Source organism: Winogradskyella ursingii (genome assembly GCF_013403975.1).
Classification (GTDB): domain Bacteria; phylum Bacteroidota; class Bacteroidia; order Flavobacteriales; family Flavobacteriaceae; genus Winogradskyella; species Winogradskyella ursingii.
The window spans coordinates 403,701-461,371 of record NZ_JABFDH010000003.1; the positions used below are offsets into that span (position 1 = coordinate 403,701).

General features: G+C 35.0%; 49 protein-coding genes and 3 tRNA genes (2 of these 52 cut by a window edge). 18 read left to right on the top strand and 34 right to left on the bottom strand.

Going from position 1 to position 57,671, the window contains the following annotated elements:
- From HM983_RS09185 to HM983_RS09215, 7 genes are all read right to left on the bottom strand, one after another.
- On the bottom strand, positions 1–1,246 hold the 5' portion of the coding sequence (locus tag HM983_RS09185; RefSeq protein WP_179345121.1) for a hypothetical protein. Its footprint begins 458 nt before the window's first position; the window shows 1,246 of its 1,704 coding nt (coding positions 1–1,246); it begins with the start codon at positions 1,244–1,246; the stop codon falls past the left edge of the window.
- 91 nt (positions 1,247–1,337) lie between these two features.
- Positions 1,338–1,880 (bottom strand): hypothetical protein, encoded by a 543-nt coding sequence (locus tag HM983_RS09190; protein ID WP_179345122.1) that lies wholly within the window; start codon positions 1,878–1,880, stop codon positions 1,338–1,340.
- A gap of 93 nt (positions 1,881–1,973) precedes the next feature.
- Positions 1,974–3,272 (bottom strand): DUF6638 family protein, encoded by a 1,299-nt coding sequence (locus tag HM983_RS09195; protein WP_246277492.1) that lies wholly within the window; start codon positions 3,270–3,272, stop codon positions 1,974–1,976.
- Between the two features lie 39 nt (positions 3,273–3,311).
- Positions 3,312–3,935, bottom strand: a complete 624-nt coding sequence (locus HM983_RS09200) for an NUDIX domain-containing protein (RefSeq protein ID WP_246277493.1) — start codon at positions 3,933–3,935, stop codon at positions 3,312–3,314.
- Positions 3,904–5,862 carry an AAA family ATPase gene (locus HM983_RS09205; protein WP_179345123.1) on the bottom strand — a complete coding sequence of 653 codons (1,959 nt, stop codon included), beginning with the start codon at positions 5,860–5,862 and terminating at the stop codon, positions 3,904–3,906. Before HM983_RS09205 ends, HM983_RS09200 begins: the two co-directional genes overlap by 32 nt.
- Positions 5,863–5,936: 74 nt before the next feature.
- On the bottom strand, positions 5,937–6,977 hold the full coding sequence (locus HM983_RS09210) for a hypothetical protein (RefSeq protein ID WP_179345124.1): 1,041 nt from the start codon (positions 6,975–6,977) through the stop codon (positions 5,937–5,939).
- A gap of 52 nt (positions 6,978–7,029) precedes the next feature.
- On the bottom strand, positions 7,030–8,379 hold the full coding sequence (locus HM983_RS09215; protein ID WP_179345351.1) for a coiled-coil domain-containing protein: 1,350 nt from the start codon (positions 8,377–8,379) through the stop codon (positions 7,030–7,032).
- A gap of 183 nt (positions 8,380–8,562) precedes the next feature.
- Here HM983_RS09215 and HM983_RS09220 point away from each other — a divergent pair, with 183 nt between their 5' ends.
- Positions 8,563–9,354: an MBL fold metallo-hydrolase gene (locus tag HM983_RS09220; RefSeq protein ID WP_179345125.1), complete on the top strand. Its 792-nt coding sequence runs from the start codon at positions 8,563–8,565 to the stop codon at positions 9,352–9,354.
- 252 nt (positions 9,355–9,606) lie between these two features.
- Positions 9,607–9,831, top strand: a complete 225-nt coding sequence (locus HM983_RS09225; protein WP_179345126.1) for a hypothetical protein — start codon at positions 9,607–9,609, stop codon at positions 9,829–9,831.
- Positions 9,832–9,900: 69 nt separating this feature from the next.
- On the opposite strand, the gene ettA is transcribed toward HM983_RS09225, so the two are convergent.
- The 7 genes from ettA to HM983_RS09260 form a co-directional block, all read right to left on the bottom strand.
- Positions 9,901–11,592, bottom strand: a complete 1,692-nt coding sequence (gene ettA, locus HM983_RS09230; RefSeq protein ID WP_179345127.1) for an energy-dependent translational throttle protein EttA — start codon at positions 11,590–11,592, stop codon at positions 9,901–9,903.
- A gap of 111 nt (positions 11,593–11,703) precedes the next feature.
- Positions 11,704–11,886 (bottom strand): CAL67264 family membrane protein, encoded by a 183-nt coding sequence (locus tag HM983_RS09235; RefSeq protein ID WP_179345128.1) that lies wholly within the window; start codon positions 11,884–11,886, stop codon positions 11,704–11,706.
- A 109-nt stretch (positions 11,887–11,995) separates the two neighbouring features.
- Positions 11,996–12,712 (bottom strand): pirin family protein, encoded by a 717-nt coding sequence (locus HM983_RS09240; protein ID WP_179345129.1) that lies wholly within the window; start codon positions 12,710–12,712, stop codon positions 11,996–11,998.
- Positions 12,713–12,811: 99 nt separating this feature from the next.
- Positions 12,812–13,681 (bottom strand): pirin family protein, encoded by an 870-nt coding sequence (locus tag HM983_RS09245; RefSeq protein WP_179345130.1) that lies wholly within the window; start codon positions 13,679–13,681, stop codon positions 12,812–12,814.
- Between the two features lie 50 nt (positions 13,682–13,731).
- Positions 13,732–14,169: a MarR family winged helix-turn-helix transcriptional regulator gene (locus tag HM983_RS09250; protein WP_179345131.1), complete on the bottom strand. Its 438-nt coding sequence runs from the start codon at positions 14,167–14,169 to the stop codon at positions 13,732–13,734.
- Between the two features lie 23 nt (positions 14,170–14,192).
- Positions 14,193–14,474, bottom strand: coding sequence for a GNAT family N-acetyltransferase (locus HM983_RS09255; RefSeq protein WP_179345132.1), 282 nt, complete (start codon positions 14,472–14,474; stop codon positions 14,193–14,195).
- 2 nt (positions 14,475–14,476) lie between these two features.
- On the bottom strand, positions 14,477–15,007 hold the full coding sequence (locus tag HM983_RS09260) for an NADPH-dependent FMN reductase (RefSeq protein ID WP_179345133.1): 531 nt from the start codon (positions 15,005–15,007) through the stop codon (positions 14,477–14,479).
- A gap of 145 nt (positions 15,008–15,152) precedes the next feature.
- On the opposite strand from HM983_RS09260, the gene HM983_RS09265 reads away from it, so the two are divergent.
- From HM983_RS09265 to HM983_RS09280, 4 genes are read left to right on the top strand one after another with little or no spacing between them, the layout of a single operon-like run.
- Positions 15,153–16,781, top strand: coding sequence for an acyl-CoA carboxylase subunit beta (locus HM983_RS09265; protein ID WP_179345134.1), 1,629 nt, complete (start codon positions 15,153–15,155; stop codon positions 16,779–16,781).
- On the top strand, positions 16,778–17,602 hold the full coding sequence (locus tag HM983_RS09270) for a hypothetical protein (protein WP_179345135.1): 825 nt from the start codon (positions 16,778–16,780) through the stop codon (positions 17,600–17,602). The genes HM983_RS09265 and HM983_RS09270 overlap by 4 nt, the downstream gene beginning before the upstream one ends.
- On the top strand, positions 17,599–18,480 hold the full coding sequence (locus tag HM983_RS09275; RefSeq protein ID WP_179345136.1) for a hypothetical protein: 882 nt from the start codon (positions 17,599–17,601) through the stop codon (positions 18,478–18,480). Before HM983_RS09270 ends, HM983_RS09275 begins: the two co-directional genes overlap by 4 nt.
- Before the next feature lie 5 nt (positions 18,481–18,485).
- On the top strand, positions 18,486–19,748 hold the full coding sequence (locus HM983_RS09280; RefSeq protein ID WP_179345137.1) for an MFS transporter: 1,263 nt from the start codon (positions 18,486–18,488) through the stop codon (positions 19,746–19,748).
- Positions 19,749–19,753: 5 nt separating this feature from the next.
- Here the strand turns inward: HM983_RS09280 and HM983_RS09285 are convergent, their stop codons facing one another.
- From HM983_RS09285 to HM983_RS09310, 6 genes are all read right to left on the bottom strand, one after another.
- Positions 19,754–21,097 (bottom strand): M24 family metallopeptidase, encoded by a 1,344-nt coding sequence (locus tag HM983_RS09285; RefSeq protein ID WP_179345138.1) that lies wholly within the window; start codon positions 21,095–21,097, stop codon positions 19,754–19,756.
- 83 nt (positions 21,098–21,180) lie between these two features.
- Complete coding sequence (locus tag HM983_RS09290) at positions 21,181–21,363, bottom strand: hypothetical protein (protein WP_179345139.1); 183 nt, start codon at positions 21,361–21,363, stop codon at positions 21,181–21,183.
- Between the two features lie 121 nt (positions 21,364–21,484).
- A complete protein-coding gene (locus tag HM983_RS09295) occupies positions 21,485–22,348 on the bottom strand; it encodes an N-acetylglucosamine kinase (protein ID WP_179345140.1) in 864 nt (287 codons plus the stop codon).
- An 82-nt stretch (positions 22,349–22,430) separates the two neighbouring features.
- Complete coding sequence (gene gap, locus HM983_RS09300) at positions 22,431–23,432, bottom strand: type I glyceraldehyde-3-phosphate dehydrogenase (protein ID WP_179345141.1); 1,002 nt, start codon at positions 23,430–23,432, stop codon at positions 22,431–22,433.
- A gap of 26 nt (positions 23,433–23,458) precedes the next feature.
- Positions 23,459–24,445: a 6-phosphofructokinase gene (pfkA, locus tag HM983_RS09305; protein ID WP_179345142.1), complete on the bottom strand. Its 987-nt coding sequence runs from the start codon at positions 24,443–24,445 to the stop codon at positions 23,459–23,461.
- A gap of 142 nt (positions 24,446–24,587) precedes the next feature.
- Positions 24,588–28,967, bottom strand: coding sequence for a translocation/assembly module TamB domain-containing protein (locus HM983_RS09310; protein WP_246277494.1), 4,380 nt, complete (start codon positions 28,965–28,967; stop codon positions 24,588–24,590).
- A 186-nt stretch (positions 28,968–29,153) separates the two neighbouring features.
- Between HM983_RS09310 and tsaD the strand changes: the two genes are divergently transcribed.
- The gene (gene tsaD, locus HM983_RS09315) at positions 29,154–30,176 is read left to right on the top strand and encodes a tRNA (adenosine(37)-N6)-threonylcarbamoyltransferase complex transferase subunit TsaD (protein WP_179345143.1); all 1,023 of its coding nucleotides are present in this window, start codon (positions 29,154–29,156) and stop codon (positions 30,174–30,176) included.
- A gap of 463 nt (positions 30,177–30,639) precedes the next feature.
- On the top strand, positions 30,640–31,344 hold the full coding sequence (locus HM983_RS09320) for a 16S rRNA (uracil(1498)-N(3))-methyltransferase (protein ID WP_179345144.1): 705 nt from the start codon (positions 30,640–30,642) through the stop codon (positions 31,342–31,344).
- Here HM983_RS09320 and HM983_RS09325 read toward each other — a convergent pair whose 3' ends face one another.
- The gene (locus tag HM983_RS09325) at positions 31,345–32,079 is read right to left on the bottom strand and encodes a DUF1223 domain-containing protein (RefSeq protein WP_179345145.1); all 735 of its coding nucleotides are present in this window, start codon (positions 32,077–32,079) and stop codon (positions 31,345–31,347) included. It abuts the gene before it with no gap.
- 25 nt (positions 32,080–32,104) lie between these two features.
- Between HM983_RS09325 and HM983_RS09330 the strand changes: the two genes are divergently transcribed.
- From HM983_RS09330 to HM983_RS09350, 5 genes are all read left to right on the top strand, one after another.
- A complete protein-coding gene (locus HM983_RS09330; protein ID WP_179345146.1) occupies positions 32,105–32,767 on the top strand; it encodes a DUF4159 domain-containing protein in 663 nt (220 codons plus the stop codon).
- An 86-nt stretch (positions 32,768–32,853) separates the two neighbouring features.
- On the top strand, positions 32,854–33,363 hold the full coding sequence (locus HM983_RS09335) for a TrmH family RNA methyltransferase (RefSeq protein WP_179345147.1): 510 nt from the start codon (positions 32,854–32,856) through the stop codon (positions 33,361–33,363).
- A 71-nt stretch (positions 33,364–33,434) separates the two neighbouring features.
- On the top strand, positions 33,435–34,526 hold the full coding sequence (locus HM983_RS09340; RefSeq protein WP_218841846.1) for an AI-2E family transporter: 1,092 nt from the start codon (positions 33,435–33,437) through the stop codon (positions 34,524–34,526).
- Between the two features lie 56 nt (positions 34,527–34,582).
- Complete coding sequence (locus HM983_RS09345; protein ID WP_179345148.1) at positions 34,583–35,671, top strand: AI-2E family transporter; 1,089 nt, start codon at positions 34,583–34,585, stop codon at positions 35,669–35,671.
- A 7-nt stretch (positions 35,672–35,678) separates the two neighbouring features.
- A complete protein-coding gene (locus HM983_RS09350; protein ID WP_179345149.1) occupies positions 35,679–36,857 on the top strand; it encodes a THUMP-like domain-containing protein in 1,179 nt (392 codons plus the stop codon).
- On the opposite strand, the gene pdeM is transcribed toward HM983_RS09350, so the two are convergent.
- Positions 36,847–37,500 (bottom strand): ligase-associated DNA damage response endonuclease PdeM, encoded by a 654-nt coding sequence (gene pdeM / locus HM983_RS09355; RefSeq protein WP_317166959.1) that lies wholly within the window; start codon positions 37,498–37,500, stop codon positions 36,847–36,849. The two genes, HM983_RS09350 and pdeM, sit on opposite strands and share 11 nt — an antisense overlap.
- Positions 37,501–37,636: 136 nt before the next feature.
- On the opposite strand from pdeM, the gene HM983_RS09360 reads away from it, so the two are divergent.
- Positions 37,637–37,918, top strand: coding sequence for a GIY-YIG nuclease family protein (locus HM983_RS09360; protein WP_317166960.1), 282 nt, complete (start codon positions 37,637–37,639; stop codon positions 37,916–37,918).
- Positions 37,919–38,001: 83 nt separating this feature from the next.
- Here HM983_RS09360 and HM983_RS09365 read toward each other — a convergent pair whose 3' ends face one another.
- The 8 genes from HM983_RS09365 to HM983_RS09400 form a co-directional block, all read right to left on the bottom strand.
- On the bottom strand, positions 38,002–40,455 hold the full coding sequence (locus HM983_RS09365) for a ligase-associated DNA damage response DEXH box helicase (RefSeq protein ID WP_246277495.1): 2,454 nt from the start codon (positions 40,453–40,455) through the stop codon (positions 38,002–38,004).
- The gene (locus tag HM983_RS09370; RefSeq protein ID WP_179345150.1) at positions 40,452–42,041 is read right to left on the bottom strand and encodes an ATP-dependent DNA ligase; all 1,590 of its coding nucleotides are present in this window, start codon (positions 42,039–42,041) and stop codon (positions 40,452–40,454) included. Before HM983_RS09370 ends, HM983_RS09365 begins: the two co-directional genes overlap by 4 nt.
- On the bottom strand, positions 42,038–43,075 hold the full coding sequence (locus tag HM983_RS09375) for a ligase-associated DNA damage response exonuclease (protein ID WP_179345151.1): 1,038 nt from the start codon (positions 43,073–43,075) through the stop codon (positions 42,038–42,040). Before HM983_RS09375 ends, HM983_RS09370 begins: the two co-directional genes overlap by 4 nt.
- 63 nt (positions 43,076–43,138) lie before the next feature.
- A complete protein-coding gene (locus HM983_RS09380; RefSeq protein WP_179345152.1) occupies positions 43,139–43,732 on the bottom strand; it encodes a hypothetical protein in 594 nt (197 codons plus the stop codon).
- Positions 43,733–43,805: 73 nt separating this feature from the next.
- A tRNA-Arg gene (locus HM983_RS09385) sits at positions 43,806–43,879 on the bottom strand.
- A 26-nt stretch (positions 43,880–43,905) separates the two neighbouring features.
- Positions 43,906–43,980, bottom strand: a tRNA-Pro gene (locus HM983_RS09390).
- 18 nt (positions 43,981–43,998) lie between these two features.
- Positions 43,999–44,082 (bottom strand) — tRNA-Ser (locus HM983_RS09395).
- 125 nt (positions 44,083–44,207) lie between these two features.
- A complete protein-coding gene (locus HM983_RS09400; protein ID WP_179345153.1) occupies positions 44,208–46,259 on the bottom strand; it encodes an HD family phosphohydrolase in 2,052 nt (683 codons plus the stop codon).
- Between the two features lie 114 nt (positions 46,260–46,373).
- Here HM983_RS09400 and HM983_RS09405 point away from each other — a divergent pair, with 114 nt between their 5' ends.
- Both HM983_RS09405 and HM983_RS09410 read left to right on the top strand, forming a co-directional pair.
- Positions 46,374–47,552 (top strand): acetyl-CoA C-acyltransferase, encoded by a 1,179-nt coding sequence (locus HM983_RS09405; RefSeq protein WP_179345154.1) that lies wholly within the window; start codon positions 46,374–46,376, stop codon positions 47,550–47,552.
- Between the two features lie 9 nt (positions 47,553–47,561).
- Complete coding sequence (locus tag HM983_RS09410) at positions 47,562–48,311, top strand: C40 family peptidase (protein ID WP_179345155.1); 750 nt, start codon at positions 47,562–47,564, stop codon at positions 48,309–48,311.
- A 50-nt stretch (positions 48,312–48,361) separates the two neighbouring features.
- Here the strand turns inward: HM983_RS09410 and HM983_RS09415 are convergent, their stop codons facing one another.
- Positions 48,362–49,651 carry a tetratricopeptide repeat protein gene (locus tag HM983_RS09415; RefSeq protein WP_179345156.1) on the bottom strand — a complete coding sequence of 430 codons (1,290 nt, stop codon included), beginning with the start codon at positions 49,649–49,651 and terminating at the stop codon, positions 48,362–48,364.
- A gap of 27 nt (positions 49,652–49,678) precedes the next feature.
- Entirely contained in the window at positions 49,679–52,216 is a 2,538-nt protein-coding gene (gyrA, locus tag HM983_RS09420; RefSeq protein WP_179345157.1) for a DNA gyrase subunit A, read from the bottom strand.
- A gap of 263 nt (positions 52,217–52,479) precedes the next feature.
- Here gyrA and HM983_RS09425 point away from each other — a divergent pair, with 263 nt between their 5' ends.
- Together HM983_RS09425 and HM983_RS09430 are read left to right on the top strand one after the other, a co-directional pair.
- Entirely contained in the window at positions 52,480–55,035 is a 2,556-nt protein-coding gene (locus HM983_RS09425) for an ATP-dependent Clp protease ATP-binding subunit (protein WP_179345158.1), read from the top strand.
- Positions 55,036–55,118: 83 nt separating this feature from the next.
- Positions 55,119–55,496: a hypothetical protein gene (locus HM983_RS09430; protein WP_179345159.1), complete on the top strand. Its 378-nt coding sequence runs from the start codon at positions 55,119–55,121 to the stop codon at positions 55,494–55,496.
- A 3-nt stretch (positions 55,497–55,499) separates the two neighbouring features.
- Here the strand turns inward: HM983_RS09430 and hutH are convergent, their stop codons facing one another.
- Entirely contained in the window at positions 55,500–57,035 is a 1,536-nt protein-coding gene (gene hutH, locus HM983_RS09435) for a histidine ammonia-lyase (protein WP_179345160.1), read from the bottom strand.
- Positions 57,036–57,157: 122 nt separating this feature from the next.
- Positions 57,158–57,671 carry the final stretch of an NAD(P)H-hydrate dehydratase gene (locus tag HM983_RS09440; protein WP_179345161.1) on the bottom strand. It continues 1,064 nt past the right edge of the window, so only the last 514 of its 1,578 coding nucleotides appear in the window; its start codon lies beyond the right edge, outside the window; its stop codon occupies positions 57,158–57,160.

The following is a 57,671-nucleotide window of genomic DNA, read 5'->3' on the forward strand; positions in this document are numbered from 1 at the left end:
CAGAAACACCGGCAAAACCTTCTTTTTTGGTAGCATGGTCGTAATAAAACATCTTATCTGTACCATCAGCTGGAATAAAAACACTGTAACTTAAACTGGTACGTTGGTCTCCAACAGGTTCTAAACCAAACCAATGGTAGAGTCCGCTATATGCATCAGAATTGCTTCCCGCGAAATCAAAGTCGGTAACATATGGTTGCTGATTTTGGTCTTTTGGCATCACTGGAATTTTTACTGCTGTTTCCATATTCCATGGTAGTGGGTCACTAAACCCTCCTAGGAATTTTAAAGATTCCGCTTGAAGTTGAGATACTTCTTCCGCCAATGTGTTCTGTTTGTTTAAAAATGAATAGTCTTTAATCTCATCTGGACTTACAAATGTGCCTTTACCGATGGTAATGCGCTCCAAATAGTCATTAATATCGTGCTCGCCATTCTCAATTATCATCACACCTCCAAAAGAAGGATAAGGGAAAAAGAAACCTTTCCACTTTATTAAACTAACCACTTGTACCCAATCGTCTGAGTCGTTCTTCATATAAAACGTATCGCTCGGCTCATAATTAAAAAGCATCCAAGGATTAAAACGTTGTACTACAGCATTATATGTATTTCTACTAAACTTTAACGATTCACCTATAGAAAACGTTACAGGGACTCGATTCTCATTGGAAAATCTCGGAAATGGAGACGTACTGCTAACCGAGAAAACTTCCTCAGTATTATCACTAATACGTTGCATAATATACTTTTCGCTTGGTTGAATTGCCATAGTCCACTTGTTCTCTGTTCCAATCCTAACTAAATGTGGCAACGAAACGTCTTTGGTTTCTCCTACACTTTCATTTGCCATGGAAAACACGTTTCTTAATGGTTGAATCCGCTCGTTTTGGGTTAAAGGCAGCTCGTTTATTTCTACTTTATTGAGATTGTTGAATACATTATAGGTTTTCATATAATCGTACAAACCTTGATTCCAGCCAAAAAAATACAATACGCCAAAAAACACGATTAATAGTCCAAGAATTCCAAGCCGCGTTCCTGTATTTGCACTCTTTCTGAATTTTCTTAAACCCAAAATCAGAATTAATAGACTGATCAAAATGATGAAAATGTATTTTCTGAAAAATAATAATACAGGCTGGTAATCATCCCTGAAAAAGAACAATAGAATGAGTGCTAATAAGGCTACGAAAATTGTGAGTCGTTTTTGTTTTGCTCCTTTGTTCCAGTAGTTTTTTATCATAATTCTTTTTTATTCCTACGAAGGCAGGAATCTATTTTTAGTTCTCTTAATTTTATGAGATCCTGAAACAAATTCAGGATGACACTTGGTGCTACATCAACCCTTTATCCTTCAATCGTTCACGAGCACTTTTCTCGTTCACTTTCTTTTTAGGCTCGGTTTTTATTTCATCTTTTGAAACTTCAACTGCTTTATTATCTTTATTTTTTATATCCTCTAAAAATTCCTTTCCTTTTTCTACAACATCATCAAACTTGTCTTCTAAAGATTCGCTTTGTGTTTCAATCACTTCCGAAGACGAAATGAAGAAATGTGCTACATAAGTTCCCAAAAGCGTTCCAGCTGCAAAAGACGCAAATGCCGAAATCCCATTATAACTACCAAATACTGAAATGGGCGTTAAAAATTCAACAATCAAAGCTGCAATCAAAACAATAGTCACTACAAATAACAGTCTTGGGATAAAAGCCTGCCTGTAAACAAACCCTTTTGGATTGTTTGGACTCATTTGAAGTTCTTTGCTATTTACGATTTTGTTTAGCATTCGGTATGCACCATTACCGTTGGATTCTCTCCAATAAAGGAATATTCCGAATAAAATTGCTGCTATGAAAATTACTAATTCTAATCCCATATTATTTTATTTAGTTTTTATTGTGGATTCTGCATCGAGTGCAGAATGACAAACGCTATTGAAAGCTTCTGTTATAAAATTAGTCTAAAAATCCTAAATATTGTTACGAATTCGCTCAATTACCCAATCCTTAAAACTATCGTCCCAAGTATCATAACTCTTGTAAAACTGCTCCTTATCATACCAATATAGAAATAATACATCCTTTGGTGAAATGTTGATTAATAGCTTATGGATTAAATCCCGATGCTCGGCAGACAACGACGAATGTGGTTGGTGCAAAGCAAAATATAATGATTGATCCACAAGGTCTTCTAACTTATAGGCGTTGCTGCGTTCTAATTTTTCTAGATACAATTCAATGCTCATTACTTTCTTGCGAGATTCGATGTCAATTTTATTCAAATAGCTCTTAAAAAGTGATTTACTGTTCAATATTTCTTTTATTGGATGCTGTGCATCTGTAATGCATTGTGCCAATTCATACATTTTAATACGTTCGTAATTCGGGGTCTTTACAATAGATTCCAAATCACATTCGATAATGATATGGTCTTTCAATTTGTCCATTAATTCGGGTTGCGAAATATGATAAATCAACACATCATGAACCGTATCTTTTATGGCTTCCTTGTATGCTTTTTCATCTTCAAAAATCACAATAGGTTTAATAAAATCGCGCAATACATACACACCTCCAAAAGCTCGTGTAAAAAATGAATTTGTAGTAAATTGAAGTGGATGCAAACTTAAATCGCGATGACGTAAATCGCCATAGGTTTTAGCGGATTCTAAAATCTGTTGCTGAATGGTTTCGTCAATAAAATTATTTCCAATTTTGAATTTTTCAACGAGTCTGAATTGCTCTTTTTGAATTTCAGTTAAATTATCAATTAATCTAAACGTAATGCTGACTTCGTCATATTTTAAAATATCCAGCGGCTCATAAAACACATCAATATCTTGGTCAAAATCGATACAAATAGCTGAATCTCGAGTAATATCGTTTATTTTTTGTCCATGTGTTCTAAACACGTGCTGCATCATTTCCCTGTCGAACGAATGGAATGGCAAATACACAGGCTTTCCCTTTTGTAATGGCGAAATAATTATACCATGAGGATTAGCATCTCCATGATTAAGGTATTGAATATCCTTCTTTTCTTCGGCAATTTCTGGGCTCCAACCTACTCCGTCTATTGAAAATGATTTGAGTTTTGTTTCAGTAAAACCTAATGTTTTTAAGCATTTGTTATAACGCTCAACTAATTTTCCGCTTACGGGAATGAGTTCACTTCTGTATAGATTTGCTTGTTTTAGTTTTTGCATCTTGTTGCCGCGAAAGCGGTAATCTTTCTGTAATTCCTGCGAAGGCAGGAATCTAATTTTCATCAATATTTTTATGGATTCCTGCTTTCGCAGGAATGACAATCAGTTTAATAATTTATTTATCTGCGCATATTGTAAAAGCATTATGGTCTTAGCATCAACAATATCACCATTGTTTATCATATCAATTGCCTTCTGAAAAGGTATTTCTATAATTTCAATGTCCTCATTTTCATTATCAAGTCCGCCACCATTTTCAACTTTCATAGTGCTATCATATTTACCGACAAAGCAGGAAAATCGTTCCGTGCTACCACCTGGTGTAGCAAAAGCGTCATATACTTTTTTCAACTCTGGTACATCATAACCTGTTTCTTCCAGAATTTCACGCCTCATGGCTCTTTCGGCTGAATCATCATCGCTTTCCAACATTCCTGCCGGAATTTCCAATAAAAAACCACTTTCACTTCCGTTCATATATGCAGGTAATCTAAACTGTTTTACTAAAATTACCGTTTGTTTTTCTGAATTGTAAAGTAATGCTGCAGCTGCGTTGCCGCGTTCCAAAACTTCCCAAGTATTATCAACCCATTTACCATTTTCTAACTGATAGTCGAATTTCACTTCAGAAAGTGTAAAATACTTATCAGACAGAATTTTACGATTAATATTTTTAATACGCTCGCTCATTTTATTATCTCTTCCCAAATTGTTCTCTCGCTTCATTCTCAATATTCAGCTGATTGATTCTGGCATCCACTTTACGTTTAAAGTCAGTATCTGCAATAGTTGCCACATTATCCAGGTAGCGAATCACTTCCTGTCTTCTTATGTCTGAGAAATTCAAACCTTTCATATTAGATTTCATCAATTCCTGAAGCATATTGAATTTGGTTTCGTAATCCTTTTTGAAATATTTTTCAGGATTCTCGAACCACTCTTTTTCCAAGTCAAAATCCGTTAAGCGCAATGATATGGCTGATTGGATATTCCGCACGTCTCGAGATGAGAAAAACGGAAATATCTTCTGGATCTCTTTATATAAAGCGGCATAAAACATATGGTCATCCGATTCGTGAAGCTTTTCAACTTTACTGAATGTTTCGTGGACACGTTCTTCCGAAGGTTTTTCAACCAAGTTCAGAATATCTCCCATACTTTTAGCCAACCCTTGGTCGTCTAAATACTTATAATTTTCTGGGTCATCCATATTAACAAAGCTTGGCATCGTATCCTGTAACTTTCGCCACCAAATGTAATCTTGGTCCAAGAAATCGTTCTCAGTCCGTGCACCATCAATTTTGAACCTGCCTTGCACACGAGAAATCACAGCCTTATCCAACATTTCTGGAAGGTTAGTAAACAATCCTATGGAACTATTGCCATAGTTAACGGCATATGCACCCTCAGTATATCTTAAAAACACACCGATAACTTCCTTTACACCTGCTGAAACACCTTGTGCTGTACGTTCCTGTAAATTGTTTTCGGCATCGTCAATTGGTGCAAAAATCAATTTTGAAGGGTCTTGCAACGGTTTCATCCATTCCACCATTTTTTCGGCAGAACCTCCTTGAAATGTACTAATCAATGTATCTGGCATTGGATGAAATAAAAATGGAATATTCAAATTATCCGAATGCTCTTTAAGCCGCGTGGCAATGGCTGCAATGAGCATACTTTTCCCGGTTCCTGGAATTCCGTAGCCCATAAATACTGGCATAAAACCTCCTAATTCCTGAAATGGATTCTTTTTGGCTTCGAAATCATAACTCAACAAGCGTTCTGTTAATCGTCTTGCAAAGTGTTTTGCATCGCGGTTTCCAACGATTTGTTCGAATTGGATTTTATTGAATTCTACACTTTTTGCAGTGCCTTGAAATACATTTTCCCAACCTGAAACTGAAAAGTCAGAGTTTTCGAGTTTGTAAGTTCTATCGGTAATGGTTTCAGTATATTCTAACGTGCTTTTTCTGAGTTGGATTTCTGCAATCAACGCTTCAAAATAAACGACTGTAAAGTCGATAACATCTTTATCGGATTTGATAATTTCAGGATGCCCTAAATACTTGTCAAAATAAAACAATTGACAGGAAATTCCTTTTAAAGGCGTCATAAAAGACACTTCCGGAATGCCCGCAAACTTTTGCTTCATTACGGATAAATCGTCTGAAGCGTGTGGTTTTAAATCGTGTAAAATTTTATATGCTGTCGCATAAAGCATAAATGCTGTAGCTGTGTGCATTTTGCTTTCATACTCACGCTTTCCCGACGCATCCAATGCCGATTTGTTTTCGGTTAAACTCGATAAACCTGAAGCTTTGTAATAGCTATCCTTAATCCAAATACCAAGTGTAATTCCCTCCTGAACTGCATATAACGTTTGATTTAGATGAATTGGAATAGCAACAGACTCTGGCAACAAACGTTTTTTTAGTGCTAAAATCGTTTTTGAAACCGAGGTTACATTGACGTTGCTACCGTTATTGGCTCGAGATAAATACAGTAAAATAGATTCGTCTTTCCCATCGTTATCACGGTTTTTAGCACGCTGACTTTGCTCCCATTGAATGGATTTTAAATACGACGTCGCTTCATCACGAAGCATATCGAGTTCGTTTTGTTTTATTGGGAAAGTTGAATTGTGTTCCATTATTTAGTCTTCAGTCTTCAGTCTTCAGTATGCAGTTCGCAGTACTGAAGACTGCGACTGCGACTGAAAACTCTTTATTTTATTTTTAAATCAGAAATTTCAATTGGCGGCTTGTCCAACTTATTCATAATTTCTGGTGTTTTGTTATATAGCAATTGTATAATTCTATGTGGTGCAAATACATATTTTCTGCGGAAAATAGGATTCCACTTTTGAAACGTTTGCTTGCTGAAAAAACTGCCTTCTTTGAATTCACTTTTTGAATTGACTTCATCGATTTTGAAGGAAATGGCAAAGGATTCCAGCGGAATTGTTTTTTTTGAAATTCCGTCTAAAATGGCGTGCGTCACTTTGTTTTCATCTTTGGCAAAAACGTTGTGTATTGGACCTAAATCAACACGTTTTATAAGTTTAGGAAATAAATCTGGCAAACGTTTATCGATGGCGTAAGCCATGGTATCTAAATTCATTTCACGATCGGCAACTGTTTTTAAAACGTAATAAATATCTTCTCTGTCTTTTTGCGGATTACCATCGTAATTAAAATACATGTAGCAAACGAATGGTCTGTTGTGAGATACCTCATAAAAACTCCAGCTTATTAAATACTCAGCAGGTGATCCTTCTGGTGCTTTAAGAATTTTACCTTGAACAAACCGATTGAAAATATATTCCTTCTTAGCCGATGAATAATAGACAATTGATGCCGCTTGAAAGAGTTTTCGTTTTGAAATCGGTTCTTTCTTTCTCATCAATGTATCAAGAAATTCTTCCTTTAGCGTTTCAATATCAGTCAGCTTTCCGAGATATTCCTCTCGTAATCCTAAATCATTGAATAAATATCGAAACTCTAAATAATTAGGAAATCCAGAATCGGTTAAATCGACCTTCATGTTTTCCTCGTCGTCATACATGTACTTAACTCGCATGGCTTCGATGGAATACAATAGCAAATCGCAATACTGCTTAAATAACCGAATTTCTTGATCATTTATAATTTTATGATGTTGAACCGTGACGATAAGCTCCTTGAGCGTAAAGTCTATCATTTTATGATAAAACACATACTGCTCTTTGGAATCTAAAACGGCAGAATCAAGCGGAGTAACAATCATATAGTTTTATAATCTGCAGTTTTTGTTCTATAGATAATTGATTAAATTAATTTTATGATAATAAATCATCTTCGTCAGACTTTGGTTGTGGCTCACCAGCTGGTTTACCTGCATCATCACCTCCAGAAGGTGCACTAGCATCAGCATTATAATAATCTTCAAAGATCTCTTTCATGTCAATACCGTAACGGTCTGCAAAGTTCTTTTGGATGTCCACATCCTTTGCCCTGATTTCTTGTAAAGCCTCAGCATAACTGCTGTAAACACCTTGCATTACTTTTTCGTGAACTGGAATATTATCCATCATTTCCTGACGTGCTTTAGCACTAGCCGTATGCATTGCTGCTAGAGTTTCACCAATATGTTCATCGGTTTTAACACCTAAATGCTCTAAAATAGCTGCGAATTCTTGGTCAGTTCTCGCCTTTAATGCTACAACATATCCGTCATAATATTTTAATCTTTCGTCTGTATCTGATTTCAATTTTGCACGATGTGTTTGCAAGTTGCTACGTAAAGACGTTAATACTTTAATAGTTAGATTATGCTTATGTACAAAACTATCTTTTGAAGCTGCCAAAGTGGTGTAAGCGTTTTTAAGCCCTTCCAATTCTTCAACTTTTTGCTCTAACTGTGTTACCTTCTCTAAAGCTTCGGAATACTCGGCAGATTGTTTATCGGCAACTTCTTCTAAACCTTGACGAGCTTGTTTAAGCAAAGCATACTGCTCTTCCAATTTATCTTCAACTTCCTTTTTCTTTTGAAGTGCTTTAGTGTGATTATTGCTGGCTTCAACAATTGCTGTTTTCAAACTTTCTTCAACTTCTTTGATTTCGAGCTCCCTGTCTTTTAATCGCTTGATTGCAGCTTGACTTTTAAAAGAAAGTTCATTCAACAATGTTTGTACATCTGCATTTTCAATACGTTGCTGAAACATTGCTTTCGCCTTATTATCAGATGCATCACGCTCTTTTTGGGCATTTTGAAGTTCTTCCTCAGCTTCACGGATTTTACTTTTACGTCCCCAAAGATTGTTCCACCACGTATCTGGTTTTGCTTTGGCGTCTTCCAATTCAACTTTAGCGCGTTCTAATCGCTTAATGGCGTCGTCAATGACTTTTTGCTCAGCTGCGTTAAGTGCAGAAAACCCCTCGAACATAATACCAACTTCATCTTGATAATCCGTTAAGTCCTTGATGGCATCCAATAATGTGGAACGGTCTTTTTCAGCCATATCCACTACGTTATCTAAAGTAGCATTTAATATTTTCTGACGACTTTCAGGATCATCCTCTTGAGCCAATTTGGACTTCATTTGGTCAATGGCTTTTCCCCAATTAACATCTACTTTTTCAGTTTTTTCGTTGGAATTGGTTTCTAATAAATCAAAATCATCAGACATATTATTTGGTGGTATTAAATTGAACAATTAATGGATAAGCAATTTCGGTAATTTTATAAGAGGAAAAAAATTTTACCCTCTAAAATATATGTAGTAAATGTTATCAAAATGTTACAGACTTATCTATATAGCTTATTGTTTTATATCTTTATATCGTACAATTAAACCAACAAACCAATACACATGAAATACTTAAAAATAATTTTAGTCCCACTCACAGTAATTCTATTTTTTAGCTGTAAAAACGAGAAGAGTGACGTCAAAACCGAAGAAAGCGAAAATGTCACAATGAATGATTCTCAAACTATAGATAACGAACAGAGTCTAAAAATCACACCAATTAAGCACGCTACCATGATTTTAGAAAGCAACGGTGAGGTTATATTTATTGATCCAACTGGAGGTGCAGAGGCTTTTAAAGGTAAAGATCAACCAAATTTAGTACTTATCACAGATATTCATGGGGATCATTTAAATCTAGAAACATTAGAGGCCTTAAACTTAAAGAATTCAACAATTATCGCACCGAAAGCCGTTATTGAAAAATTACCAAAAAATCTTGGAAAAACAATTGTAACACTAAACAATGGTGATACTTATGATTTTAAAACTATAAATATTGAAGCTATACCAATGTATAATTTGAGAAAAGAAGATATGGATAAACATCCAAAGGGGAGAGGAAATGGCTATGTGCTTACAATAGATGACGAAAGGATCTACATATCTGGTGACACTGAGGATATTCCGGAAATGAGAAGTCTAGAAAATATAGATAAAGCTTTTGTGTGTATGAATTTACCTTATACTATGCCTGTTGAAAATGCTGCAGATGCTGTCTTGGAATTTAAACCAAATACGGTATATCCCTATCATTACAGAGGAGCTGACGGATTTAGTGATGTCGATAAATTTAAAAGTTTGGTAAATCAAGGTGACGATTCTATAAATGTAGAACTTCTAGAATGGTATTAATTCTGAGAATCCATAATTAAATGACTAAAAGAGACTGAAAAAGTTAAATTTTCAGTCTCTTTTAATTTAAGTTATTAACATATAAAATCTTACGTAAAGCTCAAATACACTGCGTTTTGTCGGATTATTAACACGGTTAATCGGTGTTTTATTTAGTTAAAATTGGTAAAATATTTAATATTAAGTGTTTAACATTAATTTTTTATATATATTTGTCTTGCATAGATATCCCCAAGTCTAAACATAATAATTATGTATAATCTACTCTACACAAAACTATTAATGGTAACTGTAACACAGTTGACCATGATTTTAATCACTGTCGCTTCTATATTTTTAGTGTTTATTCTCATTGCGATTATAAAGATGTACAAACTTAAGTCTGAGAATAAAAAACTTATGGAAACCAACGCTTTTGAGGATGTAGATGAAACTTATAAAGACTTTACAAGTGGACACCTTTACGGTGATAATTAATTCGCAAAAAAAATTAATCAAAAAAGCCAGCTATTAAGCTGGCTTTTTTATTTTTTGTTGTTAGTGTTATTATCTCACTAATTTTTTATACTTAATTCGTTTAGGCATCAAATCTCCACCTAAGCGCTTTTTCTTATTTTCTTCATAATCAGAAAAACTTCCTTCAAAGAAATACACTTGAGAATTTCCCTCAAAAGCTAAGATGTGTGTACAAATACGATCTAAGAACCATCGATCATGACTAATCACTACAGCACAACCTGCGAAGTTTTCCAAACCTTCCTCTAGTGCTCTTAATGTGTTCACGTCTAGGTCGTTGGTTGGCTCATCTAATAGTAATACGTTGCCTTCTTCTTTTAACGTCATGGCCAAATGCAAACGGTTACGTTCACCTCCAGAAAGCAATTTTACTTTTTTATTTTGTTCGCTTCCAGAAAAATTAAATCTACTTAAATAAGCTCTGGAATTAACTTGTCGACCTCCCATCATAATCAACTCTTGCTCATCACTGAAGTTTTGCCAAATTGATTTATCAGGATCAATATTAGAATGTTTTTGATCCACATAAGCGATTTGAGCAGTCTCACCGACTTTAAATTCTCCTTTATCAGGATTTTCCTCTCCCATTATCATCCTAAAAATGGTAGTTTTACCAGCACCGTTGGGTCCAATGACACCAACAATACCTGCTTGTGGCAAGTTAAAATTTAAATCCTCATACAATAATTTATCCCCATAGGCTTTACTTACACCTATCGCTTCAATCACATTAGTTCCGAGACGTGGGCCGTTTGGAATGTAAATTTCCAATTTTTCGTCAAGTTGCTTTTGATCTTGACTCATTAATTTATCGTAATTTTTTAAACGTGCCTTTTGCTTAGTTTGGCGACCTTTGGCACCTTGTCTTACCCACTCTAACTCACGCTCTAATGTTTTTTGTCGTTTAGAAGCTGTCTTGCTCTCCTGAGCCATACGCTTCGATTTCTGATCTAACCAAGATGAGTAGTTTCCTTTCCACGGAATCCCCTCTCCTCTATCTAGCTCTAAAATCCAACCCGCTACATTATCCAAGAAGTATCTATCGTGCGTCACCGCAATTACAGTCCCTTTGTATTGCGCTAAATGATGCTCAAGCCAATGTACAGATTCAGCGTCTAAATGGTTGGTAGGCTCATCCAAAAGCAATACATCAGGTTCTTGGAGCAATAAACGGCAAAGGGCTACACGACGTCTTTCTCCACCCGAAAGCACACCTATTTTTTTATCACCTTCAGGCGTTCTAAGCGCGTCCATAGCGATTTCCAATTTGGTATCCAACTCCCATGCATTGGATGCATCTATTTGATCCTGAAGCTCTGCTTGTCGATTCATTAGCTTTTCCATTTTATCAGGATTGCTATAAACTTCTTCCAAACCAAACTGATCATTTATATTGTTATATTCATCAAGTATAGCCACGGTTTCTGCAGCACCCTCACGCACCACTTCCATAACGGTTTTTTCATCATCCAATTGGGGCTCTTGCTCTAAATAGCCAACGGTGTAGCCTGGCTGAAAAACTACATCGCCTTGATAATTTTTATCTACTCCTGCAATAATCTTTAGCAAAGTAGATTTACCTGAACCGTTTAGACCAAGTATCCCGATTTTTGCTCCGTAGAAGAAGCTCAAATATATATTCTTTAAGACTGGTGTATTTGCTCCCTGAAAAGTCTTGGTAAGACCGGACATGGCAAAAATTACTTTTTTATCATCACTCATTTTGAGTTAAATTTTTTGAGGTTACATTTTATTTACAAGCTTCTCAGTTAGGTTCTTGATTAGATTAATTGGACAATACTCACAAATTGTATTTAATACAATTAATATCTCTTATACCCTTCCTTTTAATGCATTGAATACCCAAGCATTTGCTAAGAAACCAATTCCGACAGAGGCAAAACCCCATCCAGCGGATTCGTGATATCTAAATGCTCCCAAAGCAATTAGGGCTAGTCCAACAACAATCATAATCCATGTGGCCCATGCTAACACTGTATTTTTATTCATTGCCATATTTATCTCTATTTTATTTTTTGATAGTTAGTCGAAATACAAATATCGTTATTTTAACCAAAAAAGCATCCCGATTTGGGATGCATTTATCATCGATATATTTCAAAATTTATTGCATTGGCACTTCAACAATTACTAATTCAGAATTTTCAATTGCTTTTATAGTGACCTTATCCGTATTGTATATTCCAATTGCATCTCTTTTAGTCAATTGATTTTCTGTAATTTCTACTGAGCCATTTAGCACGAAAACGTATAATCCGTTGTTTTCAGATTTTAATTTTAAACTTATCGTTTTTTCTGAATCTAGATTTGAACGATAGATATAAGCATGCTGACTGATCGGCAAGGCGTCACCTTCAATATTATCTTTTGGTGCTACAATAGTTTGAAGATTATTCAGCCTCTCTTTTTTAGCAAATTTTCGTTGTTCGTAATTGGGTGTTACATTCAATTCTTGAGGTAAGATCCATAATTGCAAAAAATTAACCTCTTGTGATTTGCTATCATTAAATTCTGAATGTGTTAAACCTGTGCCGGCACTCATAACCTGAACTTCATCTACCTCTATGGCACGTTTATTTCCCATATTATCCTTATGCGATAATGCCCCTCTTAACGGTATAGAAATGATTTCCATATTTTGATGAGGATGCGTTCCAAATCCCATTTTTGGCTGAACAACGTCATCGTTTAATACGCGTAACATACCAAAATTCATACGTTCTGGGTTTTGGTAACTCGCAAAACTGAATGAATGATGCGACTTTAACCAGCCGTGATCGGCATAACCTCTTGTATTTGCTTTGTGGATAATTGTTTTCATATTATTATTTTTGATACGACTTACATTAATTGAAATTATGAGATAATATTTCTATTTAAGTTTTTGGCACCCAAAATGACCTTGACTGATCATTGAGGTTTAAGGAACTAAAAAACCCATTTTGCCCATTTGGTAATCTCTCATAGCTTCCATAATTTCTGTTTGGGTATTCATTACGTATGGTCCGTAAGTAGCTACTTTTTCGTTTAGTGGTTCACCAGAAAGGAATAACAATAAACTATTTGATGCCGCTTTAATTGAAAAACCTTCTCCATCTTGGTTAAATTGAATCAACTGATTTTCATTGAATTCTAGTGTTTCAGATTCATTAATAATTACTTTTCCCTTCAAAAGGTAAAGCATACATTGATGGCTTTTGTCGAATGAAATAAACTGATAACCATCCTCTTCAGCATAAATCATAAAAGCATTTACAGCAGTTTGGGTTTTAATTCTACCATAAGTTTCTTCAAGTTCGCCAGCGATAATTTGAGTTGTTATTTTTTTATCTTCAGATATCACTTTTCTAAAATCTTTAGCTTTTTCATGCTGGTAATTGGCAGGAATCATTTTCTTTTCTGCAGGTAAATTAAGCCATAATTGAATCCCTTCAATTACACCTCCTTTATTCACGAATTCGGCTGTTGGTTTTTCAGCATGAATGATACCTCTTCCAGCTGTAGTCCATTGCACATCTCCAGCTTTAACTATACTTTCGTTACCGAGCGAATCTCTGTGTAATTGTTCACCTTGGACAAGAAAAGTAATAGGCTCAAAACCTCTATGTGGATGAGGCCCCAAATCGAATGGATTGTTATCCGCTGATATTTCATAAGGCCCATAGTGGTGCAATAGTATAAACGGATCAATATTATCGATTCGTTTTGTTGGTAATGGCTGACGCAGCCTTATTGGTCCCATATTAACGAATTCGCTACGCCCTATATGTTTAATTGTATTTGTTTTCATTTAAGCAGTTATTATAATATCCTTAAAAGAATATTTGCATTGCTGTTTTTCTATCTCATTTTATCAAGCAAATCACTTAATTGTTCTGCCTCTTCCTCACTTAGATTTTTGAGTAAATCTTTATTAAGGTTATTAGGTATAGATGCCAATAATCTTTTACCTGCATCTGTAATCACAATTTTCACCACGCGTCTATCATCCTCTGATGGAAGCCGCTCAATATAATTTTTTGAGCAAAGTTTATCCATCAGTCTCGTCGCATTGGGAGAGCGCTCTAACATTCTATCTTTAATAGTCTGCACTTTTAGAGGTTGATCTGCACCACGTAAAATCCTTAAAATATTGTATTGCTGTGGAGAAATGCCAAAATCCTTAAAAAATTCATTTTGGTAACTAGTAATCCAATTTGCTGTATACAAAATATTGAGCAATGCTTTTATACGATTGTTGTCAAATTTTGAATTAATATCCTTTGTTAGATCTCCCATTGGTAATTATTTGTATTGTAGAATTATAATCTAACATCTGAGTATTTAGGATGTTCATCAAAAACCTTTTTTACATACGGACAACTTGGTATTGCCTTAATATCATTCTTTCTCATAAACGCTACTGCAGCGTCAACCAATTTATGTCCATAATCCTTTCCTCTGTAATCTTCATCAATAAAAGTGTGATTGATATCCATAATGTTATCTCTCCTAAATTCGTAGGTCATTTCACCTATTTCTTTTTTGTCTTCAATCAAGACAAAGCGATTCTTCAATTTTAATTTTTCGTGTTTAACTTCCATAGTTACAGGCTGTTTTTAAATTGTTTAACTTCTTCTAAAAGTTCCTTATTTAAGTCATCGTTAGTAATTTTCCCTTCCGAGAAGTTCTCATCGAAAGAAGGAAATGAAAATTTACCGACTATATTGGCATCGTGTCGCGGAAAACGGTCAGCGGCCATTTGCAATACCGATTTCCCACCTCTAGCACCAGGCGATGCTGCCATTAGTAGCATGGGTTTTCCAAGCCAATTTTTCTGCTCTTCTCTGGACAACCAATCGAACAAATTTTTAAATACAGCAGAATAAGCGCCATTGTTCTCTGCCAAAGAAAGTACAATCCCATCTCCTTTTTTTAATATATCTAAAAACTTAATGGCATTTTTTGGAATGCCCTCTTTAGCTTCTAGGTCCTTACTGTAGATTGGTAAATCGAAATTATTAAGATCCAAAACTTCAACTTTAACATCAGATACCAAAGATGCTGCATAAGTTGCCAATTGCTTATTAATTGAGTCTGAGCTGTTGCTCCCTGCGAAGGCTATAATATGTTTCATTTAGTTTTCAATTTTTTAGTTAATCAAAAATAGTGAAAATGAATTTATTTTCCAAGGAATATATTTCCATGTTTTTTATTTTAACAAATTATTCACTTTTTAATTGGATACGGGTTTCGTAAATTCGTAGCAAACAAATTAACCAATGGATATAAACTTCAATAAAAACGAAGACCACAATAAACTTTTACTTTCAGAATTAAAGAAAAGATTGGCACATGTGAAACTTGGTGGAGGCCAGAAAAGTATAGATAAGCATCATAACAAAGGTAAAATGACTGCTAGAGAACGTGTTAACTATCTATTGGATCCTAAATCTAAGTCCATCGAAATTGGTGCTTTTGCTGGTGAGGACATGTATAAGGAATATGGTGGTTGTCCTTCTGGTGGTGTTGTTGTAAAAATGGGATACGTAAGCGGCAAACAATGTATTGTAGTAGCTAACGATGCAACCGTTAAAGCCGGCGCGTGGTTTCCTATTACAGGAAAGAAAAACCTTCGAGCTCAGGAAATAGCGATCGAAAACCGATTACCTATCATCTACCTCGTGGACAGCGCTGGTGTGTTTTTACCTATGCAAGATGAAATCTTTCCCGATAAGGAACATTTCGGACGTATATTCAGAAACAACGCCGTTATGAGCAGCATGGGAATCACCCAAATTGCAGCAGTTATGGGCAGCTGTGTAGCTGGTGGTGCGTATTTACCAATAATGAGTGACGAAGCTTTGATTGTTGATAAAACAGGAAGTATATTTTTAGCAGGAAGTTATTTAGTTAAGGCTGCTATTGGCGAAACTATTGATAATGAAACTCTTGGTGGAGCAACTACACATTGCGAAATTTCTGGTGTTACCGATTACAAAGCTAAAGATGATAAGGATGCGCTGGACAGAATTAAATCTGTAGTTGGCAAAATTGGTGATTTTGATAAAGCTGGTTTCAATAGAGTCAAAACTGCTAAACCCTCAGAAAATCCAGAGGACATTTATGGTATTATTCCCAAGAGCAGAGCAGACCAATACGATATGAAAGAAATTATTAAGCGTTTGGTTGATAATTCTGAATTGGACGAATACAAAGAAGGTTATGGTCAAACTATCATCACAGCCTATGCTCGTATTGATGGCTGGGCAGTAGGTATTGTTGCAAATCAGCGAAAATTAGTTAAGACTAAAAAAGGCGAAATGCAATTTGGAGGTGTTATTTATAACGACTCGGCCGACAAGGCGACTCGCTTTATAGCTAATTGTAACCAAAAGAAAATTCCGTTGGTATTTTTACAAGACGTCACAGGTTTTATGGTTGGCAGCAAGTCTGAACATGGCGGTATCATTAAAGATGGTGCTAAAATGGTGAATGCTGTCAGTAATTCTGTAGTTCCCAAATTCACAATAGTTATTGGAAACAGCTATGGTGCAGGAAATTATGCCATGTGCGGAAAAGCTTATGATCCGCGTCTAATTGCAGCTTGGCCAAGTGCTGAGTTGGCTGTGATGAGTGGGAATTCTGCGGCTAAAGTATTACTTCAGATTGAAACTGCTTCTCTCAAGAAAAAAGGTGAGACTATTACCAAGGAAAAAGAAGAGGAGTTGTTCAATAAAATAAAAAGCAGATATGACAACCAAGTCTCACCCTATTATGCTGCTGCAAGGATCTGGACCGACGGAGTCATTGACCCATTAGAAACACGAACTTGGATTAGTATGGGTATTGAAGCTGCTAACCACGCTCCCATCGAAAAACCTTTTAATATGGGAGTTTTGCAGGTATGATTACGAATAGACTCTTAATTATTTTTCTGATAACTACTAATATTCATTTGGCGTTTTGCCAAGTAGAAGATAAATTCTCTATTCTACAACCTTTAAAATTCGAAAAAGTTAAAAATTCAATTTATGAGAAAGACAGTTTAGTTATTCTTAAAGAAAAAATCATTTTTGACAAAGAAGTCTTCAGAGACAGTTTAGCTCAAGATGCACTTCGTACTCATAATATTTCGGTTTTTTATTACACTAATAAAAACTCAAAAAACCCATATAATTTATATCAGTGGACAGCACCAGTAATAGTGCATTTTGACAAATCAATTCCCAAATATTTAAAAGAAAATCTAATTACTTTTATTAAAAATTTCGAAAATATTCCAAACTTAACTATTTCAATAACAAAAAATATCGACGACGCTAATTACTTGATAAAATCAAGTGATGAAGAATTTAACTTAGACAGTTATAAATTTAAAAGTGAGGAAGAAAAAGAGAAATTTGCATTTAATAATGGTAGCTATAAAATGACAAAAGGAGGTTTTTCTAGGATAAAAAGCTGCGTTTTAAAAATAAATACAAATCACGACAAGAAAACAATACAAGAAAAAAGCCTTAAGCAACTTTTTTTTCTAAGCCTTGGGCGTTTTTTTCCAATTCGAATATTTAAAGATAAGACAAGTTTAATTAGCCCAATTTACGAGAACTCCGACACTTTATCAAAACACGATTTACTGATACTTAAAATTCACTATAATTATATTTTTCACGAATCCATAAACTCAACAGAATATAACAAAATTCTTAGCACTTACTTATCGGACTTATGAAACATGCTACAACTTTATTAATTTGGCTAATTTTTAGTTTTTGCATACTTAACGCACAGAATAGAAAAGGAGATACCATTTTCAGAACATATATACCAATTAAACAATATAGAGATGCTGGCTTTGGTCCTTTGACGAAAAAAGACTCGTTGAATTTTAGATATGTGAAGAAAGATACGCTTGTACTTATGCCAAACAAGCCTAGACCTAATGGTAGAATGGTACCCTACAAATACAAAGATTCAACATTTCTAAATATTTATGCTCAGACAGCATTTGGTCTTAGAAACGACAGCACAGACAATAAGCGCACAACCCTTTACTGGAAAAAACCATTGAACATTTTCTTTGCTAAAAATATAGAAAAAGATGTTAAGAAAGATTTTAAAAATTTCGTTGACGATGTTTTAGCTCAAATAGATTCGCTTTCTGTAAACTACGTGAATAAAGTTGAAGCATCTAATTACGTTATTTATACGAGTGAAGATTATGATTACGAATCTAAAATTAATAAAAAAGACAAATCTGTTTATTATATGCATTGGAAAAATGGCGAAATTGATAAACTAGCTATGCGCATAAACTCAGAGGTTTATTTTAGCAAAAAACTTCAACTTATGGAGATGAAAAGATTTTTTGTTCAATCTCTAGGATATTTTAGAATGTTGAAAGAATTGCCATGTGAAAGTTATTTTTCTAGTTGTCACTCTCAAGAAAAAAGACTAACAGAATTAGATATTGAATTTCTCAGATATCACTACGGTTACGGTATTTGTAAAGGAATTAATTACGAGAATTTTCAAACTTTGCATAAAAATTTAAAGAAAAAGTTGAAATCTGGTCCTAATTCTAAAGTCTATCTATTCTATCCTTATTAAACTATATGGAAAGACCCAAAAAACAACCTCTGCATGTAATACTTCTTCTAATATTAGCTGCAGAGGCTGTTTTTATTTTGCCTTTTGTACTACAGCGTATATTTAGAACAACGTTCTTAGAATCGTTTTCAATTTCTCAAACCGAATTGGGTAGTTGTTTTTCAGCCTACGGAATAGTGGCATTGGCTTCCTATCTATTTGGTGGTCCTTTGGCAGATAGATTTAAACCAAATTTATTAATGTCAGTTGCATTAATTCTTACTGCTTTAGGCGGATTCTATTTAGCCACTTATCCGAATCTTTACAACCTTCACATACTTTATGGGTTTTGGGGATTTACCACAATTTTCTTGTTTTGGGCTGCAATGATCAAAGCAACACGAATTTGGGGAGGCTCAGATAAACAAGGTATTGCTTTTGGCTTTTTGGATGGAGGTCGTGGTTTGGTAGCTGCACTTTTTGGATCGGTAGGTGTAATTATTTTTTCGCTTTTTATTACAAAAGAGATTGAATTGACCTCAATTGAAGAAAGAAGAATAGCATTTAAACAAGTAATAACTTATACCTCAATTGCTGTTATGGTAATTGGATTCATGATATTTTTCTTGCTAAGATTCAATGATACCAGCAACATTGATATAAAAAAAACCTCTAAATTATTGACGATTGAAAATTTTAGGATCGTAATGAAATACAAAGCCGTTTGGCTGCTCATGATTATTATTCTTTGTGCCTATTACGGATATAAAATGACCGATTTGTTTAGCCAATATGCAGAACAAGTTATGAATTATAATAAAATTGAAGCTGCCAAGGTCGGTACCTATCTGTTATATATGCGACCAGTAATTGGAGTTGTCATTGGTTTACTTGCTGACCGAACAAAAGCCTCTCTTTGGATTGTAGTTGGTTTCTTTTTAATGACCGTAACTAGTTTAATTTTCTACCTTGGAATAATTGATGACTCCACAACGCTTCTATTTATATTGTCTATTGGAACTATGGCATTAGGGGTGTATTCGGCAAGAGTGCTTTATTTCGCAACACTTGAAGAAGCTAAAATTCCACTTGCTGTGACAGGAACAGCCGTTGGATTCATTTCCATTGTTGGTTATACACCAGATATTTTTGCAGGTTTAGTAATGGGTTATTTTTTGGATGCGGACAAAGGCGCAGTAGGCTTACAAAACGCTTTTGGAGTGATGGGTGTTTTTACACTTATAGGTTTAATTGCTTCTTATTTGTTTTATAGGCATTCAAACAAGTAAGGTTATTAATTCCCTTGATGATTTTTAACCCTTGGAATAGTCAACAATTTTGTTTGCCGACCGTTCACATATCGAAATCCATTTTCACCCCAAAAACCGGCTTCTTCAAGCATAATCCTAATGTCTCTTTTCCATTCTGGAATGCTTACAGTGGTATTTAGTTCTATCGCATAAACTGTATCTTCGTGTAGAGGATAGTCTCCATTTACGGGAACTCCGCTTTGTGAATCCCACATGCCAAGCGTTGTGCCCGAAGAATGGCCATAAGTACCCAAAGGATGTGTATAAATTGATGGTCTAAGTCCTTCGTCTTTTGCCATATTTAAAGATTCTTTTAAAATTTGATTGCCTGTTTTTCCAGTTTCAAAATTTGAAGTGAATATGTCCTGAACTCGGTTTCCATCTTTTAAAGCCTCAACTAAAAATTTTGGAGGCTCAGTTTCATTTGGTTTTAAAACGTAGGCTAATTCTTGGCAGTCTGTATTCAACCTTAAATAAGTAATACCGAAATCACAATGCAACAAATCACCTGGTAGAATTACCATATCTTCAGGCCGGTTTGAAAACGCATACAGATGGTTACCCAATTCTTCTGCTGTTCTTTGGACATCAACCGTTGGATGGAACCACGTTTCTAATCCCAACGATGTGACTTTATCTCGCATCCACCATTCTACATCTGTCGTCGTTGTTATGCCCGGAGTAATTACTTTTTCTGAAAAAGCTTCAGCAATAATATCGTGTGTAATATCTATCAGCTGATTGTAGATGACCATTTCGGTTTCTGTTCGGGTTTCAATCCAAGCGATTCCAAGTTTTTCGGCGGATTTTATTTTTGATTTGTATGATTTAGGTAGGTACGACATAAATTCATCATAATCTGTTTTTACCAAACCATCGGCAATATTAAAATGTTCAGAATAGTTAAGTCCTATAGAATTTGGTTGTCTTTCTTCAATAATTTCAACTAATCGCTTCCATTGGTCGGGCTGTTTTTCCTTTTCCCAGGCAGATACTATATTTTCGCCAAAATTGTAGCGCGCCACAGCCAGTTTTTCAATTGTATTTTTTTCTTTATTCCTGTAAAACACCAAAATAGTTCTGCGTCTCGCATTAAGCCAAGTTGCAGGCAGCATGGTTTTTAGTACTGGGTCCTCGTTGTATTCCCGCGAAATAATAATCCACATATCAAATCCGGTCTTATCCATTAATTGCGGTAATAGATTATCGAATCTCTCCTTAAGGATATTATCAACTACTTCGGCACGTTGGCGTTCTGGTAAAATTTGCTGTCCTCGGACTTGAGTTGAAATGCATATTGAGAAAAATATAATACAACGTAAAAGCATAATTTTGAAATATTAAATTCGTCTTAAAATTAAACAAAAAAAAGAGCGCAAATTGCGCTCTTTAATTTTATATATAAATTTTGTTATCGTGACTCCAAAGCACGTTTTTCTTTTCTTTCTTCTTTAATTTCTTTAAAACGCTCAATAGCAGAACCAAATACCCAGTAAGGGATCACAAAGGTTAAAAGGAAAATCATTAACCAAAAACCAATAGTAAGTATGGTTAAAAATGCTAAAAATCCTAAATATTGATCAAATTCGAACATTGTTTTCTGTTATTTACGCGTTAGATGTGACAAAGATATAACCAAATTATAAGTTTCACAACTGCAATAGTTAGTTTTATCAACAGCTTATTAAAAATTTTACATGTAGCGAGAAATTAGGTTATTTCAAATTCTCAACGTGGTAAGTTACCAAACCTTCTATAGGTCTTCTTTCAAAATTACCCACTGTAAAACCATATTCCTTAGCTATTTCCCTTATTTGATCCTGTGCATAATAAGCGATGGAACCAGCAAAATGAACTGGACAGCTTTTTAATTCCTCTTTAAACTGCAATATCATATTTTCGGTAAATAATCGAACTCCATCTCTAATGAGGTTCCTGATGTACTCTGAGTCCTTATTTAAAAACATAAACTCAGCATGACCAGCGAGAAAGGCACTCGGGTTAGGTTGCTTATATAAATGATGTTTAATATGGTCTGCGTCCAAATTGTGCTTAGTTGAAAAAGAAAATTTAATGGTTTCTGGCATTTTATTGAAATAGTAATCGCGTATCAATTGCTTGCCAAAATAATTGCCACTAGCATCATCCATTAAAATAAATCCAAGACTTGAAACCCTTTGGTGCAAATCCTTGCCGTCAAAATAGCTGCAATTAGAACCAGTACCCAAAATACAGACTACTGCAGCTTCGTCCTTTTTATTGATGCATGCTCTCACAGCAGCATAGGTATCTTCCTTCACCTCTATATGAGCTTTAGTGAATATAGATGATAAAATAGATTTTAGTAACAGTCTTGGTTTTTCTGTTCCACAACCAGCTCCATAGAAAAATACGTGAGTGACCTCATTTTGCAAAGCCATTAATTCCTGACTTTTTCTTATGGTCTTTCTTAGTTTTTTTTCTTCAATTATAGCTGGATTGAGGCCCTTAGTTCTAATTTTTTCTATGCTTCTGCTGCCATCTTCGTTAATAGCAATCCAATCACACTTTGTTGAACCTCCGTCTGTAATTAAAATCATATAGTTAGGGTATAAAAAAATTCCATAGAAAATGACACTATCATAATTCTACAGAATTTTTACAATAGTTATATTATAAATTTTAAAGGTTATTTACCTTCTCTGCCAAATCTACCAATTTATTTGAATAGCCGAACTCATTATCGTACCAAGATACTAATTTAAAGAATTTTGAATTTAATTCTATAGCAGAATCCGCGTCAAAAACACTCGTTCTTTCTTCGCTCACAAAATCTTGGGAAACAACGGCATCTTCAGTATATCCCATAACACCTTTCATACTTCCGTCAGCTGCTTTTTTCATTGCTGCTTTGATTTCTTCTAAAGATGTATCCTTTTTTGTTCTCACGGTCAAATCCACGACAGATACATCTACGGTTGGTACTCTAAAGGCCATGCCTGTCAATTTACCGTCCAACTCCGGAATTACTTTCCCTACTGCTTTTGCAGCTCCAGTTGAAGTTGGTATAATATTGTTAAGGGCACTACGTCCCAAACGATAATTTTTACGTGCTGGTGAATCAACTGTAAATTGAGAAGAGGTGGTTGCATGGATAGTAGTCATAAGAGCCTCTTCTATACCAAAATTATCTTCAATTACTTTTGCCAATGGCGCCAAACAATTGGTTGTACATGATGCATTCGAAACAATTTTATTATCTGACGTTAACTTATCGTCATTCACACCCATTACAAACATTGGCACATCTTTGCTAGGTGCTGAAATCACCACTTTTTTTGCTCCACCATCGATGTGATATTGAGCGGTTTCCATTGAAGTGAAAATCCCTGTACATTCTGCTACCACATCGGCACCAGCTTCATCCCATTTAAGATTTTTTGGATCTTTTTCTGATGTGACTCTAATCGTTTTTCCGTTCACAACCAAATGACCATCTTTTACTTCTATTTCTCCATCAAACGGTCCATGAACAGAATCATATTTGAGAAGATACGCTAAATGCTCAACATCCAACAAATCATTAATAGCTACAACATCTACATTGTCTCTTTTCACGGTTGCTCTAAAAACTATTCGTCCAATTCTACCGAATCCGTTTATTCCTAATTTTAAATTTGACATATTATTCTAAATTTGTTTTACATGTGTTAAACTGTCATTATATCCGAAACTCTTAAAAGCTCCTTGTTTATTGGCATTTTGCCTTTTACTGATTGATTGAAAGGGGTTGTTGTCATAACATCATTTTTAAGACCAACCATTAGGTTGCTTTCTCCATTCAACAAACCCTCTACCGCTCTTACACCCATTCTACTAGCCAAGACCCTATCGAAACAGGATGGAGAACCGCCACGTTGCATATGACCAAGAACGGATACTCGTACTTCATATTCGCTCATGTTTTCCTCTACATAATCTTTTAATTCGAATACGTTTTTGCCAATTTTGTCCCCTTCAGCTACAACTACGATACTTGACGATTTTCCTGACGCTTTACTCCGTCTCAATGATTCTAATAATCTATCTAAACCTAAGTCTTCCTCAGGAATAAGAATTTCCTCTGCACCAGCTCCAACGCCTGCATTTAGAGCAATGTGACCAACATCCCTTCCCATTACCTCAACAAAAAACAGTCGGTTATGCGAGCTGGCTGTGTCTCTGATCTTATCAATAGCCTCAACTACGGTATTTAAAGCAGTGTCATAGCCTAACGTATGGGAAGTACCTACAATATCGTTATCAATTGTTCCTGGAATTCCCATTACAGGAAAGTTAAATTCTGAGTTAAATACCATTGCACCAGTAAAACTTCCGTCTCCACCAATAACAACAAAAGCATCAACACCAGCCTTTACTAATTGGGTGTGCGCTTTTTCCCTACCTTCTTTTGTTCTAAACTCTTTAGAACGCGCTGATTTTAATATAGTGCCTCCTTTATTAATAATTCCTTTTACACTACGCGCATCCATTTCTAAAAAATCTCCTTCAATCATGCCTTCGTATCCACGATAGATTCCAATACATTCAATGCTATGATATGCGCAAGTTCTAACAACAGATCTAATGGCAGCATTCATTCCTGGAGAATCTCCTCCCGATGTAAGTACTGCTATTTTTTTTATCGTGTTTGCCATTTATATAATTATTTAAAGTAAAATTAATAAACTAAGCAAAGAATAATAGGACTATTTAAAGAAAATGTAGAGGGTCAGAGAAATTCAAACGTTTTCGTTAATAAGTATTTTCAATCGACGAATCAAATTGCCAAAAAACCGTCTAAGATTTAGATTTCTTTTGTTTCATGGTGATGTAGGAAGGTAGATTTTCGTCTTCTGATTTTGCGTTCTTCTCGACCGTATCCTCGATTTTTTTATCTTTTCTATTTTTTCCTGAAAATATAATTTGAATTAATTCTTTAAATGAATCAAATTCTACATTATAGGAAAGACCAACACCTTGTGTGTAACCAATTTCCTGACCAAAATTTCTGATGCTATTTTCACGGTTGAAAACTTTCGCGCGCAATGTCCCATCTTCATTTAACAATAAGTCTATTTGAACATCCCCACTTATCACAGTTTGAGTGGCCGTACCAAAAGGAACTCCGACCTTACCATTAACTAAAATCTTGTCACTTATTCTAGTTTGAAGCGTCACTCCCACTCTATTATTAGTTTGCAATTCTGGTGTATCTTGTCCTAGTTCCAAATCCAGACCTACATTTAAATTTTCGTTAGCGCCACCGAGAATGTTATTGACTATCCCACTTAAGCGTTCAGACAATGTTCCCGTAAAGTTCACACCTCGCACACCATTGGAAAACCCACCCGTAGCCAATAATGTTAGTGCTTGATTATCTCGCTCTACTTTTGAAGATAAACGATAATCCAGCTCTGATTTTACAGTTGAAGTAACATTTGGGAACCTCAAATTAAAATCTGGTTGTGGTTGCTCCAATTGTCCTGTAAGTTGAATTTCTACCTCTACCGGAATTCGCTGACTTATTGGATTATCTAATAAAATAGAAGGGTTAGCCGTAGTTCTATATAATGCCTTTAAGTTAATTTGTGCCTTTAATGGATCGCCTTCCCAAACTATATTTCCACCTTGCTCAACCTCAAAGCGCTTTTCTACAAAGCCTCCGTACTTAAAGTTATAAATTCCCTCAAACACTGCAAAATCGCCCCACATATTAAATCTGCCATTGGTATTAATTAAAAACACCAAGTTACCCTCGCCTCTGCCCTTGATAGTGCTTCCGGCTTCTTTGTCTATTACTATCTCTATAGTAGCATTCTGGTTAACGTCTAAATCAAAGTTAAGCTCCAAACCTTTAATTTCGGTCTGCTCAAAAGCCACACCGTTAACTCTTGCTGCTTTTTCTTCTGGACTTAAGAAATGGATATACGAGTTGTCACCAAAACTTTCGGAATCATTCAATGGAATATTAAAAACCGTACCCGAAGCTGTGCTACCTTCAACATCTATCACTAATTTATCGGTCGGTCCATATATTTGCGCATTGCCAGAAACAAAGGCCGTCCCGTAATACAATTCATCGAGGGTTTCTTCTGTATTCAATACCAGTAAACGTTTGGTGGTTAAATCCAGTCCTAGTTCCCAATCGGTAAAATTATCGTGTTCAATAAAGCCGTTCAGATTCCCTTTTGAGAAAAATTTTGAATCGGTCATCGCAACATTGTTAAAAATGAATCGCTGGTTGGACAATGTCACTTCCGAATCAAAATCGAAATCATAATCTACATTAAGATAAGGTATGGCCAGACCTGCCCTATCCAAAAGCAGCTTTCCATCAATACTGGGTTTTTTAAGGCTCCCTGTAACTTTGGCATTTCCTGATACCAAACCTCTAATATTGTTTATTACACCTTCTCCTAATGGATTTAGTGGGTCGAGCAAAAATTCATCAAAAGCTACGTCGAGATTAATGGTAGGATTGTTCTCCGTAAAATTGATGCTTCCTAAAGCAGATAGAGATTTTACATTGTCATTGACCAAAGACACATTTACATCGTAGTCGGTGATAGAATTGTTTCCTTCAATATTGGCCGTGAGTATACCTAAATCAAAATCGTTTACAAATAGATTGCTAACAACTACATCAGATTTTGGCAAATACACGCCATTATTCTGAACCAGATTCAGTTTGCCATCAACCGTTCCTTTTAAATCAAGGCTATCTATTTGTGGAGTGATTTTTCGCAGCTCGACATCTTTAAAACTTGCCGTCAGATTTTTGTTAAGTGAATCAGAAACAACACCAGAAAGTAAAATCTCCTCTCTTCCTTGAGTGATTCTAATCGGAAAAATATCGAACGTCTTAAATTTTCGGTCAAATTTTATTTTGTTAAGTGTGTCTTGTTCCGAATTAATAAACCAATCATTTTGCTTAAACTCTAATTCTGACTTTTTAAAGCCAATGATGGATTTATTGTCTTGACCAATGGTGTAGAAAAGATTAAGATTATAATCGTCAATATTATTTTTACCACCCTTAAACTCAGTCTTAATCAATAAGGTATCCCTTTTGGTGACATTAATTAAACTAAAATCCGAAGCGTTATAGAATCCTGTGTTGAGACTATCAATTTCAACAAACGTATTAAATAAGGGATTACTATTATCCACACGTAAGTCGATGTACGTTGCAAAATATTGCTTGAATTTTATTTCAGGTGAATTAAACCTAAGCTCAAAACCCTTTTCATCCGTTTCAATGCGACCTTCGATAAACGTGTTTTTCCCCAAGATTAAATCCTTATAAAATACCGCAGCAATTTTAGAATAAATGTTGAATTTAAAATCAAGATACTGTCCAGCCTCAACTTCATTTGGGATGTAATTGGTATAAATACTACCAATTGAATTTTCCGTCAGATCTAAAATTTCGTCAATTTTAAACTTTCCAGTGATTTTTCCATCGATGATGTCTGGGGAGTTAATGGTGAGCGTCCGCTCTTCATTGTCAAATGAGGAAACAATCTTAAAATCTTCAAAGTTATAAGTGTTGTCCTGATTTTTGTAAGTTGTATTTTGAATATTTATTGTGCCGTAAGCATTGTCATAGCTGGAGCCATTGGCGGTCATATTCACATTTCCCCTAAACTCTGCTATACTATCTCGTGTTACAAAATTGAGCACTCTAAGATTGGCATAAGGTACATCTGCTTTAAAGTTGAATTTATTTTCGTCCTGACTTAAATCTGCCAATCCATCAAAATTAAGTTGAAGATTGGGATCATTTACTTCTACCAACCCGTTAAATATTCGGCTTCCCAGATCACCTGAAACATTGATATTCTTATAAACGTAACCATTATAATCCAATAAAAATATGTCTCCTTCAATCTTTGTTTTTAAATTATTTACCGTAAAACCTTTTCCGTTGACGTCCAAATCTAAAGAGGTCGTTTTTAAAGAAGGTTCATTAACTAATTTACCAATATCAAAATCCTGAAAAATGACGTTACCGACGTAGCTTGCATTATCAATGTTATCAATACTAGTGAGCTGTAAATCAGATTCTAAATAACCTAAATCGGTCTGGATTTTAAGGTCTGCCTTCACTGCTTTGGCTGTTATGTAAGATGTTCCCTGAATAGTAAAATTACCCACCTTAGATAATACTGTTGGTACGGTCCTGCCCAAAATGCGAGGCAATAAGGCTGTTAAATCGTAATAATTTGAAGCTAGATTTTGAAACTGGCCGTTTAGAGCAAAACTGTCCTCGTCGCGACTGAAAAGGTTTTTAAAGGTTATATCGCCAATAATACGCGTATTCCTTGTGGTGCTTGCGTTAAGGTTTTCAATTTTCAAATCATTAAGAGTTCCTGATAAATCTGCATTAAGGCTCGCACGCTGATTGGTTCCGAATTCATCAAAAAACACATTTAGCTCGGTTAGCGAAACCTCAGAATCTTTAAAGCTTGCCGTGACATTCACCTTATTCACAAAATCTTGAAGATCTTCGCGCCTGTAATCAAAACGTAAATCTCCTTTTAATTCTGAACGTTCTGTTTTTATGTTTAACCCTTCAAACGTCATATCAGTTAATGTATACTTAAAATTTGAGGTTAAATTCATTACCTCAATGCCTCTTGTATCTCGAAATTTGAACGTATTAATTCTTGTGCTGACCTCTGGACCGTTAATAAGAAAGTTTGTTGTGTTGGCATTGAGGTCGGTAAATTCAAGCACTTTCGGGTTTTCTCTGTTTTCGTCTATTAGCCTAAAAATTCCATTTTCAATAGACATGTCGCTCGAGGAAAATAGAAATTCGCTTTTCTCTTTTCTTGGATTATCATCATCAAACTTTGCGACAAAAATATCTAGATTAGTATCTCTTTCGCCTTTATAAGTTTTTAGGTTAAAAACAAAATCCTGAATATCAATATCACCAAAATTCAGTTTGCCGTTATATAAATTTCTAAAACTGATGATGGAACTGTTGAGTTCACCAATACCAAATAGCGTGTCCTTTTTATAATCACGTATCAAAACATCCTTAAGTTCAATATCTCCATTGAGTTGCAAACCGACCCTTCCTATATTGATGTTAGTTTTATAATCGCTATTAATACGATCTGTAGCATATTGCCCTAATTTGGTCTGCACGGCAGGGATAGAAAGTATCAAAAAGACAATAATAAACAGAAGCAGAAAAATTGCTACTAACTTACCTATTATTTTGAGTATCCGTTTGATAAAAATATGTGCTAGAAATTATGTTTGTAAAACCCTATCTTTGCTAAATAATATGGGTATTTGTTGATGCTTAACTAATCTGTTCAAAATTAACAATTATTGTGCCCAAATTCGACTATGCAAAAAGAAAATATTTACATACTTGGGATCGAGTCTTCCTGCGATGATACTTCGGCTGCCGTACTTTGTAACGATAAAATTTTAAGCAATGTTGTAGCAGACCAAAAAATACATGCCGAATATGGTGGTGTGGTCCCTGAATTGGCCTCACGCGCACATCAACAAAACATAGTTCCGGTAGTACATCAGGCCATTGAAAAGGCAGGAATCAATAAATCTCAATTAAATGCTATTGCCTTTACCCGAGGTCCCGGACTTATGGGATCCTTATTGGTTGGTACATCTTTTGCCAAGTCTTTGGCCTATGGGTTGGATATTCCGCTCATTGACGTGAATCACATGCAAGGTCATATTCTAGCTCATTTTATTGACGAAAACGATTACAAAAAACCACCATTTCCATTTTTAGCAATGACCATTTCTGGTGGCCATACGCAGATTGTAAAAGTTAATAACTATTTTGAAATGGAAGTAATTGGCGAAACCATAGACGATGCCGTTGGAGAAGCTTACGACAAAAGCGGTAAGGTTTTAGGGTTAGGTTACCCTGCCGGACCGGAAATAGATCGGCGAGCGCAACTTGGCAACCCAAGAGCTTATAAATTTACAAAGCCGAAAGTAGAAGGATTGAATTTTAGTTTTTCAGGATTAAAAACAGCAATTCTTTATTTTGTACAGCGTGAAGTGAAAGCTAATCCCAATTTTGTTGAAGAAAACTTAAATGATATTTGTGCCTCAATCCAATACACCATAATTGGGATTTTGATGGACAAATTAAAACGTGCTGTAAAGCAAACTGGCATCCAGCACATTGCCATTGGTGGTGGAGTATCAGCAAATTCAGGAATCCGAAAAGCACTTAAAGATGCCGAAACAAAACACGGTTGGACTTCTTACATTCCAAAATTTGAATATACTACAGACAATGCCGCAATGATTGCTATTGTTGGTTATTTAAAATATTTGGAAAAAGATTTTAGTGATTTTGATGTGATGGCAACGGCTCGCTTAAAGATATAAATTATGAAGCTTTTAAGGAAATCGTATTTTTATTTTTGGTTGGCTCCTTTTTATGTTGTTTTGACTAACTATATCATTAATTCACGAATTGAAAATTCAGTTATAAATTTTAATATTCACGATACGTATTTTATTATAGATGAAACCCATGCTGTTGCTCTAATAAGTGCCTTTTTACTTAGTATAGGCATTATCTATTATTTATTTGAAAAAATAAACATACGATTAGCTAGTGTGTTTACCTTAACTCACACCTTCATTACTCTTGTCTGCATTCTTATTTATCCTATTGGCAAACTTTATTATCAATTGTCAAATGACTTTCCTTTATTCGACAGCCAAAACAGTATGGATACTATGACAATTACCTTAATTGGGATTTTGGTCTTAGCACAATTCTTATTTATTTTGAATGTGATACTCAGCACGACAAGACATTATTCAAAAAGAAAAAAAACATAATATGCAATTGTTCTACAACGCAAACATATCTGAAAAAGATGCATTTTTCAACTTTGATAAAGATGAAAGCAAACATATTGTCAAAGTTTTGAGAAAAAAAGTTGGTGATCAATTACAGATTACCAATGGAAAAGGGTCATTATTTACCGCTGAGCTAACATCTGTTGAAATTAAGAATTGTACGGTTTCAATTATATCAAGCGAACTTCAACCACAACGAAACTACACGTTACATCTGGCAGTTGCACCAACAAAAATGAATGACCGCTACGAGTGGTTTTTAGAAAAAGCTACTGAAATAGGAATTACAGAAATCACACCAATTATTTGTGACCATAGCGAACGAAAAGTAGTAAAGACCGAACGTTTTGAGCGAATCATTCAATCTGCAATGAAGCAATCCTTACAATGCTATAAGCCTAACTTGAATACACCTACGACATTTTCTGAATTTTTGTCGCAAGAAACTACAGGGCAAAAATTTATTGCACATTGTGAGGAAACGGATAAGAAAACATTAAAGTCACAACTGCAATCAAACACAAATTGTATTATTTTAATAGGACCTGAAGGTGATTTTAGTCCATATGAAATTGAGCTGGCTATAAATCAAAATTATATGCCTGTTACTTTGGGAGAAACACGATTGCGCACAGAAACGGCAGCCATTGCTGCTTGCCACTCCGTGGCTTTTTTTCATCATTAATTAAACAGCTTTTTGAGTTGCTGTAAGAATATCCAACTTATCATTTTCAACAATCAGAATTAGTGATAATTCGTCTTCAGGTCTTACCATTTCTGGGATTAAAATAGATCCATTCATTGAGTTACTTTTGAGATTAAAAAGTTGCTCATTGACTACAATATTGCTATTCACCAATTCCCTGTTTCGGTTTTCACCTCGTTTTACGGACGTTGTTCTTTGATTGATAACCAAAACAATTCGCAGATTTTGGTCCTGCAAATTGCCTTCAGTACCATATTTAAAGTCAATCTTATTATTCGATTTTGAAACTTCAGAAATAGTAATGTAGTTTTTTGATGTTTTTTTAGAGTATTCGGAAATTTTATTTTTCAATATACTTTCATTTGAACCGACAAAATGTTCTTTACCATTCACTACAATTTGAGGTGTATAAATAGAACTACTATTAAATTTTGAAGCATATCTTCTTTGCTTATTGCTGTATTTTTCTTTACTAAATGGATCCTTCCATCCAATATAATTCCAATAGTCAACATGATAAGATAGAGCGATAACTTTATTACTTTTCACTTCGTTTAACAATTCATCAGCAGGCGGACAGCTTGAGCAGCCTTGTGATGTGAACAATTCTAAAACTACCGGACTTTCATTTTTTATTTCATTATTTATTGTATCGGTTTTATCGCTACAAAGCAATAATGGAACCATAAATAGTGTTAATAATATCGATTTCATAGTAATTCTTTTTTACATTTACAGTATGCTTTTTAGTTCGAAAAAATCGATTTTACTTACATTTTTAGCAGTCTTTGTGATTAGTTTAACAAGCTTTGCCCAAGACTTGGCAGTGCTCAAATACAAGGGTGGTGGAGATTGGTATGGTAACCCTACAGCGCTACCGAATTTGGTAAAGTACTGCAACGACAATATCGATACAAATATTAATGAAAGTATTCAAACCGTTGAAGCTGGAAGCACGGACATTTATCAATTTCCACTTTTACACATGACTGGTCACGGGAATGTATTCTTTGGTGATGAAGATGCCGAAAACCTTAGAAAGTATCTCGTTTCGGGCGGATTTCTTCATATTGATGATAATTATGGCTTGGAACCTTACATTAAAAAAGAGTTAAAAAAAGTGTTCCCAAATAATGACTTAACAGAAATTCCTAAAAACCACAAAATTTTTAATTCTGCATATAATTTTCCAAACGGTCTGCCAAAAATTCACGAGCATGATGGCAAGGCACCAAAAGCGTTGGGCATCTTTTTTGAAGATAGACTGGTACTACTTTTTACTTTTGAAAGCGATTTAGGCGACGGCTGGGAAGACCAAGAAGTGCATAACGATCCTGAAGATGTTCGTGAAAAAGCACTCAAGATGGGTGCGAATATTGTGAAATATGCTTTTGAGAATTGAATATCAGAAATAATAGATGGTAGATTAGAATTTAATACTAATCTACTGACTACTGACTACTGAATACTGACTATTGACTACTGAAAATGCAACTCAACCACTACACCTCTAAATTCAAGAAAAAGAAATTGCCGATCATATTGGTTTGTGACAATATCACCAATGCACCAAATATAGGAAGTCTATTTAGAGCGGCTGACGCTTTTGGAATTGAACGGATAATATTTTGCGGTAATAATATTTCAATGGGAAAGCGAATGACAAAAACCTCTCGTGCTACCGAAAAATATGTGGATTACACAATAGAAAAGGAAATCAAATTTATTATTGAGGATTTCAAAAGAAATAATTATTATCTAATAGCTTTAGAAATTACAAAAAACAGCCAACCACTCAGCAGTTTTCAACTTAACTCTAATAAGCCTATTGTTTTAATTTTGGGCGATGAAAATTTTGGTGTTTCCAATTTTATTTTGAGTCAAGTTGATGCTATCTTACATATTGATATGTTTGGTCAAAATAGTAGTATGAATGTCACGCATGCCACAAGTATTGCACTTTATGAGATGACTAAACAACTCAATCAAATCCTATAAAAATTAACTCATTTGATTCTCAATTAAAATCAATTCTTAACATTGCCTATATTGCGATATGATTTAGAGTTATGATTAAAGCCAGTAAACTTACAAAAAGCAATTTACAGACCTTAGGAATTATCATCGGTATCTGTATTGTGCTGTTTGTACTGTTCAAAATTAGGGTGCTTATTCTTTTTGCTTTTATAGCTGGAGTGCTTGCATTAGTCTGCAGACCTTTGGTAATTTTTCTTAAAACAAAACTTAAATTTTCAAAGACTTTAGCATCCGTTGTCACGCTAGTTGTGATGATCTCCGTTGTTTGCCTTATGCTTTGGATTTTTCTACCCATAATTGTAGAACAGGGTAAGAATATTTCTCAGATTAATTTTGATGTTGTCAAACAAGATCTAAATGAATTAAGCCTACAAGCCAGTGATTATTTAGGTCTAGAACAAATAAATCTTTTTGAGGCTATTAAAGAGGCAGAATTTGCTCAAAATCTAAATTCTGAATTTATTGATGGTGTTTTGGATGTTTTTTTCGATAACATATTTAACACCCTTGTAGGTTTATTTTCTGTTCTGTTCATTAGCTTCTTTTTGCTCAAGGATGATAATCTGATACCTAATATGGTCATAGCTTTTGCAGATATCGGTAAGGAGAAACGGTTTTTGCTTGTTCTTAATAAATCAAAATCACTACTCACTCGTTACTTTATAGGACTTCTCTGCCAAATGCTGGTAATCGCCATATTATATTTTATTCTATTATATAGTCTCGGTATACAAAATGCTCTTGCCGTTGCCTTGGTTTGTGCCTTTCTAAATATTGTTCCATATTTAGGTCCATTACTTGGTGCAATGGTGATTATGCTAATTGTGTTATCCGCTAATCTCGCATCGGATTTTTCGACCCAGTTACTACCTGACCTAATCACGGTTCTGGTAGGTGTATCTATTATCCAGCTTATTGACAATTTTTTTTCTCAGCCGATTATTTTTGGTCAAAGTGTAAAATCACATCCATTGGAAATTTTTATTGTAATATTTATGGGAGGGCTTCTATTTGGTATACCTGGAATGATTTTAGCCGTACCGGTATACACCACACTAAAGGTAATATCTAAAGAATTTTTATCAGAATATAAAATCGTGAAACAACTTACCAAAGATATTTAATTCTTAGTTTTACAAAGACAACAATCAATTTCTCAGTACAAACTTTATTATTTAAAGTGAATTCAAAAATTATAGCCAACGGTATTTTAAGAGCATTAGCTATTTTAGCTGGTATAACCTTTCTCTTATATTTTCTTTATCAAATACAATCTGTCATAGTTTATTTGGCTATTGCAGGATTTCTTTCTCTAGTTGGGCGACCAATAATGATTTTCTTAAAAAAGACATTAAAGTTCAATGAAACGTTAGCCGTGGTAACTACAATGATTTTCTTTTTGTGCATCGTGTTAGGTATTATTGGACTTTTTATTCCTTTAGTAATTGAACAAAGTCAAAATCTTGCATTGCTGGATGTAGAGTTGCTCCAAACCAACATAGATAGCATCTATCAAGAATTTATAGATAATTTTGGGCTGAGTAAACAAGAAGTCGAGACTTCATTTAAAGATTCGGAATATATGTCAGAATTTAATTTTGGATTCATTCCTGATTTTCTGAATTCAATCATCTCAGGATTTGGTAGCTTTGGAATTGGTTTGTTTTCCGTTCTTTTTATATTGTTTTTCTTTCTTAAAGATAGTAAGATGTTTACCAGATCAGTTGTTACATTTTTCCCAAAATCCGAAGATGTAAAACTCAAGAAAACTTTGACCACCATAAGAGACTTACTATCTAGATATTTTACAGGACTCATTCTTCAAATCCTAATCCTCTTTACAATATACTCTATAGTACTGTTTATATTTGGTATCGAGAATGCTCTAGTGATTGCTACTCTCTGCGCGTTATTGAATATAATTCCTTACGTAGGGCCATTAATTAGTGCTGTTTTAATTTTACTTTTAACCATAAGCAGTAATCTCGGCCAAGATTTCAGTGCTGTGATTTTACCAAAAGCAATTTATGTGATGATAGGATTTATTGTTGCACAATTGGTAGATAACTTTTTTAGTCAGCCATTAATATTTTCTAAAAGCGTAAAATCACACCCGTTAGAAATATTCCTTATCATCATCATTTTTGGGTTACTTTTTGGCATGACGGGTTTAATCGTTGCAATTCCGTTGTATACAGCTATAAAAGTTATTGCTAAAGAATTCTTTAACGAATATAGGGTAGTTAAAAGCTTGACTAAAAACTTATAGTTTCGGTTTGAAAACTTCCATTTTAAATACTCAAATTCAAAAGTTCATTAATTCAAATCTGAATGCAGATATAGCAGATTTATTATTAAAGGGTATTGCGTTTGACAATGTTGATAATACAACTATCATAGAGCAAATTGAATCAAAAAAACGTGCTAAAAAAAAGTTACCCACTTGGTTCAATACTGAATATGTGTACTACCCAAATAAATTAAATATTGAGCAAACGTCCTCTGAAATAACAGCTGAGCATAAAGCTAAATTGGTTTCTGGAAAAAATTTAATCGATCTCACGGGTGGCTTTGGTGTGGATACTTATTACTTTTCAAAGCAAATTGAAAATGTGATCCATTGTGAAATCAATACAGAACTATCTGATATAGTAGCTCATAACTATCACAATTTACAAGTTTCAAATGTTGAATGTATAAATGAAAATGGAATTGAAACCTTAAAAAAATTGGATAAGCAGTTCGATTGGATTTACATCGATCCTTCCAGACGGGACGATTCCAAAAACAAGGTGTTTTTAATAACGGATTGTACGCCAAACGTTAAAACGTATCAGGGGTTACTTTTAAAATATGCAGAAAACGTGATGATAAAAACATCGCCTTTATTAGATATTTCTGCCACACTTTTAGATTTAAGTAACGTCAAGGAAATTCACGTAGTCGCAGTAAATAATGAAGTAAAGGAGTTATTGTGGATTTTAGAACGCAACTATTCTGGATCCATTTTAATCAAAACAGTCAATATTCAAAAAGAAAACAAACAAACTTTTGACTTCTATTATGATGAAGAATCTACTGCAAAAGTTGAATACACCCGACCTTCTAATTATTTGTACGAGCCAAATTCAGCCATTTTAAAAGCTGGAGCATTTAATTCGGTTAGTTCTAATTTGGGAGTAAAAAAACTTCATAAACATTCGCATTTATATACTTCTGAAACATTAATTGATTTTCCCGGAAGACGATTCAATATTGAAAATGTTATTCCTTTTAATAAAAAGGCTTTTTCTAAATTAAAAATTCAAAAAGCAAATATCACGACTCGGAATTTTCCGCTATCTGTTGCGGACATTCGTAAAAAATTTAAAGTGAAGGATGGTGGAACTATTTATTTGTTCTTTACTACTAATTTAAACAATGAAAAAATAATTCTAATCTGTTCTAAAATTTAAAAATCGAGGTATCTGTAAAAGCATAACAAACCGAATCTTTTGGCTGAGAGCGCGTGTTCAACCCGGTAAATAAGCTAAATGCAGGCAATATAATTTGATGTCCACTCACTTGAAAACAGGGTAATTTTAAAAATTGTTTGCCTTTACCTTTTATCCTTACACCAGGATGGGTATGACCTGAAATCGTAAATTGTTCTGAATGCTTTTTTAAATGCTCATGCACAAAGGTGAAAGGTGAAATTTCCAATTCTTTTTCAATCTCAAAATCAAACTTTGAAACTATGTTTTTTGAAAGTCTATCGTGGTTTCCTTTAATCAGAACGATTTGTAAATCTTCAAACTGATTTAGCCATAATTGAAAAGTGTCCATATCTACGTTAGCCTCCGCATGGAATAAATCACCAACAATCAATATTTTTTGAGCCTTGAGATAAAGAATCAATTGTTTCAAACGTTCTAAATCGTTCTGAAGCACACCATCAGGCATAGGTATACCATGTTTTCTGAAGTGTGCGGTTTTACCGATATGTATATCGGATAGAATCAAAGCACTTTCACGTTTCCAATAGATGGCGCGTTGATTGGTGAGTGTCAACGTTTCGTTTTTTACGGAAATATTTTCGGTAATGATTTTTAGTTTCACAATTTTAGTCATATCGAACTTTCGTGAGACATCCCACATATAGCTCCATTCAAATCTCAAAATTATGTGATTTCTCGCTTTGCTCGAAATGACTTCAAGCTTTTATTTATATTTATGGATGCTTTATAATCACTTTGTGTACATAACAACAAATCCTTATAGAACCACACTATACATCGGAATAACAAATAACATTCAAAGAAGATTAGATCAGCATTTCTTTGACAGTCAGAATTCTAGAAAATCGTTTGCTGGTAAATATAATTGTATCTATTTGGTATATTACGAAGGATTTGAATACCCGAGAGAAGCTATTTCAAGAGAAAAAGAATTGAAAAAATGGCGTCGTGAAAAGAAAAATAAATTGATTACAACGTTTAATCCTAAATGGAAAACTCTTAATAACCAAGTAATTTAGTCATGTCGAACGTATGTGAGACATTGCATCCTCACTGAGTAGAATAAAATTATGAGATTTCTCACTATGCTCGAAATGACAACTCAATCAATCTTAAATGCTTGTGCCTTAATACGCTGAATACGTTTATCCAAACTCTCATTGCTCATAGTTCCTCGCAGACTATCAACTTTAAGCGGGAAGCTCAAAGGTGTAAAAGATTTGGCATGTTTCAAAATGATTTTGCTCTTTGAAATACGCTCAAAAGCAGCTTGTAAACGTACCTCTTCTAATTGTTGGTTGAACACTTCCGTATAGGCTTGTTTCAATAACAAATTTTCAGGTTCATAATCTTCCAAAACTCTAAATATTAATCCTGAAGATGATTGCAGACTTTTATTATTTTTTCGAGCGCCTGGTTGTGATTGTACTACCAAACCAGCTATTACTGCTATATCCCTAAATTTTCGAGATGCCATTTCTGACGCGTTAATACTCGCAATCACATCATCCATTAGATTTTCCTTGCTTAGTAATTTTGAAATATTGGCTTCGGTTACTGGAATCGGTTGGTCGCTTAATAATTCAAAACCATAATCATTCATCGCAATTGTAAAGGTTAATGGCTTTAATTTACTGATCCTGTATGCCATTAATGCCGAAAACACCTCGTGTACCAATCTGCCTTCAAATGGATACATAAACAAATGATGACCGTCTCTTGTTCCAATCATTTCAACTAGAAACTCATCATCTTTTGGTATATGGGAATGATTATCTTGACGTGATAAAAGCGGGTTCAAAAATCGAAGTTCTTTTTCTAATCGTCCAGGTTCAAGCGCATCCGATAATTTTAACCGCATAAAGTGACTCAGGTGAGACGTCAAAGGCAAGCGACCACCCAACCAACTTGGCGTCACGGCTTTTTTGGCTTTGCTTCGACGAACCAAAACGGTCATATCTTTGATTTGTGCTAATTCCAGAACTCGGCCTGCCAAAATAAAATTATCACCAGGCTTTAGTTTCGAAATAAAGAACTCTTCAATCATACCAATATAGCCACCAGAAAAGAATTTGACCATTAACATCACTTCACTAACAATAGCACCAATATTCATACGATGCAGCATACTAATGCGTCGGCTTTTTACTCTGTAAAGACCATCTTCATCTTTAATTACTTTATGAAATTCCTCATAAGAACTCAGTGTTTTTCCGCCTTTAGTGACAAACTGTAAGCACCATTGCCATTCATCTTTAGTGATGTAACTAAATGCATGCGTTTCTTTTATTTGAATAAATAGCTTTTCAGAATCAAATCCCATGCCCACAGCGTTGGTAACCATAAACTGAATCAACACGTCAAACGTCATTACCATTGGATCGCGGGTTTCGATTTTATTTTGTTTTACGGCTTCCTTTAATGCCGAAACTTCCACCAATTCCAAAGAATGTGTAGGAATAAAATAAACTTTGGAACGCTCATATGGCGAATGACCACTGCGACCAGCGCGTTGCATAAAACGTGCTATGCCTTTAGCAGAACCAATTTGAATCACACAATCCACAGGCTTAAAATCCACACCCAAATCGAGAGAAGACGTACAGACCACAGCTTTTAAATAGCCGTTAGAAATGCTATCCTCAATCCAATTCCTCAGTTTCTTATCGATTGATCCATGATGAATAGCTAACAATCCAGCCAATTCCGGGTTGGCATTAAGTAATAATTGATACCACAATTCTGATTGGCCGCGAGTATTTGTAAATATTAAGGTTGTAGTGTTGTTTTCAATAATTGGTAAAATCTTATCTACCATTTTGGCACCGAGATGCCCTGCCCAAGGCAACACTTCTATTTCATCTGGCAAGACCGAAACAATATCAATTTTCTTTTTTTGTTTTGCTTTTATTTGAGTGACTTTTAAATTGGGATATGGCAATAGAACATGCTTTGCTTCCTCAAGATTACCAATAGTCGCTGTTATTCCCCAAATTTGAAGTTTCGGTGAATAGCTTCGTAATTGAGAAATTGCCAATTCCGTTAGTACACCTCGTTTATTCCCTAAAAGTTCGTGCCACTCATCAATAGCAACACATCTTACATTTTTAAACCATCTCGAATTCTTCTTTTGTGAGAACAGCAAATGCATGGTTTCGGGTGTGGTGAGCAATACGTCAGGCATTAAGCGCTCTTGTTTTCGACGCACATTGGTTGGTGTGTCGCCATTCCGCACCTGAACTGACCAATCCAAACCAATCTCATCAACGGCTTCCGTCATCGCTTTTGCCAAGTCTTTTGCCAACGAACGCAAAGGGCTTATCCATAGTAGTTTCAATCCTTTTGGATATTTATCTGGATGATTTAAGTAATCGATAACTACAGCTAAAAAAACTGAAAATGTTTTCCCAAAACCCGTTGGTGCCACTACCATTCCGCTGTAGCCATTGGCATAACGCTGCCAAGTTTGCGTTTGAAATGGAAAAGGCGCTTGGGCTTTCTCCGCCATCCAATTGTGGATAATCTGTAATCCTATGCTCTCGTTGAATTTGCTCAAGGTGCTGTAATGAGTTGTTTCACGTTTTCGATAGTGTCGATTTCTTCCACGGGTTTATCTTTTCGCCAACGTGAAATTCTTGGAAATCTCAAAGCTACACCAGATTTATGACGATTGCTGAGCGCAATACCTTCAAATGCGATTTCAAACACCAATTCTGGTTTAACAGTACGCACTGGTCCAAATTTTTCAATGGCATTTTTATTGATCCAACGTGAAATTTCTGTAATTTCTTTATCCGTTAATCCTGAATACGCTTTTGCGACGGTTACTAAAGCATCATCTTTTTTAACTGCAAATGTATAATCTGTATATTTTGAACTACGTCGACCACTGCCCTTCTGTGCATAAATCATTACGGCATCAATCGTCAATGGGTCAACCTTCCATTTCCACCAATCCCCTTTTTTACGTCCCGTGTGGTATGGCGAAGCTTTTTGTTTTAGCATTAAACCTTCACTGTTTATGGCTCTTGAATTATCTCTAATCGCGTGAAGTTGTTCCCATTTTTTGAAATCAACAATAAACGATAATTTAAGTTGTGCAGGCAATACTATCGAATTAAAAATTGTTTCCAATATTTTTCGTCTTTCAGCAAAAGGTGTTTCCCTAATATCATCGCCATTAAATTCCATAATATCGTAAGCATAAAAACCAATAGGAACTTCTTCCAAAAGTTTTTTGGTTACGTTTTTTCTATTTAATCGTTTTTGTAAATCGTTGAATAGCAGTACTGCATTATCTTTCATGGCCAGTATTTCACCATCGATTACAAAATCGTCACTAAAATTTGAAATCACTTCGACCAATTCAGGAAATTGCTGGGTCACCAATTCCTCACCACGAGACCAAATAAAAATTTCATTATTGCGCTTTACGATTTGTCCTCTAATTCCGTCCCATTTTTGTTCAACAATCCAATCCTTAGGTTCACCTAATTCTGGTAATTCCTTTTCTAAAGCATAAGCTAAACAGAATGGATAAGGTTTAGAATTATCGTAGTTGATGTGGGTACCTTTTATTAATTCTTCAAAGGAAATAGAATCAATATCCCAATTTCCAATAATACTGTGCATCAGTTGATTGGCATCAATTCCAGTGAGTTTTGCCAAAGCATTTACCAATGTTTTTTTGGAAACACCAATTCTGAAACTACCACCAATTAGCTTGTTGAAAATAAGACGTTCCTGTTGTTGTAATCCTGACCAAGCTTCTAATACGAAGCGCTTTTTTTCTTCGTCCGTTTTTGGTTTTAAGGCTTTGAGTTCTTTCATCCATTCGCTCAAAGTCAAATCGAGCTGATGCGTTGGTAGCGGCAATAAAAGAGCAATAGTTTCGCCCAAATCACCAACTGTGCTATAGCTTTCCAGAAATAACCATTCGGGCAGTTCTGTAATTTCCATGCACCATTGTTTCATCAATGCTGTTTTTACAGGACGTGATGGACGTTTTCCTGTGAATATTGCGATTAGCCACAGTTTATCTTTGTCTGGTGCGGTCTCAAAATAATTGACCAATGCATCAATTTTTGCATTGGTTTTGTTAGTGATTTCTATAGCACTTATGAGTTCAGAAAACTGTTTCATTCGGTTTCAGCTTTTTCAGTTTCCTTTTCAGCTTGAGCCATTTGCTCATCACCGTATTCGGTTTTTAGCTCATCGGCTTTTATTCCTATTTCATTTAGATATTTTGAAAATATCGCTTGAGAACCGTGAGTGACATAAACTTGTTCGGCTTCTGTGGCTTTAACTGCTGCAATTAAACCATTCCAATCTGCATGGTCGCTAACTGCAAATCCAGCATCAACAGCTTGCCAACGACGATTACCACGAATTTGCATCCAACCTGAACATATTGCTGTTGCTGCATTTGGTACACGTTTTAACATCCGTGAACCCAATAATGCTGGTGGTGCGATGATTATTTTATTTTGAAGGGTTTTCTTGTCCAAATCTGCCGACCACAATTTTGTTTCTGGCAAGTCTATTCCTGAACCTTCAATGGCTTCATTTAAATTTTTAATGGCTCTATGTACATAAATTTCGTCGCAGCCATCGAGTAAGGACATTAAACGCTGTGCTTTTCCTAAGGAATACCCTAAAAACACTGAGGTTCTATTATTAGCTTGATTTGTTTTTACCCAGTTCTGCAAGTCATTTTGTAATTCTTTTTCTGATTTCCAATTGTATATCGGTAAACCGAAGGTGCTTTCGGTAATAAACGTGTGGCATTTGACAGGCTCATAAGGTGTTGAAATGAAATCTGGCTGAGTCTTATAATCACCTGTAAAAACAACTACATAACCTTTGTATTCTAAACGGATTTGTGCAGAACCGATAACATGACCTGCAGGATGAAAACTCACTTTTACACCATTAATAGTTATTGGGTCTTCATAACCTAAACTTTCAATTTTTATATCTGCTCCAATACGGTGTTGAAGAATAGCTTTAGAGTCATGTTGGCATAAATAGCGTTTCATTCCCCAACGTGCATGGTCTGCGTGACCATGGGAAATTATCGCATAATCCACAGGAAACCATGGATCTAAATAAAATTTTCCTTGCGGACAATAGATGCCTTTTTTGGTAAATTTAATGAGTTCATTTTCTTTTCCCATAGCTTTTGTAAGCTATTAAAAAAGTTAAACTTGGATTAACAAAATCACGTTAAATTTTAGCGTTTATAGAAATCCTTTTTGTGCAATCACCATATCGTTTCCCCAAAGTTTTACCAAATAAGAAATATCAATTGGAAAAAATGATGACGAACCATCTGGGTTATATTTTACTGGACATTCAATTTTGGAGTTGTTAATTATTTCACATCGATTTTTATTATTATCCGAAATGAAGATATCTCCAGAATCTATTTTCTTATAGACTTTTTTTAAATCAATTATAGCGTATTTTATAAAATCTGAAGATTCAACAACATTTTTCTTTGAGCTGTTTATAATGCCATAGGTGAAATAGTGAGCTTTCATTTTATAGTATTCGGATTCATGACGGTCTTCAATTTTATTTTGGTCTCGTCGGTAACGGATAGTGAAATCAGCAAAACTCTTATATTTTTCCTCTCTAAATCGTTCCTGAACACTCATAATAGAATCACCATTTCTGAATACGTAGTCTATACCATCCATCATGTCTATATATTTTGCATAGTCCCTTTTAAGTTGAACCTCTGTCCATTGTAGAGAATTATAAATTAATGGCACTGCTAGGTTTTTGTGCACATAGTCTGTGAATGCTCTATCTTTATTGTATTTGGTCATTAATTACTGAAAAATAGTAATTAAACTTTATACAAAACAAAAAAGCCCTACTAAAAATTAGTAAGGCTTTATGTGATCGCACTAGGATTCGAACCTAGGACCGCCTGCTTAGAAGGCAGGTGCTCTATCCAGCTGAGCTATGCGACCAAATTAGAGATTAAACTCCAAAAAAGTCGGGGTGGCAGGATTCGAACCTGCGACCTCCGCGTCCCAAACGCGGCGCGATAACCGGGCTACGCTACACCCCGAAAAATGGTTATCAATTGCGGAGAGACCGGGATTCGAACCCGGGCAACACTTACGCGTTGACAGATTAGCAATCTGCTCCATTACCACTCTGGCACCTCTCCTAAAATATTTAAAGAACATCGCTTAAAATGCGGATGCAAATGTAAGAGTTCATATTTAAGAACGCAACAATTTTATTTAGTTTTTTAGAATAAAATTTAGAAACAAAAATAAAAGTCTTTAAGACTTATTCTGGGTACTCAATTCTAAGGTGATAGATATTTGCCAGCTTTAATTTTAGAACTTTTTTAATGGATTGGATTTCCTTAAAAGTAATATTCGCATTCAAAAACTGTCCGCTTTCCATTTGTTTGTCTATTATATTTTCTACAAATTCGTTAATTTTTGAGCTTGTAGGCTCTTTTAAACTTTTAGAAGCTGCCTCGACACTATCGCACATCATTAAAATAGCAGTTTCTTTACTAAATGGTTTTGGACCAGGATACATAAAATCTTCAATCCCTACATTTTCATTTGCAGACTTTTCTTTCATATAAAAATAATAAACCAGACTTGTTCCGTGGTGAGTTCTTATAAAATCTATTACACGATCCGGTAAATTATATTTTTTGGCTATTTCTATTCCATTTAAAACATGATCTATAATTACGCGAGCACTTTCAGTACTTGATAATTCTTCGTGTGGGTTAATACCTGTACTTTGATTTTCAGTAAAATAGGTTGGATTCTTCATTTTACCGATATCGTGATATAAAGCTCCTACTCTAACCAACATAGCATTGGCACCGATTTCGTTTGCTGAAGCTTCTGCTAAATTAGCCACATTGAGTGAATGGTGAAATGTACCAGGTGCTCTATTTGATAATTCTTTCAATAATTTGGTATTGGTATCTGAAAGTTCTAAAAGTGAAACATCAGAAACCAATCCAAAAATCTTTTCATAAATATAGATTAGTGGCTGTACAAATAATGTAGCTAAACCACAAAGAACAAATAAACCATAGGTATCCCACTTCATACTTGTGATCTGTCCTTCTTGTATAACGAAAAAAGCAAAGTAAGCAATGATGTAAATAAATGTGATCTGACCTACCGAGATGAAAAGATTGGCTCGTTTATACAATTCTGAAACCGTAAGTATGGTTACAATACCAGCAATAATTTGCAAAAACATATACTCATAACTATTAGGTACTATAAAACCTAGAAGTAAAACCGTGAGCACATGTGCAAACAAACCCAATCTGGCATCGAAAAAAGCTTTTAACACCAAAGGCAACACACATAATGGCACCACATAAACATATTGTGAATCGTAATTGATAACCAATGTGGTTAATACAATCATCAGTACGATATTAAAAAATATAAAAGTCACTTTAGTATTGTTTAGAAATACTTCCATTCGGTATTTCCTCAAAAATAATAACAACATCAAAAGTGCTAATGCCACAAGCATGGTGTAAGCAGCAAGTACCCAATTATAATTTGCGGTGTTCCAGACTTGGGACTCATATTCAGACTTTAATGAGTTGAGAATTTTGTATTGTTCCTCTTCAACAACTTGTCCTTTGGCAATTATTAATGTTTCTCGTTCAATACTACCTCGAGTCAATGAAATTTCAGATAACTTTTCTTCTAAGGCTTTATCCGTTAAACTTTCATTCAATGATACATTAGGTTTTACAACATCAAAAAAGAGAGATACCATTCTGTTGCGTTTATCAGTAGCACCAATAGATTGAAAATGTTTTTCTGCCGTTTCTCGTATCTTATTCAATGGAAATAAATCGCCAAACCTAATTTCCTTGACAACCTCATTATCAGAAGTTATAGTTACGGGCTTTTCTTTTGAATAACCGTAATCAGAATCGAGTATACCACTGGCATATAATCTATCGAGAAGCGTTTTTCCTTTATTAAAAAGTTCAGAATTTTGATAACCTACATTCAATGAATCCTTGAACATTACATTAAAACGCTCTATATAATCGTCTAATACTTCATCTTCAATTGCTGTGTTAATTTCAAAATAGACTGGACTGTTTTTCTCTACTTGAGACTGCTCTTTTTCAATCTCTTCCTCAGATTTCTCAATAGCAAAATTGAAAGGAGCATATAAGTTTTCAGATTGCCAAGGTTTCCCTTTTTCAAATGAATATTTAAATTTTCCAGTTTTTGGAAATAGATAAACAATAAAAAGTGTAGTAGCTAAGAATAATAGTATCTTATATACCAATGCATGGTTCTTGTACCATTTATTAAGGAGTGTATTCATATACAATCAAATGTAATAAATATTAGAATTTTAAGCAGCTATAATCACTAATTCATTCCTAAATCTCTCAAAAAATCATTAATTTCGCAGCAAATCATATCTAAATTTATTGTAATGAATAAGGAAGTTGTTATAGTTTCAGCCGTAAGGACGCCGATAGGAAGTTTTTTAGGCAGTTTATCTACAGTGTCTGCGCCAATGTTAGGTGCTACTGCGATTAAGGCCGCTTTGCAAAAGGCAAATTTATCAGCCGATAAAGTGGATGAAGTGATTATGGGGAATGTGGTACAAGCAGGTACTGGACAAGCTCCAGCAAGACAAGCTGCAATTCACGCAGGTATTCCTCACACAGTTCCTTGTACAACAATTAATAAAGTATGTGCATCCGGAATGAAAGCGGTAATGCAGGCTGCACAAGCCATACAATTAGGTGATGCGGATATAGTAGTGGCAGGTGGTATGGAAAATATGAGTGCCATTCCTCATTATTATCATGCAAGAAGTGCCACAAAATTTGGACCGGCCACATTAATTGATGGTATGCAAAAAGATGGACTTGTAGATGCCTATGACGATAATGCTATGGGTGTGTGTGCAGATGCATGTGCGACTGAATATAAATTCAGCAGAGAAGATCAAGACACTTTTGCAATACAGTCTTATGAACGCTCAAAGAATGCGTGGGATAATGGAAAATTTGATGATGAAGTAATTCCGGTGGAAGTACCTCAACGTCGCGGTGATGCCATAGTCGTTGATAGAGATGAAGAATATACCAACGTAAAGATGGATAAAATTCCAAGTTTACGACCAGCATTTACCAGAGACGGAACAGTTACTGCTGCTAATGCCTCAACCATAAATGATGGCGCTGCAGCACTTGTTTTGATGAGCAGAGAAAAAGCAGACGAGCTGGGATTAAAACCTCTGGCAACAATTAAAAGTTACGCTGATGCTGCACAAGAACCAAAATGGTTCACTACTGCTCCTTCAAAGGCGCTTCCAAAAGCGCTGGCAAAAGCTAATATTGATATAGATGATGTTGATTATTTTGAATTTAACGAAGCCTTCTCTGTCGTAGGGTTAGCGAATATGAAGATTTTAGGTCTAACGGATGATAATGTAAATGTAAATGGTGGAGCTGTTTCTTTGGGACATCCGCTTGGGTGCTCTGGAGCTAGAATTCTGGTAACATTGATACATGTTTTAAAACAAAATAATGCTAAAACTGGAGCTGCTGCTATATGTAATGGTGGTGGCGGAGCGTCTGCCATGGTTTTAGAACGCGCTTAAATTAGGTTTATGCAATACGGCATTTGCAATCTGGGGATTGTACCTATTAGATTAGAGCCAAGCGATACCAGTGAAATGGTAACGCAAGCACTATATGGAGACCATTTTAAGGTATTAGAACAACGCAAAAAATGGAGTCGGATACGATTTGCTTATGATAAGTATGAAGGTTGGATTGACAATAAGCAGTATATTGAAATTATTGAATCCGATTATACTCAACTTTCTAATGAGAGTATCAAGCTATCCAAAGATTTAATTGAATTTGTTTCAGATGCATCAAACAACCTCTATCCTATACCTATTGGTTCTTGTCTAAACGGATTAAAACTTTTGGGCCATGTATTTGATGGTCATACTATCAACAACAAAGGTGTTAAGTCAGACATTCTGTCAACATCATTTTTATATTTAAATGCACCATACCTTTGGGGTGGCAAAACTCCTTTTGGTATTGACTGTTCTGGGTTTACTCAAATGGTCTATAAACTTAATGGTTTTCAACTATTTAGAGATGCATCTCAACAAGCAACTCAAGGTGAAGCCCTCAGTTTTATCGAGGAGTCCGAACCAGGTGATTTAGCCTTCTTTGACAATAATGAAGGTAACATTGTCCATGTAGGTATAATCATGGAAGACAATTACATTATACATGCTCACGGAAAAGTTAGAATAGACCGTCTGGACCATAGTGGAATCTACAATGTCGAAAAAAATTTACACACCCATAAACTAAGGGTTATTAAAAAAATTGCATAAAAAAAAAGCGACTTTTTTAAGTCGCTTTTTTTATTAGGGTATTAAATTATTTAATTTCCATTTGCCGAAGCTTCCATTTGCTCAACTTTAGTTCTCATTGCTTTAAACTTTTCAGTTTCACCAAGAGCACTGTAGATGTTCATCAACGTTTTTGCGGCATTCAAATTTGTTTCTTTTAATTCCAATGCTTTTTCTAGATAAGGAATAGCGTCTCTATAAAGTTGAGATCGCTGCTCTTTATACTCATCATACTTTTTATTATCTGCAGCGCTTGTGCCAAGTGCATTCATTTTCTCTACTATTTCACTTTCACCCGCTAAAATTACTACAGCCAAATTATTATAAGCATCAACGTAAGAAGGATCTATTGCAATCGCTTTTTCGTAATATTTTTTAGCATCTTCATTACTTCCAGCTTCAGCAGCCAAAACACCTAAATTATATAATAATTCAGCATTGTTCGGATCTTTCTGAGTAGCTTCCTCCATTAAGGATTTGAACTTCTCTTTATTACCCATTTTAAGATATACATTAGCCTCAGATAATAATAAACCTAAATCATCAGGGTTTTCACTTCTAGCATCTGACATTGCGGCGAGCGCTTTTTCATCATTTCCTTGAGCGACATAAATCAAAGCAATATTTTTTACTATTTCTGCTTTTTTAGATTCACTTTTTACGTTTCTTGGATTATTATGAGTTTTTGCTGTCTTTACCGATAAATCTCTAACAGAAGCACTATTGAAGGCTTCTTCCTCACCAGTTGCTACATTTGTAGCATAGTAATTCATTGTTTCGCCAGAAAAATCCATATTCTTTAGCTTCTCATAATAATCTAACGCGTTATCATAGTCTAAAGCATTCACTGCCGAAGATGCTGCATAATATAGATATATTGTATCCTGTGGAGACATTCTATATACCTTTTCAAAACGCGTAGCGGCCGTTTTATAATCCTTATCCGTTATAGCTTGATTAGCCTTTGTTAAATAAGAATTAAGCATTTCGGATTTCATTTCATTGGCATCCTCTGTATATCTCAATTTGCCCATAGAAGTTTCTAAATCCGTCAATTTACCAAGGGTTGTTATGGCCTCATCAATATCAGAATCAGAACCAGATCCTCCTGCATATAATGCTTGTGCTTTAAGATAATAGAATTGAGCCTTCATTTTATCGTCCATACTGCCCATAAGAGCTTCTGCTGAAGCGACTGCCGATTTAGCATCTGCATAATTTGAATTTTTAAGTGCTTTCTCTATAGCTCTTACTTCACTCTTTTGAGCAAAGCCCATTGAACCAACGGCTAATAGTAACACTAATGCTATAATTTTTTTCATTTTTTTAAAATAGTTTTGTTGTTAATTTTAGTTTTCAGTTTCATTATTATCAAGAGTTGTGCCATCTTGGCTATTCTCTTGGTCGTTAGTTATTTCAGAATCAATTTCTATAACTTCTTCTTCGTCATCTTTCATCACTTTTGCAACGGCGGCAATAGAATCGTTACCCTTTAAGTTAATTAACTTAACCCCTTGAGTAGCTCTTCCCATGACTCGAAGATCTGCAACTTCCATTCTAATAGCAATACCCGATTTATTGATAATCATTAAATCATCATCATCGGTTACATTCTTAATAGATACTAAGTTACCGGTTTTTTCTGTAATAGAAATGGTTTTCACTCCTTTTCCTCCTCTATTAGTAATTCTGTAATCATCTAAGCTAGAACGCTTTCCGTATCCGTTTTCTGAAACCACAAGAATATTGCTATCCATATCATCAACGGCAATCATACCAATTACCTCGTCTGTTTTTTCATCTTGAAGTCTAATTCCTCTTACACCAGAAGCATTTCTTCCCATTGGTCTGGTCTTGGCTTCTTCAAAACGAATGGCTTTACCAGATTTTAGAGCTAACATCACCTGACTTTCTCCAGTAGTTAACTTTGCTTCTAGTAAAACGTCATCCTCTTTGATAGTGATTGCATTGATACCATTGGTCCTTGGACGTGAGTATTGCTCCAAAGAGGTCTTTTTTACTTGACCTTTTTTAGTAGCCATAATGACATAATGACTGTTTATGTAATCTTCATCCTTCAAATCCTGTGTACATATAAACGCCATAACCTTATCATCCTGTTCTATATTTATAAGGTTTTGGATGGCTCTACCCTTTGAAGTTTTACTACCTTCTGGAATTTCGTAAACGCGCATCCAGAAACATTTTCCTTTTTGAGTAAAGAACAACATATATTGATGGTTTGTACCTACAAATAGATGCTCTAAGAAATCTTCATTACGCGTAGTCGAAGCCTTTTGACCTACTCCACCCCTATTTTGTGTTTTGTATTCGTTTAAAGAAGTGCGTTTTATGTAACCTGCATGAGATATGGTAATTACAACTTGCTCATCTGGTATCATATCTTCAATACTCAAATCTCCACCTGCATACTCAATTACCGAACGACGCTCATCTCCATACTTATCTCTTACTACCGCTAATTCTTCTTTAATAATATCCATTCGACGCTCTTTCTTGTCTAAGATATCTTTTAGATCTTCGATAGTTTTCATTATTTCGTCATACTCAGAACGCAATTTATCTTGTTCTAAGCCAGTAAGCTGACGTAATCGCATATCTACGATTGCTTTTGCCTGAATTTCCGAAAGTTTAAATCTTTCAATCAAATTATTGCGAGCTTCATCTGCATTAGAAGATGCGCGAATGATTTTGATTACTTCATCAATATTATCAGATGCTATAATTAAACCTTCTAATATATGTGCCCTTTCTTCAGCCTTACGCAGTTCATAAGTGGTGCGTCTTACTACAACCTCATGTCTATGCTCAACAAAATAATGAATCAATTCTTTAAGATTCAATAGTTGAGGTCGACCATTAACCAATGCAATATTGTTAACGCTGAAAGACGACTGCAACGCTGTGTATTTGTATAATTTGTTTAAAACAATATTTGGAATTGCATCACGCTTAAGAACGTAAACAATACGCATACCGTTTCTATCAGATTCATCTCTAATAGTCGAAATACCTTCTAATTTTTTATCATTAACCAAGTCTGCAGTCTTTTTAATCATGTCTGCTTTATTAACTTGGTATGGAATCTCTGTTACAATAATGGATTCTTTCCCTTGAACCTCTTCAATTCTGGCTTTACCACGCATCACAATTCTTCCGCGACCTGTATGAAAAGCTTCCTTTACTCCATCGTATCCATAGATGGTTCCTCCAGTAGGAAAATCTGGTGCTTTAATGTGCTGAATAAGCTCATCAATTTCTATGTCATTATTTTCGATATATGCAATAGTACCATCTACAACTTCTGTTAAATTATGTGGAGGCATATTGGTTGCCATACCAACAGCAATACCAGAAGCACCATTGACCAAAAGTCCTGGGATACGGGTTGGCAAAACCGTTGGTTCCTCTAAGGTATCATCGAAGTTTAATTTATGATCAACTGTTTCCTTATCAATATCTGCCAACATATCTTCAGATATCTTGCGCATTCTTGCTTCAGTATATCGCATTGCTGCAGGGCTGTCACCATCGACTGACCCAAAGTTACCTTGTCCATCTACTAACATGTAGCGCAAGCTCCATTCCTGAGCCATACGCACCATAGTATCATAAACGGATGTATCGCCATGTGGGTGATATTTACCCAAAACTTCACCGACAATTCTTGCTGACTTTTTATGCGCTGTATTAGACCTCACACCCAACTCATGCATACCATAAAGTACACGTCTGTGAACAGGTTTTAATCCATCTCTTACATCTGGAAGTGCACGTGACACAATGACCGACATTGAATAATCAATGTAAGCCGATTTCATTTCATCTTCAATGTTAATTGGAATGAGTTTTTCTCCTTCTGCCATATAAAATTTTAATTAGTTTTTCGTAGGTTTTCAAAACGTGCTAATATAACGATTTTAGCAGTGTTTATTGAGCAAATACAAGCCCTTTTTAAGAGTTTTTATTAACAATACTTAATATCTTTTTCTTAATAAGTAAATGTACTTTTACTTTGATTTAAAATGGTTTTTTACTCTATTCGTTTACGAGTAATATATTAAGGTATGGTTTTTGAATATTACTTCATATGTTTTTATTATTTTTAATGCAGAAAGGAATTTAAAATATGGATGATAATTTTTCCCCTAGAGTAAAAGATGTAATTGCTTACAGTAAAGAAGAAGCACTCCGTTTAGGTCATGATTTTATTGGCACAGAACATCTTATGCTCGGTTTATTAAGAGATGGTAATGGTAGAGCGATTGATATATTAAGTTCGTTGGATGTAGATTTAAACCATTTGAGGCGTAAGGTTGAAATACTCAGTCCTGCCAACCCAAATATTGTTACTACTTCTAACGAAAAGAAGAACTTACACCTTACCAGACAAGCAGAACGTGCGCTGAAAACTACATTTTTGGAAGCAAAACTATTTCAGAGCACCTCTATTAATACAGCACATTTATTACTGTGCATACTTAGAAACGAAAACGATCCTACTACGAAGTTGCTCAATAAACTCAAAGTAGATTACGATAACGCAAAAGAAGAATTTAAGAGTATGATTACTAGCGAAGACGATTATCTAGACACACCAAAAGCAGAATCATTTTCTGATGATGACGTAAATGATCAAGAGGATGATGCCAAGCAAAATCCATTTGGTGGAGGACAGTCCAGTAAATCAAATAAAAAATCTAAGACACCAGTTTTAGATAATTTCGGAAGAGATTTAACAATACTGGCAGAAGAAGGAAAACTCGACCCTGTTGTTGGTAGAGAAAAGGAAATACAACGTGTTTCACAAATTTTAAGTCGAAGAAAGAAAAACAATCCACTATTAATAGGTGAACCTGGTGTTGGTAAATCTGCCATTGCCGAAGGTTTAGCGTTGCGTATAGTTAAGCGTAAAGTCTCTCGTACATTATTCAATAAGCGAGTTGTTACTTTAGATTTAGCGAGTTTGGTCGCAGGCACAAAATATAGAGGTCAGTTTGAAGAACGTATGAAAGCCGTAATGAACGAGCTTGAAAAAAATGATGATATTATTCTCTTTATAGATGAAATTCACACTATTGTTGGTGCAGGTGGAGCGACCGGAAGTTTGGATGCTTCAAACATGTTTAAGCCAGCTTTGGCTCGAGGCGAAATACAATGTATTGGTGCGACAACATTAGATGAATACAGACAATATATTGAAAAAGATGGTGCTTTGGAACGTCGTTTCCAAAAGGTGATTGTCGAGCCGACTTCGGTTGAAGAAACAGTTGAAATCCTTAACAACATTAAAGAAAAGTACGAAGAACACCACAATGTTGATTATACAGATGAGGCCATTGAAGCCTGCGTAAAGCTCACAAATAGATACATGACAGAACGCTTTTTACCGGATAAAGCCATTGATGCCTTAGACGAAGCTGGTTCTCGAGTACACATCACTAATATTGATGTGCCTGATCAAATTCTTGATCTCGAAAAGCAACTTGAAGAAGTAAAGGAAACTAAAAACAGTGTTGTTAAGAAACAGAAATACGAAGAAGCCGCAAAGCTTCGTGATGACGAAAAACGACTGGAAAAAGAGTTGGCTAGCGCTCAATCTAAATGGGAGGAAGAAACCAAACAACAGCGCGAACTTGTCACTGAAGATAATGTTGCGGATGTCGTGTCTATGATGACAGGTATTCCTGTAAATAAAATTGCTCAGACAGAAATCAATAAATTATCTCAATTACCAGAATTAATAAAAGGAAAGGTTATTGGGCAAGATCAAGCTGTTGGCAAGGTCGTTAAAGCTATTCAGAGAAACAGAGCGGGACTTAAAGATCCAAATAAGCCGATTGGCTCGTTTATATTTTTAGGCCAAACTGGTGTTGGTAAAACACAGTTAGCCAAAGTCTTGGCACGTGAGTTATTTGACAGTGATGACGCATTGGTAAGAATTGACATGAGCGAATACATGGAAAAATTTGCCATTTCAAGATTAATTGGTGCACCTCCAGGATACGTTGGTTATGAGGAAGGCGGACAACTAACCGAAAAAATCAGACGTAAGCCATATGCTGTTGTGCTTTTGGATGAAATTGAAAAAGCACACCCAGATGTATTTAATATGTTATTGCAAGTATTGGATGACGGTTACTTGACAGATAGTTTAGGGCGTAAAATTGATTTTAGAAATACGATCATTATTATGACTTCGAACATTGGAGCCAGAAAATTAAAAGATTTTGGACAAGGAGTCGGCTTTGGTACTTCTGCTCAGGAAGCTCAAGCGTCAGATTATGCAAAAGGAGTGATTGAAAATGCACTTAAAAAAGCATTTGCACCAGAGTTTTTAAACAGGATAGATGACGTTATTGTATTTAATGCTCTCGAAAAAGAAGATATCAATAAAATTATAGATATCGAATTGGTTAAACTTATTGACAGAATTAAAGATATAGGTTACGAGCTTAAACTTACAGATAAAGCTAAGGACTATATTGCAGAAAAAGGTTTTGATAAGCAATATGGCGCTAGACCACTTAATAGAGCAATTCAAAAATATGTCGAAGATGCGCTCGCTGAAGAGATCATTAATTCAAATATTCATGAAGGTGACATAATCACTATGGATTTAGACGCTAAAAATGATGTGTTAAAAATTAAGATTAAAACATCTAATAAGCCAACTGAATCGTAGATACATTGAATTTATTGAAAAAAGCTCCTCAATAATTGAGGAGTTTTTTTTATCTTAAGTTTTTAACCCTAAAATAATAAGTCATGAAAGAATCCCTAACTTTCGACTTTTGCGAAATATCAATTTACGATAACTATCTCATTGTAGAAATGAGCGAGGGCGTAACAGTGACACCAGAGAAAAATGAATTTCTAGTGGACTTAGTAAATAAATATTACGCAAATGAACCCTTTGTTTACATTACCCACCGAGTTAATTCATATGCTGTAGATCCTCAAGTTTATTTACAAACCTCTAAAATTGAAAATCTTAAAGGCTTTGCTGTCGTCTCTAAAGATTATAAAGCAAAAGTAAATGCTGAAATTGAAAAAATGTTCCTCAAAAAACCTTTTGAGATTTTCTCAAATTTAGATGAAGCCATCACATGGAGCAAAAAACTAACAACTTCTGTAAAAACATAAATCTTAATGTTTTTCAACTCCATAGTTATTGATAAACAATTCTTCAATTTCAATTTCAAAATCTTTTAAAAATTGAATCGATGCTTCTATATCATCGTGCAATACTTGGTCAACTTTTATAAATGGCACATAGGTTCTGTACTGCTCAAGAAAAGTTTCAAGTAGTGGTGAAGTTGTAAGCGGTCTTCTAAATTCTAGGGCCTGTGAAGCATTCATTAATTCAATAGCGATCACACGCTCTACATTTTTAATAAGGGTATAAGCTTGTGTGGCCGCGTTGGCACCCATACTTACATGGTCTTCCTGACCATTACTAGAAACTATACTATCCACACTTGCTGGTGTTGCTAGCTGTTTATTGGCACTAACGATACTGGCAGCAGTATATTGCGGTATCATAAAACCAGAATTTAAGCCTGGATTATCAACCAAAAATGCTGGCAAACCTCTTAAGCCAGACACTAACTGAAATACGCGCCTCTCAGATATATTGCCGATTTCGGCCATGGCAATTTTTAGATAGTCCAATGCCAATGCCAATGGTTGTCCATGAAAATTTCCTCCAGAAATTATTAAATCTTCTTCATGAAATATATTTGGGTTGTCGGTAACCGCATTAATTTCAGTCATAATTACTTTTTCAACAAAATCCAACGTGTCTTTTGTAGCACCATGAACTTGTGGAATACAGCGAAATGAGTATGGATCCTGTACGTGTTCTTTTTCTTGTTCTATAATCTCACTTCCTTTCAACAACTCATTAAACCTTCTTGCCACTTTACGTTGACCAGGATGTGGTCTAACGCTATGTACCAAATCGTGGAATGGATCCAAACGTCCATCAAAAGCATCTAAAGATATACAAGCAATTATGTCTGCTAGATATGATGCTTTATGGGAATGAATTAATAGATAAATACCGTAAGCACTCATAAACTGGGTTCCGTTCAACAATGCTAAACCTTCTTTAGCTTCTAATTTTATAGGCTTCCAGTTGAATTTTTTTAATATATCGTTGGCTTCATAAATACTCTCATTATGAACCACTTTTCCCTTTCCTAATAGTGGCAAAGCCAAATGTGCCAATGGTGCCAAATCTCCAGACGCACCCAAAGAACCTTGGGTAAAAACAAAAGGGAAAACATCGTTGTTAAAAAATTCAATGAGTCTATTTACAGTTTCTAATTGCACACCACTACGGCCATAGCTTAACGACTGAATTTTCAGCAACAACATTATTTTTACAATAGATTCAGGCACACGATCTCCTGTTCCACAGGCATGAGACATGACTAAATTTTCCTGCAATATAGTCAGGTCTTTATCTGAAATTTTTACATTATAAAGTGAACCGAACCCTGTATTTATACCGTACATAGGGTTTTTATCCTTTACGAGTCTGTTATCTAAATAAAACTTACAAGCTCGAATTTTAGATTCGGATTCCTCAGATAGTTTAAGTTTTTTCTGATTTTTAATAATATCATAGATTGTTATGATATCCAATTCTTCTGAAGAAATAATATGTTGTAATGACATAGTCTATGAGTTAGTGTGTTTCAAAATTGGGAATAATTTTTCAGTTCACGACAGAATGTTGATAATTAGACCTAATGAAACAATTGCCTCAAAATATCCCAATATAATCTATAAATTCTTTCCTATTGTGGTTTGCCCTCTTTTTGATTTTCCTCTTGTTGTCGCTGTGGTTGATTTTCTTCTGGCTGCTTAAATAAATCCAAATAAGCATTGCCCAAATAATCAATCACATGGCTTGCTATTAAGCTTTGATAACCATAATCTTCTAGTGCAATATCAGCCGATTTTCCATGAAGATATACGCCAAATATCGTTGCTGCAAGAGGTTCGTATTTCTGGGCAATCATTGCAGCAATCACGCCTGTGAGCACATCGCCTGTACCTCCAGTTGCCATACCTGGATTTCCAGTAGTGTTTACATACATTTTATCCTTAAAGACCGTAATTGTATTTGAGCCTTTAATGACTACGATGGCATTATATTTCCTTGAAAATTCTTTAGTCTTTTTTAATTTTTGAAAATCATCAGACCATTTGCCAACGAGACGCTCTAATTCTTTGGGATGTGGTGTTAAAACGGTTTGTTTTGGTAGAAGTTTCAGTAAACTTTTCTTTTTGGACAGTACGTTGAGACCA

Excerpts from the sequence above, each read along its gene's own strand:
- HM983_RS09190 (WP_179345122.1), bottom strand. The coding sequence starts at position 1,880 with ATGGGATTAGAATTAGTAATTTTCATAGCAGCAATTTTATTCGGAATA.
- HM983_RS09195 (WP_246277492.1), bottom strand. The coding sequence starts at position 3,272 with ATGAAAATTAGATTCCTGCCTTCGCAGGAATTACAGAAAGATTACCGC.
- HM983_RS09200 (WP_246277493.1), bottom strand. The coding sequence starts at position 3,935 with ATGAAGCGAGAGAACAATTTGGGAAGAGATAATAAAATGAGCGAGCGT.
- HM983_RS09205 (WP_179345123.1), bottom strand. The coding sequence starts at position 5,862 with ATGGAACACAATTCAACTTTCCCAATAAAACAAAACGAACTCGATATG.
- HM983_RS09210 (WP_179345124.1), bottom strand. The coding sequence starts at position 6,977 with ATGATTGTTACTCCGCTTGATTCTGCCGTTTTAGATTCCAAAGAGCAG.
- HM983_RS09215 (WP_179345351.1), bottom strand. The coding sequence starts at position 8,379 with ATGTCTGATGATTTTGATTTATTAGAAACCAATTCCAACGAAAAAACT.
- HM983_RS09220 (WP_179345125.1), top strand. The coding sequence starts at position 8,563 with ATGAAATACTTAAAAATAATTTTAGTCCCACTCACAGTAATTCTATTT.
- HM983_RS09225 (WP_179345126.1), top strand. The coding sequence starts at position 9,607 with ATGTATAATCTACTCTACACAAAACTATTAATGGTAACTGTAACACAG.
- ettA (WP_179345127.1), bottom strand. The coding sequence starts at position 11,592 with ATGAGTGATGATAAAAAAGTAATTTTTGCCATGTCCGGTCTTACCAAG.
- HM983_RS09235 (WP_179345128.1), bottom strand. The coding sequence starts at position 11,886 with ATGGCAATGAATAAAAATACAGTGTTAGCATGGGCCACATGGATTATG.
- HM983_RS09240 (WP_179345129.1), bottom strand. The coding sequence starts at position 12,712 with ATGAAAACAATTATCCACAAAGCAAATACAAGAGGTTATGCCGATCAC.
- HM983_RS09245 (WP_179345130.1), bottom strand. The coding sequence starts at position 13,681 with ATGAAAACAAATACAATTAAACATATAGGGCGTAGCGAATTCGTTAAT.
- HM983_RS09250 (WP_179345131.1), bottom strand. The coding sequence starts at position 14,169 with ATGGGAGATCTAACAAAGGATATTAATTCAAAATTTGACAACAATCGT.
- HM983_RS09255 (WP_179345132.1), bottom strand. The coding sequence starts at position 14,474 with ATGGAAGTTAAACACGAAAAATTAAAATTGAAGAATCGCTTTGTCTTG.
- HM983_RS09260 (WP_179345133.1), bottom strand. The coding sequence starts at position 15,007 with ATGAAACATATTATAGCCTTCGCAGGGAGCAACAGCTCAGACTCAATT.
- HM983_RS09265 (WP_179345134.1), top strand. The coding sequence starts at position 15,153 with ATGGATATAAACTTCAATAAAAACGAAGACCACAATAAACTTTTACTT.
- HM983_RS09270 (WP_179345135.1), top strand. The coding sequence starts at position 16,778 with ATGATTACGAATAGACTCTTAATTATTTTTCTGATAACTACTAATATT.
- HM983_RS09275 (WP_179345136.1), top strand. The coding sequence starts at position 17,599 with ATGAAACATGCTACAACTTTATTAATTTGGCTAATTTTTAGTTTTTGC.
- HM983_RS09280 (WP_179345137.1), top strand. The coding sequence starts at position 18,486 with ATGGAAAGACCCAAAAAACAACCTCTGCATGTAATACTTCTTCTAATA.
- HM983_RS09285 (WP_179345138.1), bottom strand. The coding sequence starts at position 21,097 with ATGCTTTTACGTTGTATTATATTTTTCTCAATATGCATTTCAACTCAA.
- HM983_RS09290 (WP_179345139.1), bottom strand. The coding sequence starts at position 21,363 with ATGTTCGAATTTGATCAATATTTAGGATTTTTAGCATTTTTAACCATA.
- HM983_RS09295 (WP_179345140.1), bottom strand. The coding sequence starts at position 22,348 with ATGATTTTAATTACAGACGGAGGTTCAACAAAGTGTGATTGGATTGCT.
- gap (WP_179345141.1), bottom strand. The coding sequence starts at position 23,432 with ATGTCAAATTTAAAATTAGGAATAAACGGATTCGGTAGAATTGGACGA.
- pfkA (WP_179345142.1), bottom strand. The coding sequence starts at position 24,445 with ATGGCAAACACGATAAAAAAAATAGCAGTACTTACATCGGGAGGAGAT.
- tsaD (WP_179345143.1), top strand. The coding sequence starts at position 29,154 with ATGCAAAAAGAAAATATTTACATACTTGGGATCGAGTCTTCCTGCGAT.
- HM983_RS09320 (WP_179345144.1), top strand. The coding sequence starts at position 30,640 with ATGCAATTGTTCTACAACGCAAACATATCTGAAAAAGATGCATTTTTC.
- HM983_RS09325 (WP_179345145.1), bottom strand. The coding sequence starts at position 32,079 with ATGAAATCGATATTATTAACACTATTTATGGTTCCATTATTGCTTTGT.
- HM983_RS09330 (WP_179345146.1), top strand. The coding sequence starts at position 32,105 with ATGCTTTTTAGTTCGAAAAAATCGATTTTACTTACATTTTTAGCAGTC.
- HM983_RS09335 (WP_179345147.1), top strand. The coding sequence starts at position 32,854 with ATGCAACTCAACCACTACACCTCTAAATTCAAGAAAAAGAAATTGCCG.
- HM983_RS09340 (WP_218841846.1), top strand. The coding sequence starts at position 33,435 with ATGATTAAAGCCAGTAAACTTACAAAAAGCAATTTACAGACCTTAGGA.
- HM983_RS09370 (WP_179345150.1), bottom strand. The coding sequence starts at position 42,041 with ATGAAACAGTTTTCTGAACTCATAAGTGCTATAGAAATCACTAACAAA.
- HM983_RS09375 (WP_179345151.1), bottom strand. The coding sequence starts at position 43,075 with ATGGGAAAAGAAAATGAACTCATTAAATTTACCAAAAAAGGCATCTAT.
- HM983_RS09380 (WP_179345152.1), bottom strand. The coding sequence starts at position 43,732 with ATGACCAAATACAATAAAGATAGAGCATTCACAGACTATGTGCACAAA.
- HM983_RS09400 (WP_179345153.1), bottom strand. The coding sequence starts at position 46,259 with ATGAATACACTCCTTAATAAATGGTACAAGAACCATGCATTGGTATAT.
- HM983_RS09405 (WP_179345154.1), top strand. The coding sequence starts at position 46,374 with ATGAATAAGGAAGTTGTTATAGTTTCAGCCGTAAGGACGCCGATAGGA.
- HM983_RS09410 (WP_179345155.1), top strand. The coding sequence starts at position 47,562 with ATGCAATACGGCATTTGCAATCTGGGGATTGTACCTATTAGATTAGAG.
- HM983_RS09415 (WP_179345156.1), bottom strand. The coding sequence starts at position 49,651 with ATGAAAAAAATTATAGCATTAGTGTTACTATTAGCCGTTGGTTCAATG.
- gyrA (WP_179345157.1), bottom strand. The coding sequence starts at position 52,216 with ATGGCAGAAGGAGAAAAACTCATTCCAATTAACATTGAAGATGAAATG.
- HM983_RS09425 (WP_179345158.1), top strand. The coding sequence starts at position 52,480 with ATGGATGATAATTTTTCCCCTAGAGTAAAAGATGTAATTGCTTACAGT.
- HM983_RS09430 (WP_179345159.1), top strand. The coding sequence starts at position 55,119 with ATGAAAGAATCCCTAACTTTCGACTTTTGCGAAATATCAATTTACGAT.
- hutH (WP_179345160.1), bottom strand. The coding sequence starts at position 57,035 with ATGTCATTACAACATATTATTTCTTCAGAAGAATTGGATATCATAACA.